The organism is Bradyrhizobium sp. 147, assembly GCF_023073935.1.
Classification (GTDB): Bacteria; Pseudomonadota; Alphaproteobacteria; order Rhizobiales; family Xanthobacteraceae; genus Bradyrhizobium.
In genome coordinates, this window is record NZ_JADPKL010000005.1 from 1 (window position 1) to 55,696 (window position 55,696).

The 55,696-nt window shown below is 65.3% G+C and carries 55 protein-coding genes, 1 tRNA gene and 1 riboswitch; of the genes, 22 read left to right on the top strand and 34 right to left on the bottom strand.

Features of this window, described 5'->3' with window-relative positions; genetic code table 11:
• The first annotated feature begins 300 nt into the window (after positions 1-300).
• Both IVA87_RS00685 and IVA87_RS00690 read left to right on the top strand, forming a co-directional pair.
• Positions 301-1,218 (top strand): sulfite exporter TauE/SafE family protein, encoded by a 918-nt coding sequence (locus IVA87_RS00685; RefSeq protein ID WP_247307851.1) that lies wholly within the window; start codon positions 301-303, stop codon positions 1,216-1,218.
• Positions 1,215-1,985 carry a TIGR02186 family protein gene (locus IVA87_RS00690; RefSeq protein ID WP_247332347.1) on the top strand — a complete coding sequence of 257 codons (771 nt, stop codon included), beginning with the start codon at positions 1,215-1,217 and terminating at the stop codon, positions 1,983-1,985. Before IVA87_RS00685 ends, IVA87_RS00690 begins: the two co-directional genes overlap by 4 nt.
• A 188-nt stretch (positions 1,986-2,173) precedes the next feature.
• Here the strand turns inward: IVA87_RS00690 and IVA87_RS00695 are convergent, their stop codons facing one another.
• Both IVA87_RS00695 and IVA87_RS00700 read right to left on the bottom strand, forming a co-directional pair.
• On the bottom strand, positions 2,174-2,947 hold the full coding sequence (locus IVA87_RS00695; RefSeq protein ID WP_247307845.1) for an MBL fold metallo-hydrolase: 774 nt from the start codon (positions 2,945-2,947) through the stop codon (positions 2,174-2,176).
• Between the two features lie 13 nt (positions 2,948-2,960).
• Entirely contained in the window at positions 2,961-3,872 is a 912-nt protein-coding gene (locus IVA87_RS00700) for a DMT family transporter (RefSeq protein ID WP_247307842.1), read from the bottom strand.
• Between the two features lie 95 nt (positions 3,873-3,967).
• Between IVA87_RS00700 and IVA87_RS00705 the strand changes: the two genes are divergently transcribed.
• Positions 3,968-4,831, top strand: coding sequence for a LysR substrate-binding domain-containing protein (locus tag IVA87_RS00705; protein ID WP_247307839.1), 864 nt, complete (start codon positions 3,968-3,970; stop codon positions 4,829-4,831).
• On the opposite strand, the gene pdeM is transcribed toward IVA87_RS00705, so the two are convergent.
• The 4 genes from pdeM to IVA87_RS00725 form a co-directional block, all read right to left on the bottom strand.
• Positions 4,828-5,499: a ligase-associated DNA damage response endonuclease PdeM gene (gene pdeM / locus IVA87_RS00710; RefSeq protein ID WP_247307838.1), complete on the bottom strand. Its 672-nt coding sequence runs from the start codon at positions 5,497-5,499 to the stop codon at positions 4,828-4,830. The two genes, IVA87_RS00705 and pdeM, sit on opposite strands and share 4 nt — an antisense overlap.
• 53 nt (positions 5,500-5,552) lie before the next feature.
• Positions 5,553-8,138, bottom strand: coding sequence for a ligase-associated DNA damage response DEXH box helicase (locus IVA87_RS00715; RefSeq protein WP_247332413.1), 2,586 nt, complete (start codon positions 8,136-8,138; stop codon positions 5,553-5,555).
• 406 nt (positions 8,139-8,544) lie between these two features.
• The gene (locus IVA87_RS00720) at positions 8,545-9,774 is read right to left on the bottom strand and encodes an ABC transporter substrate-binding protein (protein WP_247307835.1); all 1,230 of its coding nucleotides are present in this window, start codon (positions 9,772-9,774) and stop codon (positions 8,545-8,547) included.
• Positions 9,775-9,888: 114 nt separating this feature from the next.
• Positions 9,889-10,815: a methyltransferase domain-containing protein gene (locus IVA87_RS00725; protein WP_247332349.1), complete on the bottom strand. Its 927-nt coding sequence runs from the start codon at positions 10,813-10,815 to the stop codon at positions 9,889-9,891.
• A gap of 198 nt (positions 10,816-11,013) precedes the next feature.
• Between IVA87_RS00725 and IVA87_RS00730 the strand changes: the two genes are divergently transcribed.
• From IVA87_RS00730 to IVA87_RS00750, 5 genes are all read left to right on the top strand, one after another.
• Positions 11,014-12,051: a ligase-associated DNA damage response exonuclease gene (locus IVA87_RS00730; protein ID WP_247308157.1), complete on the top strand. Its 1,038-nt coding sequence runs from the start codon at positions 11,014-11,016 to the stop codon at positions 12,049-12,051.
• Positions 12,048-13,709 carry a cisplatin damage response ATP-dependent DNA ligase gene (locus IVA87_RS00735; RefSeq protein ID WP_247332352.1) on the top strand — a complete coding sequence of 554 codons (1,662 nt, stop codon included), beginning with the start codon at positions 12,048-12,050 and terminating at the stop codon, positions 13,707-13,709. The genes IVA87_RS00730 and IVA87_RS00735 overlap by 4 nt, the downstream gene beginning before the upstream one ends.
• A 330-nt stretch (positions 13,710-14,039) precedes the next feature.
• Positions 14,040-14,345, top strand: a complete 306-nt coding sequence (locus tag IVA87_RS00740) for a DUF6460 domain-containing protein (protein WP_247307829.1) — start codon at positions 14,040-14,042, stop codon at positions 14,343-14,345.
• A gap of 21 nt (positions 14,346-14,366) precedes the next feature.
• The gene (locus tag IVA87_RS00745; RefSeq protein ID WP_247307827.1) at positions 14,367-15,101 is read left to right on the top strand and encodes an MBL fold metallo-hydrolase; all 735 of its coding nucleotides are present in this window, start codon (positions 14,367-14,369) and stop codon (positions 15,099-15,101) included.
• 1 nt (position 15,102) lies between these two features.
• A complete protein-coding gene (locus IVA87_RS00750; protein ID WP_247332355.1) occupies positions 15,103-16,428 on the top strand; it encodes an MATE family efflux transporter in 1,326 nt (441 codons plus the stop codon).
• Between the two features lie 129 nt (positions 16,429-16,557).
• Here the strand turns inward: IVA87_RS00750 and IVA87_RS00755 are convergent, their stop codons facing one another.
• Together IVA87_RS00755 and IVA87_RS00760 are read right to left on the bottom strand one after the other, a co-directional pair.
• Entirely contained in the window at positions 16,558-17,655 is a 1,098-nt protein-coding gene (locus IVA87_RS00755; RefSeq protein ID WP_247332357.1) for a quinone-dependent dihydroorotate dehydrogenase, read from the bottom strand.
• Complete coding sequence (locus tag IVA87_RS00760) at positions 17,652-17,996, bottom strand: DUF952 domain-containing protein (RefSeq protein WP_247307823.1); 345 nt, start codon at positions 17,994-17,996, stop codon at positions 17,652-17,654. The genes IVA87_RS00755 and IVA87_RS00760 overlap by 4 nt, the downstream gene beginning before the upstream one ends.
• 281 nt (positions 17,997-18,277) lie before the next feature.
• Here IVA87_RS00760 and IVA87_RS00765 point away from each other — a divergent pair, with 281 nt between their 5' ends.
• Positions 18,278-18,931: a helix-turn-helix transcriptional regulator gene (locus IVA87_RS00765; RefSeq protein ID WP_247307821.1), complete on the top strand. Its 654-nt coding sequence runs from the start codon at positions 18,278-18,280 to the stop codon at positions 18,929-18,931.
• Between the two features lie 220 nt (positions 18,932-19,151).
• Here IVA87_RS00765 and IVA87_RS00770 read toward each other — a convergent pair whose 3' ends face one another.
• The 5 genes from IVA87_RS00770 to IVA87_RS00790 all read right to left on the bottom strand — a co-directional run bounded on the left by IVA87_RS00770 (position 19,152) and on the right by IVA87_RS00790 (position 23,575).
• A complete protein-coding gene (locus IVA87_RS00770; protein WP_247307819.1) occupies positions 19,152-20,795 on the bottom strand; it encodes a lysine--tRNA ligase in 1,644 nt (547 codons plus the stop codon).
• A 191-nt stretch (positions 20,796-20,986) separates the two neighbouring features.
• Positions 20,987-21,922, bottom strand: a complete 936-nt coding sequence (locus IVA87_RS00775) for a transporter substrate-binding domain-containing protein (RefSeq protein ID WP_247307817.1) — start codon at positions 21,920-21,922, stop codon at positions 20,987-20,989.
• Positions 21,923-22,101: 179 nt separating this feature from the next.
• A complete protein-coding gene (locus tag IVA87_RS00780; protein ID WP_247307814.1) occupies positions 22,102-22,692 on the bottom strand; it encodes an SCO family protein in 591 nt (196 codons plus the stop codon).
• 23 nt (positions 22,693-22,715) lie between these two features.
• On the bottom strand, positions 22,716-22,910 hold the full coding sequence (locus tag IVA87_RS00785; RefSeq protein ID WP_247332360.1) for a hypothetical protein: 195 nt from the start codon (positions 22,908-22,910) through the stop codon (positions 22,716-22,718).
• 194 nt (positions 22,911-23,104) lie between these two features.
• A complete protein-coding gene (locus IVA87_RS00790) occupies positions 23,105-23,575 on the bottom strand; it encodes a hypothetical protein (RefSeq protein WP_247307809.1) in 471 nt (156 codons plus the stop codon).
• A gap of 265 nt (positions 23,576-23,840) precedes the next feature.
• On the opposite strand from IVA87_RS00790, the gene IVA87_RS00795 reads away from it, so the two are divergent.
• From IVA87_RS00795 to IVA87_RS00810, 4 genes are all read left to right on the top strand, one after another.
• Positions 23,841-25,499, top strand: a complete 1,659-nt coding sequence (locus tag IVA87_RS00795) for an FAD-binding dehydrogenase (RefSeq protein ID WP_247307807.1) — start codon at positions 23,841-23,843, stop codon at positions 25,497-25,499.
• 3 nt (positions 25,500-25,502) lie between these two features.
• Positions 25,503-26,420, top strand: a complete 918-nt coding sequence (locus tag IVA87_RS00800; protein ID WP_247307805.1) for a PHB depolymerase family esterase — start codon at positions 25,503-25,505, stop codon at positions 26,418-26,420.
• Positions 26,421-26,552: 132 nt separating this feature from the next.
• A complete protein-coding gene (locus IVA87_RS00805) occupies positions 26,553-26,903 on the top strand; it encodes a RidA family protein (RefSeq protein WP_027575148.1) in 351 nt (116 codons plus the stop codon).
• A 110-nt stretch (positions 26,904-27,013) separates the two neighbouring features.
• Positions 27,014-27,379: a nuclear transport factor 2 family protein gene (locus IVA87_RS00810; RefSeq protein WP_247307803.1), complete on the top strand. Its 366-nt coding sequence runs from the start codon at positions 27,014-27,016 to the stop codon at positions 27,377-27,379.
• Positions 27,380-27,589: 210 nt separating this feature from the next.
• On the opposite strand, the gene IVA87_RS00815 is transcribed toward IVA87_RS00810, so the two are convergent.
• The 8 genes from IVA87_RS00815 to IVA87_RS00850 all read right to left on the bottom strand — a co-directional run bounded on the left by IVA87_RS00815 (position 27,590) and on the right by IVA87_RS00850 (position 36,305).
• On the bottom strand, positions 27,590-28,432 hold the full coding sequence (locus IVA87_RS00815; protein WP_247307801.1) for an amidohydrolase family protein: 843 nt from the start codon (positions 28,430-28,432) through the stop codon (positions 27,590-27,592).
• A 3-nt stretch (positions 28,433-28,435) separates the two neighbouring features.
• Positions 28,436-29,413, bottom strand: a complete 978-nt coding sequence (locus IVA87_RS00820) for an aldo/keto reductase (RefSeq protein ID WP_247307800.1) — start codon at positions 29,411-29,413, stop codon at positions 28,436-28,438.
• 108 nt (positions 29,414-29,521) lie between these two features.
• Positions 29,522-30,454, bottom strand: a complete 933-nt coding sequence (locus IVA87_RS00825; RefSeq protein WP_247307798.1) for a sugar-binding protein — start codon at positions 30,452-30,454, stop codon at positions 29,522-29,524.
• Between the two features lie 95 nt (positions 30,455-30,549).
• Positions 30,550-31,632 carry an ABC transporter permease gene (locus tag IVA87_RS00830; protein WP_247307797.1) on the bottom strand — a complete coding sequence of 361 codons (1,083 nt, stop codon included), beginning with the start codon at positions 31,630-31,632 and terminating at the stop codon, positions 30,550-30,552.
• Entirely contained in the window at positions 31,632-32,390 is a 759-nt protein-coding gene (locus tag IVA87_RS00835) for an ATP-binding cassette domain-containing protein (RefSeq protein WP_247307794.1), read from the bottom strand. Before IVA87_RS00835 ends, IVA87_RS00830 begins: the two co-directional genes overlap by 1 nt.
• A 12-nt stretch (positions 32,391-32,402) precedes the next feature.
• Positions 32,403-33,725 (bottom strand): xylose isomerase, encoded by a 1,323-nt coding sequence (gene xylA / locus IVA87_RS00840; RefSeq protein WP_247307792.1) that lies wholly within the window; start codon positions 33,723-33,725, stop codon positions 32,403-32,405.
• A complete protein-coding gene (gene xylB, locus IVA87_RS00845) occupies positions 33,726-35,180 on the bottom strand; it encodes a xylulokinase (RefSeq protein WP_247332365.1) in 1,455 nt (484 codons plus the stop codon).
• 81 nt (positions 35,181-35,261) lie between these two features.
• Positions 35,262-36,305: a LacI family DNA-binding transcriptional regulator gene (locus IVA87_RS00850; protein WP_247307790.1), complete on the bottom strand. Its 1,044-nt coding sequence runs from the start codon at positions 36,303-36,305 to the stop codon at positions 35,262-35,264.
• 110 nt (positions 36,306-36,415) lie between these two features.
• Here IVA87_RS00850 and IVA87_RS00855 point away from each other — a divergent pair, with 110 nt between their 5' ends.
• Positions 36,416-36,946 carry a DUF1003 domain-containing protein gene (locus IVA87_RS00855; protein ID WP_247307789.1) on the top strand — a complete coding sequence of 177 codons (531 nt, stop codon included), beginning with the start codon at positions 36,416-36,418 and terminating at the stop codon, positions 36,944-36,946.
• A gap of 31 nt (positions 36,947-36,977) precedes the next feature.
• Here the strand turns inward: IVA87_RS00855 and IVA87_RS00860 are convergent, their stop codons facing one another.
• Together IVA87_RS00860 and IVA87_RS00865 are read right to left on the bottom strand one after the other, a co-directional pair.
• Complete coding sequence (locus IVA87_RS00860; protein ID WP_247332368.1) at positions 36,978-37,442, bottom strand: GNAT family N-acetyltransferase; 465 nt, start codon at positions 37,440-37,442, stop codon at positions 36,978-36,980.
• Positions 37,443-37,479: 37 nt separating this feature from the next.
• A complete protein-coding gene (locus IVA87_RS00865; protein WP_247332371.1) occupies positions 37,480-38,061 on the bottom strand; it encodes an XRE family transcriptional regulator in 582 nt (193 codons plus the stop codon).
• A 177-nt stretch (positions 38,062-38,238) separates the two neighbouring features.
• Here IVA87_RS00865 and IVA87_RS00870 point away from each other — a divergent pair, with 177 nt between their 5' ends.
• A complete protein-coding gene (locus tag IVA87_RS00870; RefSeq protein WP_247307785.1) occupies positions 38,239-39,231 on the top strand; it encodes an alpha/beta hydrolase in 993 nt (330 codons plus the stop codon).
• 4 nt (positions 39,232-39,235) lie between these two features.
• Here IVA87_RS00870 and IVA87_RS00875 read toward each other — a convergent pair.
• A tRNA-Gly gene (locus IVA87_RS00875) sits at positions 39,236-39,309 on the bottom strand.
• Between the two features lie 171 nt (positions 39,310-39,480).
• Here IVA87_RS00875 and IVA87_RS00880 point away from each other — a divergent pair.
• The 5 genes from IVA87_RS00880 to IVA87_RS00900 all read left to right on the top strand — a co-directional run bounded on the left by IVA87_RS00880 (position 39,481) and on the right by IVA87_RS00900 (position 42,526).
• Positions 39,481-40,059 carry a methylated-DNA--[protein]-cysteine S-methyltransferase gene (locus tag IVA87_RS00880; RefSeq protein ID WP_247332376.1) on the top strand — a complete coding sequence of 193 codons (579 nt, stop codon included), beginning with the start codon at positions 39,481-39,483 and terminating at the stop codon, positions 40,057-40,059.
• A gap of 9 nt (positions 40,060-40,068) precedes the next feature.
• The gene (locus tag IVA87_RS00885; protein WP_247307783.1) at positions 40,069-40,908 is read left to right on the top strand and encodes an AraC family transcriptional regulator; all 840 of its coding nucleotides are present in this window, start codon (positions 40,069-40,071) and stop codon (positions 40,906-40,908) included.
• A gap of 57 nt (positions 40,909-40,965) precedes the next feature.
• Positions 40,966-41,325 (top strand): VOC family protein, encoded by a 360-nt coding sequence (locus IVA87_RS00890; protein ID WP_247307781.1) that lies wholly within the window; start codon positions 40,966-40,968, stop codon positions 41,323-41,325.
• Between the two features lie 234 nt (positions 41,326-41,559).
• Positions 41,560-41,961, top strand: a complete 402-nt coding sequence (locus IVA87_RS00895; RefSeq protein ID WP_247307779.1) for an SRPBCC family protein — start codon at positions 41,560-41,562, stop codon at positions 41,959-41,961.
• Between the two features lie 100 nt (positions 41,962-42,061).
• Positions 42,062-42,526 carry a hypothetical protein gene (locus IVA87_RS00900; protein ID WP_247307777.1) on the top strand — a complete coding sequence of 155 codons (465 nt, stop codon included), beginning with the start codon at positions 42,062-42,064 and terminating at the stop codon, positions 42,524-42,526.
• Here the strand turns inward: IVA87_RS00900 and IVA87_RS00905 are convergent.
• The 4 genes from IVA87_RS00905 to IVA87_RS00920 all read right to left on the bottom strand — a co-directional run bounded on the left by IVA87_RS00905 (position 42,523) and on the right by IVA87_RS00920 (position 46,992).
• Entirely contained in the window at positions 42,523-43,968 is a 1,446-nt protein-coding gene (locus IVA87_RS00905) for an MATE family efflux transporter (protein WP_247307775.1), read from the bottom strand. The genes IVA87_RS00900 and IVA87_RS00905 overlap by 4 nt on opposite strands.
• A 163-nt stretch (positions 43,969-44,131) precedes the next feature.
• Positions 44,132-45,190: a hypothetical protein gene (locus IVA87_RS00910; RefSeq protein WP_247332379.1), complete on the bottom strand. Its 1,059-nt coding sequence runs from the start codon at positions 45,188-45,190 to the stop codon at positions 44,132-44,134.
• Positions 45,191-45,294: 104 nt separating this feature from the next.
• Positions 45,295-45,708, bottom strand: coding sequence for a PAS domain S-box protein (locus IVA87_RS00915; RefSeq protein WP_247307771.1), 414 nt, complete (start codon positions 45,706-45,708; stop codon positions 45,295-45,297).
• 180 nt (positions 45,709-45,888) lie between these two features.
• Complete coding sequence (locus tag IVA87_RS00920; protein WP_247332382.1) at positions 45,889-46,992, bottom strand: 2'-deoxycytidine 5'-triphosphate deaminase; 1,104 nt, start codon at positions 46,990-46,992, stop codon at positions 45,889-45,891.
• Between the two features lie 110 nt (positions 46,993-47,102).
• Positions 47,103-47,182, top strand: a riboswitch (SAM riboswitch).
• Between the two features lie 73 nt (positions 47,183-47,255).
• Between IVA87_RS00920 and IVA87_RS00925 the strand changes: the two genes are divergently transcribed.
• A complete protein-coding gene (locus IVA87_RS00925; RefSeq protein WP_247332385.1) occupies positions 47,256-48,443 on the top strand; it encodes an O-succinylhomoserine sulfhydrylase in 1,188 nt (395 codons plus the stop codon).
• 66 nt (positions 48,444-48,509) lie between these two features.
• Here IVA87_RS00925 and IVA87_RS00930 read toward each other — a convergent pair whose 3' ends face one another.
• The 3 genes from IVA87_RS00930 to IVA87_RS00940 are packed head-to-tail and all read right to left on the bottom strand — an operon-like array spanning position 48,510 to position 51,544.
• Entirely contained in the window at positions 48,510-49,496 is a 987-nt protein-coding gene (locus IVA87_RS00930; RefSeq protein WP_247307763.1) for an SGNH/GDSL hydrolase family protein, read from the bottom strand.
• Between the two features lie 12 nt (positions 49,497-49,508).
• A complete protein-coding gene (locus IVA87_RS00935; protein WP_247307760.1) occupies positions 49,509-50,288 on the bottom strand; it encodes an SGNH/GDSL hydrolase family protein in 780 nt (259 codons plus the stop codon).
• A complete protein-coding gene (locus IVA87_RS00940) occupies positions 50,288-51,544 on the bottom strand; it encodes an OpgC domain-containing protein (RefSeq protein WP_247307757.1) in 1,257 nt (418 codons plus the stop codon). Before IVA87_RS00940 ends, IVA87_RS00935 begins: the two co-directional genes overlap by 1 nt.
• A 195-nt stretch (positions 51,545-51,739) precedes the next feature.
• Here IVA87_RS00940 and apaG point away from each other — a divergent pair, with 195 nt between their 5' ends.
• The gene (gene apaG, locus IVA87_RS00945) at positions 51,740-52,132 is read left to right on the top strand and encodes a Co2+/Mg2+ efflux protein ApaG (RefSeq protein WP_247307753.1); all 393 of its coding nucleotides are present in this window, start codon (positions 51,740-51,742) and stop codon (positions 52,130-52,132) included.
• 187 nt (positions 52,133-52,319) lie between these two features.
• Here apaG and IVA87_RS00950 read toward each other — a convergent pair whose 3' ends face one another.
• The 3 genes from IVA87_RS00950 to IVA87_RS00960 form a co-directional block, all read right to left on the bottom strand.
• Complete coding sequence (locus IVA87_RS00950; RefSeq protein WP_247307750.1) at positions 52,320-53,327, bottom strand: Hsp33 family molecular chaperone; 1,008 nt, start codon at positions 53,325-53,327, stop codon at positions 52,320-52,322.
• Between the two features lie 154 nt (positions 53,328-53,481).
• On the bottom strand, positions 53,482-54,405 hold the full coding sequence (argF, locus tag IVA87_RS00955) for an ornithine carbamoyltransferase (RefSeq protein ID WP_247307747.1): 924 nt from the start codon (positions 54,403-54,405) through the stop codon (positions 53,482-53,484).
• Positions 54,405-55,613 (bottom strand): aspartate aminotransferase family protein, encoded by a 1,209-nt coding sequence (locus IVA87_RS00960; protein WP_247307744.1) that lies wholly within the window; start codon positions 55,611-55,613, stop codon positions 54,405-54,407. The genes argF and IVA87_RS00960 overlap by 1 nt, the downstream gene beginning before the upstream one ends.
• Positions 55,614-55,696 lie beyond the last annotated feature (83 nt).

Consider the following 55,696-nt stretch of genomic DNA (forward strand, 5'->3'; position numbering starts at 1 on the left):
CTCCGCATCCGACCCCCTCCATGCTCTGGGAGTCGTCTTCAGAATCTCTCTTGCTCTCCAATGCAATAGGCCAGAGAAATCCATATGCGATTCCCCTGCCCGCAGGCGGGGGAGGGAGCGCATCTCCATTATGGCGACGATCGCGGATATCACCACGCTCTCGTCATGCCCATTCACCACGCGCGAAATTCCCGGTCCCGCACGCCGGCGAATTCCGCTATGGAGGGGCGCGGCAATCGTTTCCGACCTTCCCTCGAGCATTCCGCGGCAATCGATCCGTCCCGCCCGGCGCGTGGTTCAATGCAGCTCTACCTTCCGATCGCCGATCTTCCGGTCAACGTCTTCCTGGTGCTCGCGATGGGCGCCGCGGTCGGCTTCGTGTCCGGCATGTTCGGGATCGGCGGCGGCTTCCTGATGACGCCGCTGCTGATCTTCATCGGCATCACGCCGGCGGTCGCGGTCGCCTCCGTCGCGAGCCACATCGCGGCCTCCTCCTTTTCCGGCGCACTGTCCTATTGGCGGCGGCGCGCGATTGATCCGGCACTTGCGAGCGTCCTGCTCTGCGGCGGCGTGACCGGCACGGCGCTCGGCGTGTGGACCTTCACCCAGCTCCGTGCGCTCGGCCAGCTCGACTTGATGATCGCGCTCTCTTACGTCGTGCTGCTCAGCACCGTCGGCAGCCTGATGTTCTCCGAGGGCCTGCGCGCCCTGATGCGGACCCGACGCGGCGCGGTGCCGCCACGCCGGACGCACAACTGGATCCACGGCCTGCCGCTGAAGATGCGGTTCAAGCGCTCGAAGATCTACCTCTCGGTGATTCCCGTCGTGGTCGTCGGCATCATGATCGGCTTCATCGGCGCCATCATGGGCATCGGCGGCGGCTTCATCCTGGTGCCGATCATGATCTATCTGTTGCGGGTGCCGACCTCGACCGTGATCGGCACCTCGATGGTCCTCACGCTGGTCACGATGCTGTTCGCGACCATGCTGCACGCGGTGACCAATCACCTCGTCGACGCCGTGCTGGCGCTGATCCTGATGGTCGGCGGCGTCACCGGCGCGCAGTTCGGCGCCCGCGCCGGCCAGAAGATCCGCGGCGAGCAGCTGCGGCTGCTGCTCGGCCTTTTGATCCTCTCGGTCGGCATCCGCTTCGCGATCGAGCTGGTGATCCAACCTGCGGACCTCTTCACCATCCGTGAGCTGGGAGTGAGCGGATGACGCGCGCGATTGTCGCACTGCTTCTCGTCCTGCTGCTCGTCGGCGGCGCGCGCGCCGAGCGGCTGATCGTGTCGGTCTCCAACCACCGCGTCACCGTGACGCCGAATTATTCAGGCGAGGAGCTGGTGCTGTTCGGCTCGGTCGAAAAGGATGCGACGACCGCGGCCGATCGCACGAGTTACGATCTCGTCGTCACCGTGCTGGGCCCGCGCGCCGACATGGTGACGCGGCGCAAGGAGCGCACCTTCGGCATCTGGATCAACACCGACTACCGGCAATTCCTGGAGGTGCCGAGCTATCTGGCGCTGTTCGCCAACCGCCCCTTCGATGTGATCACCTCGCCCGAAATCGCGCGGCGGCAGCAGATCGGGCTCAACAACGTGCTGCTGACCCAGCGGGTCAGCGGCGACTATGCCGACGTGGTGCCGAACGATGCGTTCCGCTCCGCCTTCATCCGCCTGCGCACCCAGGACGGGCTCTATCGCGAGGATGCGAGCGCGGTGACATTCCTGACGCCGACGCTGTTCCGCACCGGCATTCCGCTGCCGGCGGAGGTACCGATCGGCACCTATGAGGTGGAGATCAAGCTGTTTGCGAACGGTGCGTTCATTGGCAAAACCGAGACCGCGTTCGAGATCGTCAAGGTCGGCTTCGAGCAGTTCGTCGCCACCAGCGCGCGACAACATGGGCTTCTCTATGGCCTCGCCACCGCAGCGATGGCGCTGATGACGGGCTGGATGGCGTCGATCGTGTTTCGGAAGGATTGAGGGGCAGTTGGGCGCGCCGCTCTCGCCGCTCGTCATCGCCCGGCTTGACCGGCGATCCAGTATTCCAGAGACCGGCGTTAGGTGTCTCGCTCTCACGACAACTGCTGCGGCGTACTGGATGCCCCGCCGGAGCCTGTCATCGGGCTCGCCGGAGGCGAGACCCGGTGGCGGGGCATGACAGTTTGAGACTACGGCGCCTCGATCACCGTCGGCACGCCTGGCTCCAGCAGGCGCAAGCGCGTCCCGAAGCCGAGCACGTCGAAGGTCTTGCGCAGATCCTCGCTGCCCTGGCGGAAATGCGCCCAGCCTTCGGTGTGCAGCGGCACGATCGTTGCCTCGGGAAAGGCACGCGCGGTCTCGATGGTGTCGTTGGTGTCCATGGTGAGATGGAACGGTCCGCGCGTTTGCGCCGCGCCTGCGAAGGGCAGCACCACACCGCATTTGAAGCGGCGCGCGACTTCGGCGACGCCGTCGAACCAGGTGGTGTCGCCGCTGATATAGACCGGACGTGTGTCCTTCCGGCTCGACGACACCACGAATCCGATGACGTCGCCGGACAGGGGCTCGATGCCGGCCGGGCCATGGCGCGCGGGCGTTGCGGTGATGGTCAGCGCATTGCCGTCGCCGTCCCTGAGATGCGCGGCGCTCCAGGGCGCAAGGCCCTCGACATGGCCGCCGAGGCGCTTTGCGCCGGCTTCGGTCGTCAGCACGCGCTTGACCTTGAAGAGATATTCACGGCCGGAATTGTCGAGATTGTCGGAGTGTTGGTCGTGGCTGAGCAACACGGCGTCGATCGGACCGATTGCGTCAGGCCTGACGGCAGGTCCGATCGTCTTCTCCAGCTTCACATGCGGCAGTTGATAGGCACCGGGCGCATCGAAGGTGGGATCGGTGAGCAGGCGAAAGCCGTCGATCTCGATCAGCGCTGTGGGGCCGCCGATCAGGGTGATGGAAACGGGCATGATGAACTCCTGTTTACGAGACGGGCTTTGCAGGACGCGTCACCAGATAGATGCCGAGCGCGACTGGAATGATCCCGAGCAAATCGCGGGCCTCGACATGCTCGCCGAGCACGAGGAACGCGAACAGCATGCCCAGTGGCGGCATCAGGAAATGATAGGCGCTGGCGGCGGTGGCGCCACACACTTTCAGGAGATGAAACCAGAGCAGGTAGGCGAGGATCGAGCCGCCGAGCACGAGGAAGGCAAAGGCCCCGATCAGGCTCGGGGTGACCACGATCGCGTGAACGTCGGCGAAGGTGAGCGCGACCGGCGCCAGCACGATGCCGGCGGCGAGATTCTGGATGCCGTTGCCGATCCACAACGAGCCCTTCGGCGCCAGCAGCTTGAACAGAATGGTGCCGGCGACGATCGAGGCCAGTGAGGCCAGCGTGAACAGGATGCCGTGCAGGCTGTCGGTGCCGACCGACAAACGATGCCAGACGATGAAGGTGACGCCGATGATGCCGAGCAGCAGGCCCGCCGCCTTGCGCCAGGTCATGCCTTCGTCGAGCAGCAGCGCGGCGAGCGCAGCCGTGAACACCGGATTGGCCGAGACGATCAGCCCGCCGAGGCCGGCGGAGACCGATTGCAGGCCGGTATAGCCGAGGCCGAGATAGAGCGCGTTGTTGGCGATGCCGAGCACGGCGAAGATCGCGGCGTCGCGCCAGGACAGCGACCAGCCGTCGCCGCGGATCCAGGTCGCGCCCAGGATCAGAACGCCGGCGAGCGAGAAGCGCGCGGCGAGCAGGATCAGCGGCGGGCAATAGGTGACGCCGATCTTGCCGGCGACGAAGGCGTAGCTCCAGAGCAGGCAGAACAGGCCGATATAGAGCGGCAGCGGATTGAAACGGCTGCGGGGGACGGCGATCGATGGGGCGAGCGACATGACATTCTCCTGAGCCCTCGATCTAAGAACGCAGCTTGCCATTTGGAAATTAAATGATTAACTTCAATTCAGTGGATTTTCGAATGGAGGCCGGCATGCTCGATCTCGAGCTGCTGCGCAGCTTCGTCTCGGTGGTCGAGGCCGGCGGCTTCACCCGCGCCGGCGAGCGCGTTCACCGCACGCAGTCGACCGTGAGCCAGCAGATCAAGCGGCTGGAGGAGGACGTCGGCCAGGTGCTGCTGCACCGCGACGGCAAAGATGTCCGCCCCACGGAGGCCGGCGAGCGGCTGCTGTCCTACGCGCGGCGGCTGCTCTCGCTGGCCGAGGAGGCGCGCGACGTGCTGCGCCAGCCCGAGGGCGAAGGCGCGATCCGGCTCGGCATTCCCGAGGATTTCGCGGCGTACCGACTGGCGAAACTGCTGGGTGCGTTCTCACGCTCGCATCCGCGCCTGCGGCTCGACGTGCGCGCCGACCAGAGCAAGCATCTGGCCCGCGATCTCGAACGCGGCGAACTCGATCTTGCGCTGTACAAGCGCGAGGCCGGCGCCAAGGACGCCATCGCGGTGTGGCCCGAGCGGGTGCACTGGGTCACCAGCAAGAGCCATCCGGTCGACGTCAACGTGCCCTCGGTGCCGCTGATCGGGTTTCCGCTCGGCTGCATCTATCGCGCCGGCGCCATCCACGCGCTGGAAAGCGCGGGCCGCGCCTGGCACACCGCCTACACGTCATCCAGTCTCGCCGGCATCCAGGCCGCGGTCGCCGCCGGCATGGGGCTGAGCATCCTGTCGGAGATGGCCATCCAGTCCGACCACCGCGTGCTGACCGCCAAGGACGGCTTTGCGCCGATCAACCGCACGGAGGTGGCATTGATGGCCGCGCCCGGCGCCAGCCCCGCGACGCTGCGGCTGGCCGATCGGCTCGCCGAGTTCTGCGATGATGTGCAGGCGAAGGCGGCCTAATAACACCGCGACGCGGCGATCGCGTGGACGCGGCGGTCGCCGAGCAGATGGGCGACAAAGCCGTTGGTCGGAAAGACCTTTGCGAAGGCGGCATCGCGAATGCTGAGGCCGCCGGTATAGGCGCCGAAGGCCGGCATCACGGCGCGCATCCCGTCGCTGGCAAAGCAGCGGCGCTCCATCGAGCGGCCGCGGGTGGAGACGCGGGCCTTCGGATGCAGATGGCCGGCAATCTCGCCGCTTGCGCCGGTCGGCTCGTGGCGGAAGGCGATCGGGCCAATCGCGACTTCGTCGGCGACGGTGCCGCCGAGATCACGCGGCAGCATGGGATCGTGATTGCCCGAGATCCAGATCCAGTCGCGGCCGGTCTGGAGTGCGGCGACAGCTTCGCGATCTTCCGGCGACAAACGCTCATGCGCGGTGCGGTCGTGAAAACTGTCGCCGAGCGCGATGACAATGCGTGGATCATGGCGGGACATGACAGCAGCAAGGCGGCTGAGCGTCGCCAGCGTGTCGTAGGGCGGCAGCAGCACGCCGCGGGTGGCGAAGCTGGAGCCTTTTTCCAGATGCAGGTCGGAGACGACGAGCAGGCGCTGCTCCTCCCAGAACAATGCACCGGCGAGGTCGGCCGCGAACGTCACACCGCTGATGGTAACCTTCGAAACGCGCATGTCCTCGACATCTCCTGAAACCTGCGCGCCTGCCGTCACGTCCGAACCTGCTCTTATCCCATCGCCTCTTTGACCAGCTCGTCGGCGGCTTCGGCCAACAGCTCGTCGCCAGCTTCGCCATAAACTGACTCGCGGCCGATTTCCAGCATCACGGGGACGGCGAGCGGAGAAACGCGGTCGAGTTCCCGAAGCGTGATCCGGCCCTGAATACGCATCAGCATGTCGCTGAGACGGCGCAGGTCGAGCAGGCCGGTGGCGGCATCGGCGCGGGCGGCGCGCAAGAGCACGTGATCGGCCTGGTGCTTGCGCAGCACGTCGTAGACCAGATCGGTGGAGAACAGCACCTGGCGGCGGCTTTTCTCTTCGCCGGTATGGCGTCGCGCGATCAGGCCGGAGATGATCGCGCAATTGCGGAAGGTGCGCTTCATGAGCGCCGATTCGGCCAGCCAGGCTTCGAGATCGTCGCCGAGCATGTCGGGGTCGAACAGGGCATCGAGATCGATCCGGCCGTCCCGGATCATGAACGACATGTCGCCAAGCGCCCAGACCGCGATCGCATATTCGTTGGCAACGAAGCCGAGCGGCCGGGCGCGGGCGCGTTCGAGACGACGCGTCAGCAGCATGCCGAGGGTCTGGTGCGCGAGACGGCCCTCGAACGGATAACAGACGAGATAATGCTTGTTGGCGCGTGGAAAGCTCTCGACCAGGAGCTCGCGCACCGCGGGCACGCGGGAGACATCCTTTTGCAGCGACAGCCAATCGCGCACCTGCTCGGGCAAGCCAGCCCATGCGCGCCCGTCATCGAGCAGCCGGCGCACGCGCTCGGCGAGATAGGTCGAGAGCGGGAATTTGCCGCCCATATAGGACGGCACCTTCGGATCCTTGTCATGCGCGCGCGAGACATAAACCTGGTCCTCGACCAGGGTCTCGTAGCGCACCACCTCGCCGCTGAACACGAAGGTGTCGCCGGGGCTCAAGCCCTCGATGAAGGCTTCCTCAATCTCGCCAAGCAGCCTGCCGCCGCGCGCGATCACCCCTGTCGAGCCGCCTGCTGTTCCTTGACCGCCGCGCGAGCGCACCAGCCGCACCTTCAGCATGTCGTCCTCGACGATAGTGCCGACATTCATGCGGTAGCTCTGCCGCACTTTTGGGTTGGCGACGCGCCAGCGCCCTTCCTTGTCCTGCTTGATACGGGCGAAGCGCTCATAGGTCTTCAGCGCATAGCCGCCGGAAGCGACGAAATCGACCACGTCGTCGAAATCCTGCCGCGACAGGTTTGCGTAGGGCGCGGCGGTGCGAACCTCGCCGTAGAGCTCGTCGCTGAAGAACGGTTCGGCGCAGGCGCAGCCGAGCACGTGCTGGGCGAGCACATCGAGCGCGCCAGTGCGCAGCGGCGGCGTGTCCTGCGCATTCTCCGCAATGGCATCGATCGCGACGCGGCACTCCAGCACCTCGAAGCGGTTGGCGGGCACCAGCACCGCGCGCGAGGCTTCGTCGAGGCGGTGGTTGGCGCGGCCGATGCGCTGCATCAGGCGCGAGGATCCCTTGGGAGCGCCGATATTAACGACGAGATCGACGTCGCCCCAGTCGACGCCGAGGTCGAGCGAGGAGGTGCAGACCACGCCACGCAGCCTGCCCGTCGACATCGCGTCCTCGACCTTGCGGCGCTGGGCGACGTCCAGCGAGCCGTGATGCAGGGCGATGGCGAGGCCGTCATCGTTCATGCTCCAGAGATTCTGGAACAGCATCTCGGCCTGGCTGCGGGTGTTGACGAAAACCAGCGTGGTCTTGTTCGCCTTGATCAGCTCGTAGATCTCAGGGAGCGCGTGCCGCGCGCTGTGACCGGCCCAGGGCAATCGCTCGCGCGTATCCAGCATCTCGACCAAAGGCGGCGCGGCGCCACCGGCGACGACGATGTCGGCGGCAGCTTCCCTGCCTTCGGGCTGCGGCACCAGGAAGCGCGCGAGCTGCTCCGGTTCGGCGACAGTCGCCGACAGGCCGATCGCACGCAGCTGCGGCGCCAGCCGCCATAGCCGCGCCAGCCCGAGTGAGAGCAAATCGCCACGCTTCGACGTCACCAGCGCATGCAGCTCGTCGAGCACGATGCGCTTCAAGGAGGAGAACAGGAATGGCGCGTCGTCGGAGGACAGCAACAGCGCAAGCTGCTCGGGCGTGGTCAGCAGAACGTCAGGCGGGTAGCGCCGCTGCCGCTGCCGGCGCGACACCGGCGTGTCGCCGGTGCGGGTCTCGACTTTGATCGGCAGCGCCATCTCGGCGATCGGCCGCTCCAGATTGCGCGCGATGTCGACGGCGAGCGCTTTCAGCGGCGAGATGTAGAGCGTGTGGAGACCGCCGCTGCGCTGCAGGCTGCGTCCGGTGGAGACGAGGCTCTTCTTCGCGCTAGCCTCCCGCCGAGCTGCATCAGAAGACAACTCCACCAGCGTCGGCAGAAATCCCGCCAGCGTCTTGCCGGCACCGGTCGGCGCGATCAGCAGCGCCGAGCGGTCCTCGCGTGCCTTCTCCAAGAGCGCCAATTGATGGGCGCGCGGCGACCAGCCGCGGGCTGCGAACCACGCGTTGAAGCGGTCCGGCAGCAGCGCAGGCGGCTCGGCCGGGGATTTGAGGATGCGGGGCGGCACGGCATAAGAGGTAAGCCGTGCGCGCGGGTTCGTCGAGGGGTGCAGTGCTGCCAATGGCGGGACACCGCTGTCCCCTCTCCCCTTGTGGGCTACCAGATTCACACATCTCGAAAATGGAATCATCTTCAATGAGTTAGCAAAAGCCAGGTTTTGGACGCTCACGCGCTGCAGAATCGAGACAAGTGACTCGGATGACTCACTTTTTGGGCTTAATCGGCGAATGGCTCCGACAGAGATGTGTGAATACGGTAGCCCCTTGTGGGAGAGGGTGGATCGCCGCGCTAGCGGCGAGACGGGTGAGGGGTTTCTCTCAGCACGTCATTCTCTCTCGAGAACGCGGAGAGGACCCCTCATCCGGCGCTTCGCGCCACCTTCTCCCACAAGGGGAGAAGGGAAGAAAACAGACCTACTCCGACATCGGCTTGTCGGAGATGTCCCAGTCCTTGCCGGTGAACGTCGAGATGAACAGCGTCTTCATTGGCGTGTAATTCTCGGGCGTGTAACTGTAGGTGACGCCGTCGAGGAAATAGGGCGAGTGGAAACCGTTGAGGTTTGATGCCTGCTTCAGCACGTTGGCGCGTGTGAGCTCGTCGCCGCAGCGGCGCAGGATCTCGCCCATGGTCACCGCCTGGCCGTAGCCGGCGAAGGCAATGGTGTTGTCGGGATCGATCGCCGGCGTGTATTTCTTGCGCAGCTCCTCGAACGCCATCACGTCGGGGTCCTTCTCCCATTTCGGCAGACCGACCTCCTTGTTGTAGCGGATGGCGACGATGCCGGCGGCGTTCTCGAGGCCCGCGGCGCTGAGGATGGAGCGGCCGGTCGAGCCGGCCGACAGCAGTTGCAGCGGCTTCCAGCCGAGCTCGGCTACTTTCCGAATCGACTGCGACGACGCCTTGCCAGTGGAGATGTTGTAGAAGACATCGGCGCCCGACTTCGACAGGTTGATGAGCTGGGAATCGACAGTCGGCTCGGTGAGATCGTAGGTCTGCTCCATGATCACCTGCGCGGTGCCGCCGGCGTCAGTCAGCACCTTCTTGAAGGGACCCAGGAAGTCGCGGCCGAAATCGTCGTTCTGGTAGAGGATGCCGATCTTGGCGTTCGGCTTCACGCTGACGACGTGCCGGGCCAGGATGCGCGCCTCGGTCGGATAGAGCGGCAGGCCCGCCATGGTCCATTTGAACTCTTTCGGGTTATTCCATTTCGACGCGCCGGTGTTGAGCAGGAGCTGCGGCACGCCCTTGGAGTTCAGGTATTTGTGCACGGCGGTCTGCGGCGCGGTGCCGAGCGAGCCGTAGAGCGCCAGCACCTCCTCCTGCTCGACCAGGCGCCGCGTCGCCTCGACGCATTTCGGCGCGCTGTAGGCATCGTCCATGGTGAGGAACTTGATCTTGCGCCCGTTGATGCCGCCTTTCTCGTTCAGCATCTGGAAATAAGCCTCGCCAATACGGCCGAGCACGCCGTAGAGCGAGCCGGGGCCGGAATGCGGCACGGTCTGCCCGATCTTGATCTCGGTATCGCTGGCGCCCGCATCGTATTTCTTCTCCGCGGCCCAGACATAGGGCGCAGGCAAAGTGGATGCGGCGATTGTGGCGAGCGCGGCGGCGCTGAAGTCGCGCCGCGATGGATTCTTGGTCATGTTTGTTTCTCCCTGTGCGCGCATTGTGCTGGCACCGCCGCGCGGCTCGCAAGTGGGAAGTCGCAGCTTTGCGACGCAATGACGCTCAAATCGCCCGGCGATTAGCGCCTAGACTCAAGTTTTCTCGGCAACGACAACGAGGCCGCGCACCGGCTCGTTGTTCTCGTTGCGCGGCGAGGCCGGCTCCAGTGTCAGCAGCTTGAGCCCGGCTTTCGCGATGGCGCCGCGCACATATTCCGCGGAATGGGCATAGCGCAGGCCTTCGCCGAGCACGATACCGCTGCCGTCATGCGTCTCCAGCGTGAAGGCCAACACGCCGCCGGCTGCGAGCACGCGTTTTGCCTCGGTGAGCACCGGCGCAAGATCAGAGAGATAGACGAAGGCATCGGCGGCGACGACGAGGTTCGCGCTCGCATCACTCTTGCCGCGCAGGCCTTCGATCATGTCGGCGACTTCGAGCTCGGCATAGAGATTGGTGGCGCGCGCCTGCTTGATCATGCCGGCCGACAGATCGATGCCGACGAAATGATCGACCTGCTTGGCGAAGGCGGCGGCCGCGAGCCCGGTGCCGCAGCCGAGATCGATGGTGCGCTTGAAGAAAGCGGGCTTCTTGGCGGCCGCGCGTGAGGCCAGCACCGCCTTGAAGATCAGGCTCGGGGCGCGATAGCCGAGATCGTTGATCAGCGTGTGCTCGAAGCGCGGCGCATATTGACCGAACAGGGCCTGCACATAGGCCTTCGGCATCTCCGCCATCTCGGCGTCACCGAGCCGCATCAGATGCAGGCCGGCGCCGTGCTGATCCGCGGGATCGGACCTGAGCGCTTCACGAAACGCCGCGATGGCCTTGTCGCGCTCGCCGAGCTGCTGACGGATTTCACCGAGGGTGAACCAGGCCGAGGTGAAGTTCGGCGCGAGCTCGATCGCCTGCTCCAGCAGGTCCGCGGCCGCGGCCAGATCGCCCTTGAGTTGGAGGTCGCGCGCGAACTCGAAGCGGCGGTCGGCCATGAGATCGCCGGAGGTCAGGAACAAGCGCAGGGGCATAGGAACTCGGCTCGTCATTGCCGGCGGACCCGGCAATCCATCAAAAAAAAGACTGTTTAAGTGGATGGATGCGCGGGTCAAGCCTCCGCTCATTGGCTTCGGCGGGCTTTTACGCCGCCGGGCCGGCGAAGCCTTGCGGAGACGGCAAGCCCGCGCATGACAGATGAATTCGGGGCGCCTGCCTCCTATATCGTCTCCATGCGCCCGCAAGACATCCTGCTGCCAGTTGCTGCCGGCCTGTGCTGCAAGCCCGGCGGCTTCCATATCGACCCCGTGCGCCCGGTTGAGCGGGCGGTGATCACCCACGGCCATTCCGATCATGCCCGCGCCGGCCATGGCGCGGTGCTGGCGACGCAGGAAACGCTCGACATGATGCGGCTGCGCTATGGCGATCAATTTGCAGGCTCGACGCAAGCGATCCGCTATGGCGAGGAGATCCGGCTCGGCGACGTCACCGTCAAATTTCACCCGGCCGGACACGTCTTGGGCTCGGCGCAGATCGCGGTGACCTGCAAAGACACCTGCATCGTCGCCTCCGGCGATTACAAGGACGCACCCGATCCGACCTGCCCGCCGTTCGAGCTCGTGCCCTGCGACGTTTTCATTACTGAGGCGACCTTCGGGCTGCCGGTATTCCGTCATGGCGACGCCGCCGACGAGGTGAAGAAGCTGCTCGCCTCCGTCGCACTGTTTCCGGAGCGCGCGCATCTCGTCGGCGCCTATTCGCTCGGCAAGGCCCAGCGCGTGATCGCGCTCTTGCGCCAAGCCGGCTACGACGCGCCGATCTACCTACATGGCGCGATGGAGACGATCACGCATTACTATCAGAGCCGCGGCATCGAACTCGGCGAGCTCAGGCCCGCGAAAGGCGTGAAGAAAGCGGCGCTCGCCGGCACCATCACGCTGGCACCGCCGTCGGCAACGTCCGATCTCTGGACACGGCGCTTCCCCGATCCCCTCACCGCCTTCGCCTCCGGGTGGATGCGCGTGCGCGCCCGAGCGCGGCAGCGCGGCGTCGAGCTGCCGCTGGTGATCTCCGACCATGCCGACTGGGATGGCCTCACCTCCACGATCGGTGCGACAGGTGCCGGCGAGATCTGGGTCACCCACGGCCAGGAAGACGCGCTGGTGCATTGGTGCCAAAGCAAGGGCCTGAAGGCGCGGCCGCTTGATCTCGTCGGCTATGGCGACGAGGAGGAGAGCGAGACGCCAATTGAAGGCGAGGCGGAGGCATGAACCGCTTCGCCGAGCTTCTGGACCGTCTCGCCTACGAGCCCGGCCGCAACAACAAGCTGCGGCTGATCACCGGCTATTTTCGCGAGGTCGGCGATCCCGACCGCGGCTACGCGCTGGCCGCGCTGACCGGCGCGCTGAGCTTCAAGCACGCCAAGCCGGCCCTGATCCGCGATTTGATTGCCTCGCGCACGGATGAGGTGCTGTTCGGGTTGAGCTACGATTACGTCGGCGATCTCTCCGAGACGGTGGCGCTGATGTGGCCGAAGGCCGCGCTCGCCGCCCACAACAACCCACCCCCGCCGAGCCTCACCGAAGTCGTCACCACACTGCGCACGCTCGGCAAGACCGAGCTGCCAAGGCAACTCGAACGCTGGCTTGACGAGCTCGATGAGACCGGCCGCTGGGCACTGCTGAAGCTCGTCACCGGTGGGCTTCGCATCGGCATCTCCGCGCGTCTTGCCAAGACCGCGGTAGCGGCGCTCGGTGACAAGGATCCGCACGAGATCGAGCTGATCTGGCCGGGGCTCGCCCCGCCGTATCTCGACCTCTTCGCGTGGCTCGAGGGGCGCGCCGAAAAGCCGGTCAATCGCGATCCGGCGCCGTTTCGGCCCGTGATGTTGGCGCATGCGATCGAGGACACGGATTTCGCCGCACTCGATCCCGCCGATTACATCGCCGAATGGAAATGGGACGGCATCCGCGTGCAGGCGGTGGCAGGGCGCGATGATCGCGGCGACATCACGGCGCGCCTCTACTCGCGCACCGGCGAGGACATTACGGGAAGTTTTCCCGACCTCGTGCCGGCGCTGCGCTTGCCCGGCGCCATCGACGGCGAGCTGCTGATCCTGCGTGAGGGCCGCGTGCAGAGTTTCAACGTCCTGCAACAGCGGCTGAACCGCAAGGTGGTCTCGCCGAAGTTGATCAAAGAATTTCCGATCCACTTGCGTGCCTACGATTTGTTGGGCGACGACGAGAACGATCTGCGCGAGCTGCCGTTCGCGGAACGGCGTGAGCGGCTGGAGAGCTTCATCGCAAAGCTTGACGATCCCCGCATCGACCTGTCGCCCACCATTCCGTTCGCAAGCTGGGAGGCGCTGACCGCTGCGCGCGCCGATCCTGCCAGCGCCGGCGCGGGCGAAGATGCGGACGCGGTCGAAGGCGTGATGCTGAAGCGGCGCGATGCGCCCTATATGCCGGGGCGGCCGAAGGGACAATGGTGGAAGTGGAAGCGCGACCCGCACATCATCGACGCCGTGCTGATGTATGCGCAGCGCGGTCATGGCAAGCGCTCGTCCTATTATTCCGACTACACGTTTGGCGTCTGGACCGCAGGCGATGGCGGCGACGAGCTGGTGCCGGTCGGGAAAGCCTATTTCGGCTTCACCGACGAGGAGCTGTTGCAGATCGACCGCTTCGTCCGCCGCAACACCACCGAAAAATTCGGCCCCGTTCGCCATGTCGTGCACGAGCCGGACAAGGGGCTGGTGCTGGAGGTCGCTTTCGAAGGGCTCCAGCGCTCGCCGCGGCACAAATCCGGCGTCGCCATGCGCTTTCCCCGCATCAGCCGCTTGCGCTGGGACAAGCCGCCGCGCGAGGCCGACCGGCTGGAAACGTTGGAAAGGATGCTGAAGGTGGAGGCGGCGGAGATCGAGGCGTGAAAGCGCGCTGAATCGAGGCTCGTTTCTCGCCGAGGCAGAGGTGCGCTCCCTCTCCCGCTTGCGGGCGCTTGCGGGAGAGGGTTGGGGAGAGGGTGTCTCCGCATTGGGATTGCCTGGGAGGATAGAGCCATCTCCCGGTGCTACGCGCCGACCTCTCCCGCAAGCGGAAGAGGTTTGCACCGCGCCCGCGGCGGGCGGCGCGCCCAAATCGTGGCCCTGGCGCTGCCCGAATTAAAATGCGGTAAGCTGATTGACGCACCGTTGCGGGTTCCCCATGTGCCCCGCGGTGACCTATAATCGGGGCGAATCCCCGTTGAGGAGTTTCTTGCGATGGCCCACGACGTCAGAGATTTGCCGGCTGGCCGCAGCGATGGCCTGAACCGCTTTCTCGGCGGCACGCCGCTGGCGGTCGCGTTTCGGCTGGTCCTGCTCTCGATCCTGGTCGGCGTCGTGCTGGCCGCGATCGGCTTCGACCCCTGGAATATCATCACCAGCATCCGCCTGTTATTCCAGCGGCTGTGGGATCTCGGCTTCGATGCCGTGAACTGGCTGTGGCGCTACTTCCTGCTGGGCGCGGTCATCGTTATTCCGATCTGGCTGCTGTCGCGCGTGTTCGGCGCGCCGCGCGGCAGGTAAGGATTTAGGGGCCCGCAGCCGATGCAACTACGCTTTGTCGGCTGCGGTGACGCCTTCGGCTCCGGTGGCAGGCTCAACACCTGCTTCCACATCTCGGGGCGCGAGACCAATTTCCTGATCGATTGCGGCGCGTCGGCTCTGCCGGCCCTGAAACGGCTGGAGATCGAGCGCAATGACATCGATCTCATTCTCATCACGCATTTCCACGGCGATCATTTCGCCGGGCTGCCATTCTTCCTGCTCGACGCCCAATTCTCGCGGCGGACGCGGCCGCTGACGATTGCGGGCCCGCAAGGCATCGAGATGCGACTGACGCAGGTGATGGAAGCGCTGTTCGAGCACTCCTCGAAGACAGAACAACGTTTCGAGCTCTCCGTCGTCGAACTCGCGCCTCGGCAAAGCCAAAGCTTCGGCGAAGTGACAGTGACGCCCTACCCGGTCGTGCACGGCCAATCCGGCGGGCCATTCCTGGCCTATCGCGTCGAGGCTGAGGGCCGCACGCTCGCCTACAGCGCCGATACCGAATGGACGGAGACGCTCATTCCGCTGGCGCATGACGCGGATCTTTTCATTGCCGAAGCCTATATGTACGAGAAGGCGGTCAAGAACCATCTCAGCCTGAAGACCTTGGAACAGCATCTGCCCGCGATCGGCGCAAAGCGCCTCGTCCTCACCCATATGAGCGACGACATGCTGTCGCGCCTGGACGACATCGAGCATCTCGCCGCCGAAGACGGCATGGTGCTCGTGTTCTGACATGCACGCGCCCGTTCACCCCAGGATCGGTTCCCGCCAGGTGTTCGCCATCGCCGGCCCTGCGATGGTCGCGAACCTCACCACGCCGCTGATCGGCGTGGTCTCGACCACGGCGATCGGACGGCTCGACGATGCGGCGCTGCTCGGCGGCGTCGCGATCGCGTCAGTGATTTTCGACTGCCTGTTCTGGCTGTTCGGCTTCCTGCGCATGAGCACGCTCGCCTTCACCGCGCAATCGCTGGGCGCGGGTGATGCGCGCGAGCCGACCGCGATCCTGGCGCGCGGTTTCATCGTTGCTGGCCTGATCGGCGCCGCGCTGATCGCACTGCAACTGCCGCTGGCCGCGGTGCTGTTCGACCTCATGGGCGGCAGCGAGGGCGTGACGCAGGCCGCGAAGACGTACTTCGAGATCCGGATCTGGTCGTCGCCGTTCGCGCTCGCCAATTACGTCATCCTCGGCTGGCTGATCGGCCAGGCCCGCGCCAATTCGGCTCTGTTGCTTCAGGTCGTCATCAATCTCGTCAACATGGCGGCGACGATCCTGCTGGTGCTGGTCTATGACACCGGCATCGCCGGCGCCGCGAGCGCCGCGCTGTTGTCGGAAGCCGTCGGGTTCGCCCTTGGCGTGATCGTCTGCCGCTATTTTGCCGACGGCGGCTTTGCCGTCCCGTACGCTACGCTGCTCGACCGCGAGAAGCTCCTGCGCATGCTGGCGGTGAATTCAGACATCCTGATCCGCACCGCAGCGCTGATCGCCGTGTTCCTGTTCTTCACCGCCAAGGGCGCACAGGCCGGCGACGTCATGCTGGCCGCCAACTCCGTGCTCAACAACTTCCTGCTGGTCAGCGCCTTCTTCCTCGACGGTCTCGCCAACGCGGCCCAGCAGCTCTGCGGCCGTACCCTTGGCGCACGCGATGCCAAGGGATTTGCCGATTCGACCCGGCTGGTGCTGCTGTGGGGGCTCGGCTTTGCAATCGTCGTCGCGGTGCTGTTCGCGCTGTTCGGGCCGGCCCTGATCGATTTCATGACGGCGAGCGAAGACGTCCGCCGTACCGCGCGGGACTTCCTGCCGTTCGTCGTACTCGCGCCCCTACCCGGCGTCTTCGCCTTCGGGTTCGACGGCATCTATATCGGCGCGACTTGGGCGCGCGAGATGCGCAATTTGATGCTGGCCTCGCTCGCGATCTTCCTCGGCACCTGGTGGGCGCTGCAATCGTTCGGCAATGCCGGACTGTGGAGCGCCCTGATGGCCTCCTACGTCTCGCGCGGCGGCTTGCAGGCCGTGCGCTATCCGGCGCAGTTCAGGGCGACGTTTTCGAAGCCGTAGAAAGATCGTAGCCGAGATGTTCGTGTCCCGGACGCGCTGCAGCGTGATACGCTGCTGCGCAGAGCCGGGACCCTGTGGGCCCCGATCAGCAGCGCACCGCACAAGGCGGCGCGCTGCGCGGAATCCACCTTACATCCCCGGCCAATCTTCCGCCGTGAGCGTCGCCGCATCCGCGCCGACGATCTCGGAGAGCGAATCCTGCCCGGTGCGGAGCAGCGTCGAAGTCAGGTCGCGCTTGATCTCGTCGACCAGGCCGAGCCCCTTGTAGACCAGCGACGAATAGAGCTGGATCAAGCTGGCACCGGCGCGGATCTTGGTCAGCGCGGCCCCGCCCGAATCGACGCCACCAACGCCGATCAGGGGAAATGCGCCCTCGACCCGCACATAGGTCTCCGCGACCATACGGGTCGACAGGCGAAATAGCGGTCGTCCGGACAGACCGCCCTGCTCCCTGGCCCGCATCTCCTCACGCAGCGTGCTCGGTCGCGCGATGGTCGTGTTCGACACGATCATGCCGTCGACCCGGCGCGAGCGCGCCACCTGCACGACATCGTCGAGCTGAGCAAGGCTGAGATCAGGCGCGATCTTGAGCAGCACCGGCGTGTCGCCGGCCTTCTGGCGCACCCGTTCGCGCGCGTCGATCACGCGTGCGAGAAGATCGTCTAGCAGTGCGCCTTCCTGCAAATTGCGCAGACCCGGTGTGTTCGGGGAGGAGACGTTGACGGTGAAATAGCTCGCGACCGGCGCAAAGGTCTCGATCAGCTTGACGTAGTCGCCGACGCGATCGGGTGAATCCTTGTTGGCGCCGACATTGACGCCGACGATGCCGCCGTGCGCTGCGCGCGCCGCGAGCCGGCGCAAGGCGATGTCCGCGCCGTCATTGTTGAAGCCCATGCGGTTGATGACGGCCTCGTCGCGCTCCAGCCGGAACAGCCGCGGCCGCGGGTTGCCGCTTTGCGGCTTCGGCGTCACCGAGCCGATCTCGACGAAGCCGAAGCCGAGCCGCAGCAGCGCATCCGGCACCTCGGCGCTTTTGTCGAAGCCCGCGGCCATGCCGATCGGATTGGGGAAGTTGAGCCCGAAGGCGCGCACCGCGAGCTTGGGATCATCAAGGCGCGGCTTCACCGGTGGCAAGAAGCGCAGGCCCTGGATCGCGAGGCGATGCGCATCCTCCGGGTCGAGCCAGCGCAGCACCGGCAGCGAAAACGCGTCGAAAGCGCGGATCACGGGGCAAGCTCCGGAACATCGTGACCCCCGTCGGAACGGATGTTGAGGTTCATCACCGCGATCACCGCACCGAGATCGAGCTCGCCATAGAGGTGCGGAAACAGCTCGTCATTGCGCGATCGCTCCCAGCGCAATTCGCTGCCGAGCGCATCGCCGTCGACCTCGACCAGGAACAGCGCGCGCTGCCCGACATAATGCTTGCGCAGGGTCTCGGGAACCTGGGCGGCGGTCGAGAAATGGATGAAACCGTCGCGCGCATCATCGGCGCTGCCACGGTAGACACCCTGCCGTTCCGCCTCGCGCCAGGCCGAGGCCGGACAGATTTTGTAGATCTTGACCACCGCTACCGCAGTCCTGTTTGCTCTTTGAGTCTTTTGGGATTTTTCGTCTGTCGCGGGTCCTCAAAACCCGGCCGCGACCGTAAAGGCGCCCCCTTCCGAACTCAAGACCTAGAGCCTTTCCGTTCCGATGAAATCGGAACGGGGCTCTAGATTCTTGTTTTGACGCGTCTTCTTGACGCGAACCGGTACCCACTTCGCTTGAAAACGCTTCTGCCCACCACCCCTTGCGCGAAAAACGGAAAACCGGTTTGATTTGAGGACAGTTTTCCTGAGTTGCTTCGATGGTCAAACAGGCCAAAGCGCAGAGGATGCTGACTCACGACCAGATCTGGGTCGCGCTGGATCGGCTGGCGGCGCGCGCCGGGCTTTCGCCATCCGGCCTTGCCAAGCGCGCGGGGCTCGATCCCACCACCTTCAACAGGTCCAAACGCGTCACCTCCGACGGCCGCGAGCGTTGGCCCTCGACGGAATCGATCGCGAAGGCGTTGGCGGCGGCCGGCGCCTCGATCGACAGCTTTGCGAGGCTGATCGACGGGGACGCCGGCGAGCCTCACTCGGTGCCGCTGCTCAGCTTCGCACTCGCCGGTGCGAGCGGCGCATTCGACGAGTCCGGCCTTCCATCCGGCAAGGGCTGGACCGAAATCGCGCTTCCCACCCCCGAGAACGGCCACGCCTTCGCGCTGGAGATTTCCGGCGATGCGCTCCAGCCTGCCTATCGCGATGGCGACGTCATCCTGGTCTCGCCCGTCACGCCGATCCGCAAAGGCGATCGCGTGGTGGTGAAGACCAAAGCGGGCGAGGTGACGGTGGCGACGCTGAAGCGCCGCACGGCAAAGGTGCTGGACTTGCAGCCGTTCGATGCGTCACAGGCGGAGCGGACGATCGCGGTGAGCGATGTCGCCTGGATGGCGCGGATCGTCTGGGCCAGCCAGTGATTGCGCCCCGCCTGGCGTGGTGACCAGGCGATGACATCACCCACGCCGCGTTTCGCCGCGACCTTGCGACTCACCGTCCCTCTCGCAATTGCCCGTCTGCTGAACTGGGGCAAGCGCGCCGACACCATCGTCAACCACGGGCATACGATCCAGCTCAACTTCGCCAAAAGCAGCCCCTTGATGCTCGGCAACATCAAGTACAAGCAATCGGGACTACGACTTACGCACTCCGCGCCAGCGCGCCGTCGATCATGTTGACCGCGTTCTGGATGCCGTAGACCGCGACGAAGGAGCCGAAGCGCGGGCCCTTCTCCTGACCGAGCAGCACCTGGTAGAGCATGTTGAACCAATCGAGCGTGACGCCGGGACGGCCATCTTTGCCCTTCTTGACCTGATCGAGGAACGGCTCGCGGCGGCCGACCTCGTAGACGACGTTCTGGATGTCCTCGGCCGAGGCGTCCTGCGGCAGTTGCGACAGCGCATCGCGCAGGTCCTGTAGCGCGGCGCGCTCGCTATCAGTCGGCACCCGAAATTGCTTCGTGGGCGCGACGAAGTCGCGGTAGTAGTTGATGGCATAGCCGACCATGGCATCGAGCTTCGGATGCGTCTGCGGGCTCACGCCGGGACGGTAGCGGCCAATAAAACCCCACAGCGTCTCGGCATTCTCCGCGTTCGACGACGACACCAACGTCAACAGGAGCTGGAAGGTGACGGGCATGTCGCCCTTCGGCGGATGGCCATTATGAATGTGCCAGACCGGATTGCCGAGCTGCTGCTTGGCGTCCTGTTTGGCAAAACCGTCGATGAATTGCTGGTAATCGTCGACATTGCGCGGGATGACGTCGAAATAGAGCCGCTTGGCCGCCTTCGGCTCACGGTACATGAACAGCGACAGCGATTCCGGCGAGGCGTAGCGCAGCCATTCGTCGATGGTGAGGCCGTTGCCCTTCGACTTCGAGATCTTCTGGCCCTTCTCGTCGAGGAACAGCTCGTAGTTGAAGCCTTCCGGCGGCGTGGCGCCAAGCGCCCTGGCGATCGCGCCGGACAGCTTCACGGAATCGATGAGGTCCTTGCCGGCCATCTCGTAGTCGACGCCGAGCGCGACCCAGCGCATCGCCCAATCGGCCTTCCACTGACACTTGACGTTGCCGCCGGTGACCGGCGTTTCGATTTCCTGGTTGGTGTCAGGATCGACATAGGTCACCGTGCCGGCCGCGACATCGCGCCGGATCATCGGCACCTGCAGCACCACGCCTGTCGTCTTGCTGATCGGCAGGAATGGCGAATAGGTGGCGCGGCGGTCGGGCCCGAGCGTCGGCAGGATGATCGCCATGATCTTGTCGTAGGCGGCCAGCATCTTAAGCAGCGTCGCATCGAAGCGGCCCGATGTGTAGTAATCGGTCGAGCTCGCGAACTCGTAGTCGAAACCGAAATGGTCGAGGAAGGCGCGCAGGCGCGCATTGTTGTGGTGTCCGAACGAGGGGTGCTCGTTGGAGAACGGATCCGGCACCCGCGTCAGCGGCTTGCCGAGATGCGCGGTGAGCATCTCCTTGTTGGGAACGTTGTCGGGCACCTTCCGAAACCCATCCATGTCGTCGGAGAAGGCGAGCAGGCGCGTCTTGATCTTGTCCTCGGTCAGCACGCGGAAAGCATGGCGCACCATCGAGGTGCGCGCGACCTCGCCGAACGTGCCGATATGCGGCAAGCCGGAGGGACCGTAGCCGGTCTCGAACAGCACCTCGTCCTTCGGGCTTTTCTTCAGCCGCGCGACGATCGCCTTCGCCTGCTCGAACGGCCAGGCGTTGGATTGTTCGGCGAGCGCACGCAGGTCGCTCGGGTTCGCGGCAAGATCGATAACGGACATCAGGGCCTCCGGGCCGCGGAAAATAGCGATTTCCGGGCAGAATGCAATTTTGTGAGCGAGTATCAGACCTCACCCTGAGGAGCGCGCTGTTCGCGCGCGTCTTGAGGGGCGAGGCCATCAGTGGGGCCTTCATCCGTCGAGAGGCTTGCTACGCAAGCGCTCAGGATGAGGATCTGAGCGCAGCGAAGAACCTAAAACGGGCTCACCGAAAAATACCGCAGCCACAGATCGGTGTAGCGGCCTTTTTCCCAGACGCGGAACAAGGCCCAGTTCAGGGCCTGGCGCAGCACGTCGTTGCCCTTGCGCACGGCGATGCCGATGCCCTCGCCGAAGAAGCGGCTCTCGACGAAGGGGCCACCGGAGAAAGCGCAGCAATCGCCGGAATCGGTGCCGTTGATCCAGAACGCGAGCGAGATGGCATCGCCGAAGATGAAATCGACCTCGCCCTTGCGTAAGGCGCTGCGGAGCGCATCGTCATTGGGATAGGCGTGCAGTTCGGCGTCGGTGAACATCGCCTTGAGATAAGCTTCGTGCGCGGAGCCGGCGATGACGCCGACCTTCTTGCCTTCGAGATATTCGGGCCGGATCTCCGGCATCACCGCGTCCTTGCGCGAGACGAAACGCGCCGGCACCCGGTAATAGGGATCGGTGAAATCGACGCGGGCGCGGAGCTGCGGGCTCACCGCCATCGAGGCGATGATGGCATCGCCTCGGTTAGAGGTGAGCGCGTCGACCAGCGTCTCGAAGCGGCGCATCTGCACCGTGCAGGTCACCTTGATCTCGTCGCACAATGCGCGGGCGAGGTCGACGTTGAAGCCGGCCGGATTGCCGTCGGCGCCGGTGAAGTTGAATGGCGGATAGTCGGTCTCGGTCAGGAAACGGATCACGGTCAGGCGTGAGAGGTCCGGCCGCTCCGGACGGCGGCGCGGGTCCCAAAAGCCGGGCACGGCCTGGGGGGCGGCCTGGGGCGCGGTTTGCGCCGTGGCCTGGGGCGCGGTGGGCGGCCGCTTGGCTGGTGTCTGGGCATTCGCGCCGGATAGGCCCGCGAGCAGGCACCCGCCGATAGCCAGCCGGCGCAGCAAGCCACGGGCAGATTTCGACGATTTCGCCTGTTGCGATGATGTCATCGGCCGGAAATGAACTGATATCGTTGAGATCGGAGGGCCTTATAGACCATTCGGCCCGGAACGCGAGCGCGGAATGCGGACAAGGTGACGGTGCGCTCCTACCCCCAGTGCGGGGAAGGCGGAGGAGAGAGTGTTTCATCGCAGGCGGGAGGTGAGGTCGCGGTGCGATCGCGCTCTTCTCAGAGATACCGCTTCAGCTCTGCCGCCGCCTCGTCCGGCGTCCGCTTCAAATTGAACGGCGAGACGAAGCGGCCGTCGCGGTCCATCAGATAGATCAGCGCGGTGTGGTCCATGGTGTAGTCGCCGTCCTTGGTCGGGACCTTCTTGGCGTAGACACGGTAGGACGTGATCACCTTGGCGATCTCGGCGGGATCGCCGGAGAGGCCCTCGAGATGCGGATCGAAGCTCGACAGATAGTCCTTCATCGCTTCCGGCGTGTCGCGCTCGGGGTCGACCGAGATGAAGATGGCATTGACCTTGTCGGCATCCTTGCCCATCGCGCGCAGCACTTCCGAGATCTCGAACAGCGAGGTCGGGCAGACGTCGGGGCAATGGGTGTAGCCGAAGAAGATCAGGGTCGGCTTGCCCTTCATGTTCTTGTCGGTGACGGTCTTGCCGTTCTGATCGGTGAGCTGGAACGGGCCGCCGATCGCGGCCGGCTGCGCCACCTTGCTCATCCCGCCCATGGCCCAGAACATGATCAGGAGCCCGACGATGAGGCTTGCGGCGAAGGCAGTTGCGATCACCAGCGGACGGGCGATGGAGCTCATTGGCGGAACACTTCCTGTCGAGATCAGAAGCAGGCGGCGAAACCGGTCCTGATCATTTCGAAGAACACCTGGGTGCCGTAGTGAAACCAGAGCGTGAGGGCGGCGACCACGACGAGCGCGCCGAGACCCGCGCCCACCCACAGCAGCACGGACGGCATCCGGCCGGCATTGGGCGAATTGTCCGATACTGGATGGGCCGGGTGCAGTGGTTGAACCATGGTCATGATCGGGGCGAAGGGTTCCCTGCCTTTCAAATAGGCGCTGACGCGCGACCCGGCAAGCGCAGGGGTGGGGCAGAGATCACGATAAGCGTGTAGCAGCGCGAGCTTGCCGCAGGGTCGCCACTCCCGCAAGCCAAGCGGGAGAGCCCCTCAATCGTGGTGCAAGTTTGCCAAAACCGGAGAGGTTGGGCCTACCTTGACGACGGCTTATTGGTCGAGGCCTGCGCGTCCAGGTAGCAGGGCTTGTACATGGCCTGGAGCTGTTTGCCCCTCAGGAAGAGCATGTGCGGGGTGAGGCCGCCGCGCTGGGCGATCCAGCGCTTCACCTGCGAGGGATACATCGCATAGAGCATCTGGGTAGCTTCTGGATTGGTGATGGCGCGGCCGTTCCTGCCGAAATCCCACGCCGCATGGAAGCCGAGCGTTGCGTGCGAGGTCACGCAGATCCGGTCGCGTGGGATGGCGCCGAGCACGATGGTGCAGGCGGACGCGCAGAGGCCGTCGATAATGACGGTTTCGCCTGATTGCCGCAGGCCCTGGTATTTGTCGACGTAGGTTCCGATCCTGCCGCCGCGGTCATCCGCAATTCGAACCACCGCGTGAGAAGCCCCCATGCCGGCGATCAGCAGAATCGCCGCAAGCAACCCCGTCAGAACCTTCATTGTCCCCCGCCCCAGTCGTATTCGAATCTGCGTGTCAGGTGGTGATGCGCGGCTAGCGTCGGTCGAGTCTGCGGTTTTGTCTAGGCACGCCGGCTTGCTCAAAACAAATTCAAATCCAGTGTTGCGTCCGCGCTGCACTCGGCTGGTCTCTATCCCAAAGTGGAACAAGTTAATGATGTCTTACCGGCCACACCCTTGATCTCAGTTGCAACCGCTGGCTTCAATCCGGACAACTACAGGGGGGAACCCGAGGAGGGGGAGACACATGACTGAAGAGACGGACGTCATCGTCGTCGGAGCCGGACTATCCGGACTGGTGGCCGCAACGGAGATTGCGGACGCGGGCAAGCGCGTCATCGTGGTCGACCAGGAGGGCGAGCAGTCGCTCGGCGGCCAGGCGTTCTGGTCGTTCGGCGGGTTGTTCCTGGTCGATTCGCCGGAGCAGCGCCGACTTGGCATCAAGGATTCCTACGAGCTCGCGCTCCAGGACTGGATCGGCGCCGCCGGCTTCGACCGCGACGAGGACTTCTGGCCACGGCAATGGGCCGAGGCTTACGTGGGGTTCGCGGCCGGCGAGAAGCGCGGCTGGCTGCGGGCGATGGGCCATCGCATCTTCCCCGTGGTGGGCTGGGCCGAGCGCGGCGGCTACGATGCAATGGGCCATGGCAATTCGGTGCCGCGCTTCCACGTTACCTGGGGCACCGGCCCCGGCATCGTCGAACCATTCGAGCGCCGCGCGCGCGAAGCCGCCCAAAGCGCCCGGCTGAGCTTCCGATTCCGCCATCGCGTCGATGCGCTCTCCATCACCAACGGCACGGTGGATGGCGTCAGCGGCGCCGTTCTCGCCCCCGATACGATCGAGCGGGGCAAGAGCTCGTCACGCAACGCCGTCGGCGAGTTCTCGCTGAAGGCGCAAGCGGTGATCGTCGCCTCCGGCGGCATCGGCGGCAATCATGAGCTGGTGCGGCAGAACTGGCCGAAGCGGCTCGGCGAGCCGCCGAAATTCATGATCTCGGGCGTGCCCGAGCATGTCGACGGCCGCATGATCGGCATCACGGAGAAGGCTGGCGCGCGGCTGATCAATCGCGACCGCATGTGGCATTACGTCGAGGGCATCCAGAACTGGTCACCCATCTGGCCGCGCCACGGCATCCGCATCCTGCCCGGCCCGTCCTCGATGTGGTTCGACGCCACGGGCACGCGGCTGCCGGCGCCACTATTCCCGGGCTCCGACACGCTCGGCCAGCTCAAATACATCATGTCGACGGGCTACGATTATTCCTGGTTCATCCTGACGCAGAGCATCATCAAGAAGGAATTTGCGCTGTCGGGCTCGGAGCAGAACCCCGACCTCACCGGCAAGAGCTGGCGCATGACCTTGCGCCGCGCCACCAACAAAGGCGCGCCGGGGCCGGTGGAGGCGTTCAAAAGCCACGGTGTCGACTTCATCGTGCGCGACAAGCTCGATGAGCTCGTTGCGGCCATGAACAAGCTTGCCGGTAGCGATCTCGTCAGGCTCGAGCACATCAGGATGCAAATCGAAGCGCGCGACCGAGAGATCGCCAACCCTTACGTCAAGGACGCGCAGGTGATGAACATCCACAATGCGCGCCGCTATATCGGCGACAAGCTGATCCGCACCGCCTCCCCGCACAGAATCCTGGATCCCGCGCATGGACCGCTGATCGCGGTGAAGCTCAACATCCTCACCCGCAAGACGCTGGGCGGCTTCGAGACCGATCTCGAGTCGCGCGTGTTCGGTGAGGACGGCAGCGTCATTCCCGGCCTTTATGCGGTCGGCGAAGCCGCCGGCTTCGGCGGCGGCGGCGTGCACGGCTACCGCTCGCTGGAAGGCACCTTCCTCGGCGGCTGCCTGTTCTCCGGGCGCAATGCCGGCCGCTCCGCGGCGAAGGCGGTGGGCTAGATCATGCGGCGGTGGATGCATATCGGGGCGTTCCTGGTGGCACTCACCGCCGTCACGGCGGCGTCTGCCGATACGGTCGACGTCAACGGCGTGAAGCGCTCCTACACCGCGCTGCTGCCGGCGAAAAAGCCTGCCCCGCTAGTTGTCGTGTTGCATGGCAAGACCCAGCGCGGTGCCGACATGGTCGCGCGGACGGCGTGGCCGCAGCTTGCCAGGCGCGAGGGCCTCGCCGTTGTCTTTCCGGACGGACTCAACCACGCCTGGGCCGATGCGAGGACCAAGGCGGGACCCGCGCTCCGCGGCCCGCCCGAGGGCACCGATGACGTCGCGTTTATCGCAAAGCTCGTCGAGAAGCTGGTGGCCGACGGCACCGCCGATGCAAAGCGTGTCTACGTGACGGGCATCTCCAACGGCGGCGCCATGGCGATGACGCTGGCTTGCGCCCGCGCCGATCTGTTCGCGGCAGCTGCGAGCGTGATCATGAATCTCACCGATGAGGCTGCTATCACGTGCCATCCGTCACGGCCGCTGCCGATCCTGATCATGAACGGCACGGCCGACCCGCTGGTGCCCTATGAAGGTGGACGCGGATCGGGCTATTATGCCGCAGACGGGTTCTGGTCGACCGACGAGACGCTGGCGTTCTGGCGCAAGCTCAATGGCTGCGACGCGGATGAGTTGACCGAAGCCGACCTGCCCGACAGAAGTCCCACCGACCAATCCACCGTGACGCAGATTTCCTCACGTTGTCCGGCCGGACACGACGTCGTGCTCTATCGCGTCAATCGAGGCGGCCATCGCATGCCCGGATTTGCCCCTGACGCGCGTTTCCCGAAAGTCGCGACCGGCCTGCTCGGGCCACAGAACAGTGACATCGACGGCGCCGAGACGATCTGGGCTTTCTTCAGCCAGTTTCGCTGAGCGGCGCATCGCCGCAGGCAACGCATGCGTGCCTGGGCAACGCATGCGGGTCTGGCAACGCATGCGTGCCCGGGCTGGCACAGCGCGAATCGCTGGGCTAGACAGGGCCGCCCTTCCACCAGGAGATCCCAGATGAGCATTCAGCGTTTTGAAACCGGCCCGCGCATGAGCCAGGTTGTCGTGCACGGCAACACCGTCTATCTCGCCGGCGTCGTCGCCAACAAGGCTGCCGGCGAAAGCGTGACGAAGCAGACCCAGGACATCCTGGCGACCATCGACGGCCACCTCGCCAAGGCCGGCACCGACAAATCGAAGCTGCTCTCGGCCACGATCTACATCACCGACATGAAAACGTTCGGCGAGATGAACGCGGTGTGGGACGCCTGGGTCTCGCCTGGCAACACGCCGGCCCGCGCCACCGTCGAAGCCAAGCTGGCGGCGCCGCAATACACCGTAGAGATCATGGTGACCGCGGCGAAGTGACGGCTGCATGAGATTATGCGTGCGCCGATGACCTCCGAGGTAATCGATCGGCGCGCGCATTCCTTCGATAGTTACGGTCAGCCAACACGGCATTGTCGAAGGAGAACATCATGACCGATCCCAACACCATCGCCCGCCGCTACATCGAACTCTGGAACGAACGCGCCGCCGGCCGCCGGCGCGAACTGCTCAGCCAAGACTGGACAGCGGATGCGAGCTATGTCGATCCCCTGATGAAGGGCGACGGCCAGGACGGGATCGACGCGCTGATCGCAGGCGTGCAGCAGCGCTTTCCCGATTTCACCTTCAAGCTGATCGGCGAGCCCAACGGCTACGGCGACCATGTGCGCTTCGCGTGGGGACTTGGTCCTGACGGCGTCGACAGCCCGATCAAGGGAACGGATTTTGCCGTCCTAAAGGACGGCCGGATTAGGAGCGTGACGGGATTTCTGGATCAGGTGCCAGCCGGCGCGTGAAGGGCGGGCACGCTGCCTTCTTCCTTCTCCCCTTGTGGGAGAAGGTGGCGCGAAGCGCCGGATGAGGGGTTCCTTCCGCGATCCTTGCTGCTTGAGGGTCGTGCGCGGAGAGATACCCCTCGCCCGTCTCGCCGCTACGCGGCGAGCCACCCTCTCCCACAAGGGGGCCCACAAGGGGAGAGGGAAAGAGCGCAACCCTCGACTGAACAGTCAAGCCAACCGATACGCAGCCTTCGCATTCACACCGAGCGCCTTCTCGCGCACGTGTGCGCCCAACCTCATCAGGCACGCCTCCAGCGCACCCTTGATCTCGCCGTAGCTCCCCGCAAGCAGACACACCGGCCAGTCCGAGCCGAAGATCACCCGATCCTCGCCAAAGCATGTCGCGGCATGCTGAACGAACGGAAACAGACGCTCCGCATTCCAATCGCTCCAGACTGCTTCCGTCGCCAAGCCCGAAATCTTGCACCAGACATTGCCGCAAGCGGCCAGCGCCGCGATGCCATCGGCCCATTCGTCGCTTGCGCCATCAGCGATCGGCGGCTTGGCGGCGTGGTCGAGCACGAAGCGTGCTTGTGGGAAGGCCTGCGCAGTCGCGATAGCAGCCGGCAACTCGCGGGTGCGGACGAGGAAGTCGTAGGTGAGATCGCGGGCGAACACCGCGGTAAGGCCGCGCTGGACGTCTTCGCGGAGTAACCAATCCGGATCGGCTTCATCGTGGACCTGGTGACGAATGCCCACCAGCTTGTCGCCACCCGGCGCAGCGCGCAGTCGATCGAGCGTTTCGTCAAGCGCGCCGTCGGTCAGATCAGCCCAGCCAACGACACCTATGACAAAGGGCGTCGCATGCGCGATGCGCAGGAACTCCTCGGTCTCCTCGAGCGCGGAGCGGCACTGCACCAGGATGCTCGCATCGATGCCGTTTGCCTTCAGCAGCGGCGCAAGATCGCCAGGGCCGAAGGCGCGGCGGATCGGTGTGAGCTCGTCCGCGTCCATCCAGGGATAGTCGGCACGCGCCGGATCCCAGAAATGCTGGTGACCGTCGATGATCATGGCTCACGCTCCGCCCGGCAGCGGCGCCCGCGCATCGACGAGGTTTCGCGCGCGCAGCTCCTGCCAGAAGGCCTGCGGCACCGCAGCCTCCGACATCGCGATGTTCTCGGCCGCCTCCGCGGCATTGCGCGCGCCCATCACCGTGACGGTCACGGCCGGGTGGGCCATGCAGAACTGCAGCGCCGCGGCCTTTAGCTCGGTGCCGTGCTTGCGACAGAGCGCGTCGAGCTCCAGCGCACGCGCGACAAGCGCCGCGTCAGCATCCTGATAATTGAACTTCGCGCTCGTGTGCGGATTGGCCAAGATGCCGCTGTTGTAGACGCCGCCGAGCAGGATGCCGATGTTCCTGGCCTGGCAGGCCGGAAACAGCGCATCCAGCGCGCCCTGGTCGAGCAGCGTGTAGCGGCCGGCGAGCAGGAAGCAGTCGACCGGCACGGCGTCGGCGAAGCGGACCAGCATTTCCGACTGGTTCATGCCTGCGCCGATCGCCTTGACCGTGCCGTCCTCGCGCAGACGCTGCAGCGCGCGGAAGGCACCGCTGACGGCATCGTCATAGTGGTCGTCGGGATCATGCACGAGCAGGACGTCGATGCGATCGAGCCAGAGCCTGGCGAGGCTTTCCTCCAGCGAACGCATCACGCCGTCATAGCTGAAATCGAACACCGGCCGCTCACGCGGCGTGCCCTTGTAGTGCTCGTCCTCGGCGGCGGCGCCCTCGGGCGCGCGCAAAAGACGCCCGACCTTGGTCGAGATCGCATAGGACTCACGCGGCTGCTGCCGCAGGAACGCGCCGAGCCGCCGCTCGGCCAGGCCAAAGCCGTAAAGCGGCGCGGTATCGAAGAAGCGGATCCCGAGCGACCAGGCACGCGCGACCGTCGCTTGCGCATCGGCATCGCTGACGGGTGCGAACAATCCGCCGAGCGGGGCGGAGCCGAGGCCGATCGAGGTGACGTCGAGAGAGCCGAGGCGCGACCGTTTCATTCCATTGCCTTCCAAGAGTCGTCTTTCCAGCGGCCCAAATCATCTCCCCCGCTCGCGGAAACCGCAAGCGGGGGAGGCGCGCAGGAGCGCGGGGCTGGCGGCGCGCTCCTACTTCAACATCTGTGCCACGTTGTCCTTGGTCACGAGATCGAGACCGGTGTAGACGATCTCCGGCACCTTCTCGCCCTTCTTGATGGCGAGCAGCGTGTCCATCGCCTTCTCGCCCATCTCGAACGGGCGCTGGCCGACCAGCGCATTGGCATAGCCGTCGCGCAGGAGCTCAAGCTGCATCTTGAGCGTATCGGCGACCACCAGCGTGAACTTGCCGGAGTCGATGTCCTTCTTGTTCCTGGAGGCGAACGCCTTGAAGCCTTCAGGCGCGAACATCGGCCAGCCGCCGATGGGAACGATGGCGGCGAGATCGGGCGTTGCGGTGCGCATGTCCGTCATCTGCTGGACCGCGAGCGCGGGATCGTCGTTGCAGAAGGTCGGCGAGCCCGCAACTTCGGTCCATTTCGAGCCCTTCAGAGCCTCGCGCACGCCGTCGACGCGCTCGGCGAGGTTCTTGGCGCCGGGACCACCCGAAACCATCGCATATTTGCCGCCCTCGGGCCGCATTTTCAGCAACTGCTTGCCGAGCGCGACACCGAACTCCTTGTTGTTGGTGCCGATATAGGCAATGCGCTTGGAGCCCGGTGCATCGGCATCGAAGGTGATGACGGGGATGCCGGCCGCGGTCGCCGCCTCGATCGACTTGGTCATTGCCGCGACGTCGGCGACCGAGATGGCGAGACCGTCGACCTTCTGCGTGATGAAGTCCTGGATGATCTGGGCCTGCGTCGCTGGCTCATGCTCGACCGGACCCTTGTAGATGCACTCGATGTTGCCGAGCTCCTTGGCGCGCTTCAGGCAACCGTCGCGCGCGAAGTCGAAGAACGGATTGTTCATCGCTTTGGGCACGATGACGAAGCGGTAATTCGCAGCGAACGCCGGCGTCGCCATCATGGCAACGGTGATGCCGGCAAGAAGAAGTTTCCTCATTGTCTCCTCCACCCTTCTCTTGCGCCCATCCTTTCGAGATTCGTCCGGGAAGCGGACAGGCGGCATTTTCGTTGCCTCCCCGGAACGACGTCACGTCAGATCATCCGCGAGCGGATGCGATCGACCAGCACGGCCAGGATGATGATCACGCCCACCAGCGTCTGCTGCCAGTAGGAGCTGACTTGCGCCAGCACGAGGCCGTTGCGGATCACCTCCAGCAGCACGCAGCCGACGATGGCCCCCAACGGACCGCCGATGCCGCCGGCGAGATTGGCGCCACCGATCACGGCCGCCGCAATCACGTTGAGCTCGTAGGACGTCGCCATGTTGGCCGGCGCCGATCCAAGCCAGCCGGAGATGATGATGCCCTGGAGCCCCGCGGCGAGCGCGCAGATCACGTAGACCTCGATCTTCACCCGCACCACCGGAATGCCGGTGAGCTCGGCCGCCTTCTCGTTGCCACCGAGCGCGAAGACGTGGCGGCCGAACGAGGTATGGTGCAGCACCACGGCCATCGCCAGCGCGAGGATCACCAGATAGATGAAAGGCACGGGCACGCCAAGCACGTCGCCGGAGGTGAGCGCATAGAAATAATCTGCATCCGGTCCGCCCGGAAAACTGCCACGGCCGTTGGAGACGACGTAGCCGAGCCCGCGTACGATCGAGAGCATGCCGAGCGTGGTCACGAACGGCGACAGGCCGAGCACGGCGATGCAGAAGCCGTTGACGAGCCCGGCGACCAGCGCGACGCCGAGGCCGGCGAGGATCGAGACCAGCAGGATCAGCCCCGGCACGTTGGCGAGCACGGTCTTGCCGTCGGCCGCCATGTGCACGAACAGCGCGCCTGCCGGCGAGCCGGGCGCCGACAATTCGGTCATCACCATCGAGGTGATCATGGCGGAGAAGCACATCATCGAGCCGACCGAGAGGTCGATGCCGCCGGTGATGATCACGAAGGTCACGCCCAGCGTGGCAATGGCGATGAAGGAGAAGTTCTTCGCCACGTTCTGCATGTTGCCCTCGGTGAAGAAGTACGGGCTGGCGAAATGCATGATCACCAGCAACACCGCCAGAGCGAGCAGCACATAGCCGGTCTGTGACGCGAAGATGCCGCGCTGCCACCATCTGATCCGGCCGACATTGGTGAAGCTGATCGGAGATTCCATAGGCATGGCCATCACGCCGCCTCCTTCGCGCCGGTGATCAGGGCGGTGACCTCCTCGGGTGAGGTCTGGTGGATCGGCTTGTCGGCGCGCTTTTCGCCGCGGCGCATGACGACCACGCGGTCGCACACCGCGAACACGTCGGGCATGCGGTGCGAAATCAGCATCACGGCGACACCCTGCTCCTTCAGCCGGTGGATCAGGCCGAGCACCTGCTCGACCTGGCGGACCGAAATCGCGGCCGTCGGCTCATCCATCATCACCAGCCGCGCATTGGAGAGCCGCGTCCGCGCGATCGCGACCGCCTGGCGCTGGCCGCCCGACATCTGCTTGACGAGATCATCGGGGCGGGTCTCCGAACGCAATTCACCGAACAGCTCCAGCGCACGCGCCGCCATCGCCTTGTGGTCGAGCAATGCAATGGGTCCGAATTTGCGCTTCAGCTCGCGGCCGAGGAAGACGTTGGCGGCGGCGGTCAGATTGTCTGATAGCGCGAGGTCCTGGTAGACGACCTCAATGCCGACGGCGCGGGCATCGACCGGCCGGTTGAAATGGACCGCACTGCCGGCAAAGCGGATCTCGCCATGGCTGGGGCGGAAATTGCCGGCGATGATCTTGACCAGCGTCGACTTACCGGCGCCGTTGTCGCCCATCAGGCCGACGACCTCGCCCGGGAACACCTGCATGTCGACGTCATGCAGTGCCCGGATCGCGCCGAACTCCTTGCCGATGCCAGTCAGCTCGAGCACCGGCGTTGCTTCAGCGCTTGTCATCAGCGGCCTTCCTCAGACATGACGGTTGACCAGGGATTCCAGATATTCCTGCCGGCCCGAGCGCGGCTGCGGGTCGAAGCCGGGGCCGAGCGCACGGTCGGCGAGATCGGCGAGTGAACGCTGGCCACCGAGAATGGCCCGGCCCTCGGGCCTGGCCCATCCTTCGTAGCGCTTGGCAAGCGGTGTGGTGAGCACGCCGGCGTCGAGCATGTCGGCGGCGGCAAGGAAGGCGCGCGCGCAGGCATCCATCGAGCCGACATGGGCGTGGATCAGATCGTCGGGATCGATCGACTGACGCCTGATCTTGGCATCGAAATTGAGCCCGCCCGCGGTGAAGCCGCCGTGGTTCAGGATCTCGTGGAACACCAAGGCGAGCTCCGGCACGTTCATCGCGAACTGGTCGGTGTCCCAGCCGAGCAGATCGTCGCCGCGGTTGACGTCGAGCGAGCCGAATACGCCGAGCGCCTCGGCGAGCGCAACCTCGTGATGGAAGGAGTGACCGGCGAGGATGGCGTGGTTCTGCTCGATGTTGAGCTTGACGTCGTTCAGGAGATCGTAGCGCTCGAGGAAGCCGTAACAGGTGGCGACGTCGAAATCGTATTGATGCTTGGTCGGCTCCTTCGGCTTGGGCTCGATCAGGATCGGCCCCTTGAAGCCTATTCTGTGCTTGTGCTCGACCACCAGCGAGACGAAGCGGCCGAGCTGGTCGAGCTCGCGCTTGAGATCGGTGTTGAGCAGCGTCTCGTAGCCCTCGCGCCCGCCCCATAGCACGTAATTCTGGCCGCCGAGCCGGTGCGTCACCTCCAGCGCAGCGCGGACCTGGCCGGCGGCATAGGTGAAGATATCGGGGTCCGGATTGGTCGCGGCGCCCGCCATGTAGCGACGATGCGTGAACAGATTGGCCGTGCCCCAGAGCAGACGGACCTTCGCGGAAGCCATCTTCGCCTCGAACAGATCGGCAATCGCGTTGAGATTGGCGACGGACTCGCTGAGCGAGGCGCCTTCCGGCGCCGCATCGACGTCGTGGAAGGTGAAGAACGGCACGTCCAGCAGGCGGAACAGCTCGAAGGCAACATCGGCCTTCGCCCGCGCCAGCGCCATCGCATCGGTGCCGTGGTGCCAGGGCCGCAGGAAGGTCTCGCCGCCGAAGGGATCCGCGCCCGGCCAGCAGAACGAATGCCAATAGCAGACGGCAAATCGTAAGTGGTCCTCCAGCCGGCGGCCATGCACGAGGCGGTCCTTGTCGTACCAGCGGAAGGCGGGCGTGTTGTCCGCATCTTTGCCGGCAAAGGCGACAGGCCTGCTGGCCTCGAAGAATTTGGCTGACGCGTTCACTCAGGCAGTCTCCTTCAATGCAGGATAAAGCGCCCGCCAGCGCAGATAGGCCTCGTCATAGGCCGCAGTGACGGACGGGCGGGGTGTGAAGCTCGCGAGCCGCCGCGGGGGTTTGCAGACCGCTGCGGGGTCCTCGCCGGTCGCGGCGATACGGCCGAGCCGCGCAGCGCCGAGCGCGGCGCCCACTTCGCCTTCCTCAACGCGATGAACGGGAATGCCGAGCACGTCGGCGCAGATCTGCGCCCACAGCGGCGAGCGCGAGCCACCGCCGACCAGATCGAGCTCAGCAAGCGGCCCACTCGCCGCGCTCAGCGCGGCCAGATTGTCGCGCGCGGCAAAGGCGACGCCTTCGAGCACGGCCTGGACGATCTGCGATCGCCCGGTCGCACCGCGCAAGCCCACAAAGGCGCCGCTGGCGGCGGCATCGTTGTGCGGCGTACGCTCGCCATCGAGATACGGCAGGAAAGAGACGGGGCTGGGCCCGTCGACACGCTCGCCGAGCGGCGCCAAGAGCGCTGCGGCGGGAGTCTCCATCACGCCAGACAGCCAGGCGAGCGAGGCCGCGGCCGACAGCATCACCCCCATCTGATGCCAGAGGCCGGGCAGCGCATGGCAGAAGGCATGCACGGCCGAAGCCGGCGCCGGCGCGAAGCGGTCGGTAACGCGGAAGACCACGCCCGACGTGCCCAGCGACAGCAAGGCATTGCCCGGCGCGATCGCGCCAAGCCCGATCGCGCTCGCCGCATTGTCGCCGGCGCCGCCGGCGACCACGACATCCGCAGTCATGCCCCAGCGCTGCGCGTATTCCGACGCAAGCACCGCGCTCACCTCGCTGCCCTCGACCAGGCGCGGCATGTGATGCAGATCGAGCCCGGTGGCATGCAGCAACAGTGCCGACCAGCGGCGCAGACCAACATCCAGCCACAGCGTGCCGGCGGCGTCCGACATATCCTCGACCATTTCGCCGGTGAGGCGATAGCGGACATAGGCCTTGGGCAGCAGCACCTTTGCGACGCGATCGAAGATCTTTGGCTCATGCCGCGCCACCCAGAGCAGCTTCGGCGCGGTGAAGCCAGGCATGGCGAGATTGCCGCCGATCGCGTGCAACGACGGACAGCGCCGCTCCAGCATGGCGCATTCGGCGTGCGAGCGGCCGTCGTTCCAGAGAATCGCGGAACGCAGCGGCCGCCGATCCTCGCCAAGCAGCGTCGCGCCGTGCATTTGGCCCGACAGCCCGATGCCGGCGACCCGCGCGACCTCGCGCGGATGGCGGGCGGCGAGATCGTCCACCGCGCCGATCGCCGCATCGACCCAGGCGTCCGGATCCTGCTCGGACCACAGCGGCGCCGGGTGCGACAGCGCAAGCTCGCGCGCGGCCGTCGCGACAATCGCGCCGGCTTCGCTCACGAGCACCGCTTTCACACCGGACGTGCCGATGTCTAGTCCGAGATACACGCCATCCTCCCTTTACCTGTCGCGGTGCGCGAGCTTGACGTCGCATTCACCGCTGCCGACCATTTTGAAATCCAGCTGCCACTAGGGCAGATTGTCCCGCATCACGATGTCGATCCTGATCTTCTCCTGTTCGCGCAAGATCGGCTCGCCGCGGGCGAGCGCGAGCAGAACGCGCACGGCAGCACGCGCCTCATGGCCCGGGTTCTGCGAGATCGCCGCATCCATCACGCCCTGCAACAGCAGCCGCCGTGTCAACGCGGTGACGTCATGCCCGACGAACACCACTTGCTTATCGCGGCCGGCATCGGTCAAAGCCTTGGCGACGCCTTGCGTGCCGGCGCCGACGTTATAAAGGCCGACAATGTCAGCATGCCTGCCGAACAGCCGCGCCAATACTTGCTCCGAACGCTCGTCCTCGTCGCGCCCTTCCAGCACCGGCAGCACGCTGAGATCCGGGAATTCCGTCGCCATCACCTGGTTGAAGCCGAAGATGCGCTCGGCGTGGTCGCGCAGGCCCTGCGAGCCCGCGACGATCGCGACCTTGCCGAACCTCTGGCCGACCAGCCGCCCGACCAGCGCGCCGGCGGTGCGACCCGCAGCGATGTTGTCGATGCCGACATAATGATGGCGGCGCGAGGACGGCACGTCCGAGACCAGCGTCACCACCTTGGCGCCGGCATCGACGAGATCGTTGATGGCGGCGCGGACACCCGGATGGTCCAGCGCCACCACGGCGATGCCATCGTAATCGCCCGATAGCGCCTCCAGCGTGCCTGCGAGCGCGGAGGGGTCGAAGACGTCGGTCGCCACCATCTCGACGCTGAGGCGGCGGGCCGACAGCCAGGCCGACATTTCGCCGAGATAGGCTTCGATCTGCTGCATGAACGGGTTCGAGCCGGACGGCATCACGAAAGCGAAGCGCCGGGCGCGGCTGCGGGCGAGCTCGGCGGCGGCAACGTGCGGCTGGAACGAATTGCGCTCGATCGCCGCCTTGACGCGCCGCACCGTGTCCGGGCGCACGCCCGGGCGGTTGTGGAGGACGCGGTCGACCGTGGCGAGGCTGACGCCGGCCTCGCGGGCGATATCCTTCAGCGTCAGCGCAGTCGGGGTGAGCGTCTCGGCCATGGCTGAAGGCTAGCAGAGGTGTTTTGAGGTACGCAACTCATTTTGATGGACGATAATCATTTGGCTCCCTCCTCCCAGGAACAGGACCTTCAATTGGCCGTTGCCGCCGCGTGCGTAACGACATCACCCATGATCCCGGCGAGGGCCTGAGCCCGACGCTCGAGCGCAACATCAAGGCGCTGGTCGCGCGGCGGCGTGGGGAGCAGCGGGCTGCGACGGGCCAGGAAAAACTCGCCGACGCGATCACGGCCTTCACCGGCAGCATGCCGTTTGTTTATCTCCACCTGGCCATATTTGGTTTCTGGATCATCGCCAACCTGAATTGGCTGCCAGGGATCCGGGCCTGGGACGAGAGTTTTGTGGTGCTGGCGATGATCGCCTCGGTGGAAGCGATTTTCCTCTCCACCTTCGTGCTGATCTCGCAGAACCGCATGACCGCCGCCGCGGACAAGCGCGCCGATCTCGACCTCCAGATCAGCCTGCTCGCCGAGCATGAACTGACCAAGGTTGCCCGCCTGCTCACGCAGATCGCCGAGCGGCTCGACGTCAAACCTGACTCGAAGCGCGATCTGGAGGAAGCGGCCCGGGACATCGCCCCCGAACGCGTGCTCGACAAGATCGAGGAGACGCGAAGAAGTTGAGGCTGCATGCACCTTGCGCCAGTCGGCAGGCTCAGCTGGTGGTTAGATCCAGCGTCAGGAACAGGCTGTTGGGATCCTCGACATAGCCTTCGAATGGACCGCAGGCGACGAAGCCGTGGGCCTGGTAGAGGGCGTGCGCGGGTTTGAAATAATCCCAGGAGCCGGTCTCCAGGCTGAGCCGCGTCATGCCGCGCATGCGGGCTTCACTGATGATGTGGCGGAGCATCTGGCCGCCGAAGCCGCGCCGGCGCGTGGTCTGCAGCGTGTGCATCGACTTCACCTCGCCGTGGTCGGCCGAAAGCGTCTTCAGCGCGCCGGTGGCGACCAGTGTCTCGCCGTCCCAGCCGGTCCAGAATGCGATGTCGGGTCCACGAAGACCGGAGAGATCAAGTGCATGGGCGCTACCGGGCGCGGTCTGCGCCCGCGCCGCCGTGACGTGGTGATCGAGCAGCGCGATGACGCGGGCATCAAAGGTGTCGCCGGGGCGGATGTGCATCGTCAGGGCCTCACTCCAGGGTCTCGCATCGGTGCCCTCACATCTTGCCGTAGGAAGCGCCGCGCCGCGTGATGACAACGTAGCGCGCATCCTGCCAGGTCTCGTTCTCGAAAATCACCGCGCGCATCACGTCGAAATCCAGACAATCGCCCTCGCGCAACCGCACCGCCTTGGCGTCGATATGCACGGCGATGGCGCCCTCCAGCATCAACAGCTGTTGGGTGAACGCGTTGCGGCCCCAGGGACTGTATGGCACCCGCGCGCCGGCCGGCAGGTCGACGACGATGATCTCGATCCCGCTCGCCGCATCGGTCGGCGAGGCGTGGCGCCTTCGATAGCCGCTGTCGGGATCGCGCCAATGCGGCTGATCGGCAAGTCGCACCAAGCGCTCGGGCGGCTTCTCGGCCAGCGCAACGACATCGCTGAGCGACACGTCGAGCGCTGCGCAGAGTTTTCCGAGCAGCGCAGCCGTCGCACTGCTCTGCGCCCGCTCCACCCGCCCGATCATGGCCCGGCTGACGCCGGACCGAGCCGCCAGTTCGTTCAACGTCATGCCGGCCTGGGTCCGCAGCGTCTTCAGGCGGCGGCCGATCGCGCGATCGAGTTTCTGCTGGTCCATTTTTTTCAGCCCCGGCCTTCATCCAAACATTGCCCAGTGCAAGGACCGCATGCCGCCTCGACCAACCTAAGCCGGGCGAGAGGCGAATGCGGGGAGCGCCAGTCCAATATATTAGAATCTTTGCGCAGCCAGGACACCCGATTAGGATGCTTCCCATAATCACGACCGGGAGGCGACGTGGGCGAGCCGACGCAGCGGACGATCAAGGCCAACGGTATCAGCCTCAACGTCGCCGAGCAGGGCGATGGGCCAATGGTGCTGCTCTGCCACGGCTTTCCGGAAGGCTGGTACTCCTGGCGCCACCAGCTCGACGCGCTGGCAGCGGCCGGCTACCGCGCTGTTGCGCCCGACATGCGCGGCTATGGCAAGAGCGACCGGCCCGAAGCGATCGACCAGTATACGATCTTGCACATGGTCGGCGATCTCGTCGGCGTGCTCGACGCGTTCGAGGCGAAGGACGCCGTGATCGTCGGGCATGATTGGGGCGCGACAATCGCCTGGCACACGGCGCGCCTGCGTCCCGATCGCTTCCGTGCCGCTGCCATTCTCAGCGTACCCTATCGCCCGCGCAGTCCCGTGCGGCCGACCAGCGTCATGCCGCGGACAGCGGATGCGCAGTTCTATCAGCTGTACTTTCAGGAGCCCGGTGTCGCCGAAGCGGAGTTCGAACGGGATCCGCGCGCAACGCTCGGCGCCATGCTCTTCGGCGGTTCCGGCGAAGGGGCGGCGGCGATCCGCGCCAATGCCGAGCGTGCCGGCAGGACCGTCGGCGTCGGGATGGTCTCGCGCAAGGATGGCATGTTGCCGAAGGTGCAGGTGCCGCTCCCCTCATGGCTGAGCGTCGCCGACCTCGACCATTACGGCGTCGAATTTGCCCGCAGTGGGTTTCGCGGGCCGCTCAACTATTACCGTAACATCGATCGCAACTGGGAGCTGATGGCGGCCTTCGAGGGGGTGAAGGTGACCGTGCCCTCACTCTTCATCGCCGGCGATCGTGACATGGTCATTGCCTTTCCCGGTGCCGCCGAGCATCTCGCCAACATGAGACAATGGGTGCCGCAGCTGCGCGAGATCAAGATGCTGCCGGGCTGCGGACATTGGACGCAGCAGGAGCGGCCGGCGGAGGTGAACGCGGCGATCGTGGAATTCCTGCGAAGCCTGCCGAACTGAAGCCTGGAGCGGGCGAAGGGAATCGAACCCTCGTATGCAGCTTGGGAAGCTGCCGTTCTACCATTGAACTACGCCCGCGCGCGGGTGCTTCGCGCACCTCCTGATTAGCCGAGACAGCGCCGCGCGCCAAGCGCTTTGGCGCAGGCAACCTGACGCTTCTTAACGGTTTGGCAAGATTCCAGGTGCGCCGGATTGTGGCGGTGTTATGATTTCGTGTCTGGGGAGACGTGCACTGAGTGGGGCGTGTGCATGGTGGGGCGTGGTTACGCGATCTTCGACACGGCCATAGGGCGCTGCGGCATCGTCTGGAGCAGCACCGGCGTGGTCGCCGTGCAATTGCCGGAGGCGCGGGAGATCGACACCCGACGCCGGATTTTTGCGCTCCATCCCGAGGCGCGTGAGCAACGGCCGTCCAAAAACGCCGAGCTTGCAATCGAGGGCATCGTGGGTCTGCTGCAGGGCAGCGACCCCGATTTTTCCAACGTCAGCCTGGACGCCGGCGGCGTGCCCGGTTTCAACCGGCGCGTCTACGAATACGCCTGCACCATTCCGCGCGGGGACACGCGCACTTATCACGAGATTGCCAAGGCGCTGGGCGCCTCCGGTGCCGCGCATTCGGTGGCGCAGGCGATCGCGAAAAATCCGTTCATGCTGATCGTCCCCTGCTACCGGGTGCTGGAGGCCAGCAATTACACCGACCGGCGCTCGCCCTACGCCGGCGTGATCTCCAAGCGACGGCTGCTGGCGCTCGAGGGCGCCCATCCCATCGCCAGCAAGACGCTGTTCGAGGTGCTGCTGCCGGTTGCCCCGCCACGCGTTCCCACCTAGATAGGCGGCATGGACGCGACCACGCTGCTGACGACGCCATCGATGACGGTCTCCGAATTTCGCTGCGATGCGGGACCGGAGGACACACCCTTTGCAGAATGCCGCACCGGGCATTCCATCGCCTATGTCCGCTCCGGCAGCTTCGGCTGCCATTGCCGCGCCGGCTTCTTCGAACTGGTGGCGGGATCAATGCTGGTCGGCACGCCCGGCGAGGAATACACCTGCACGCATGAGCACGTGTGCGGCGATATCTGCCTTTCGTTCTTCCTGAGCGAGGACCTGGTCGAGACTCTCGGCGGGCGGCGTGAGGTCTGGCACGTCGGCGCGACGCCGCCGCTGCCCGAGCTGATGGTGCTGGGCGAGCTGGCCCAGACGGCGGCAGATGGCAACAGCGATCTCGGCCTCGACGAAGTCGGCCAAATCCTGGCGGGCCGCTTCATTGAGGTCGTCTCAGGCAAGACGCGCAAGCCGGCGCCGCCCACCGCGCGCGACCGCCGGCGCGCGGTGGAAGCCGCGCTGTGGATCGACGAGAACTCGCAATCCGAGCTCGACCTCGAGCAGGCAGCAAAGCAGACCGGCCTCAGCCCGTTTCATTTTCTCCGGCTGTTCTCGGCGGTGCTCGGCGTCACCCCGCATCAATATCTGGTGCGCTCGCGCTTGCGACATGCCGCGCGGCTGCTCACCGAGGACGATACCGCGGTCACCGACATCGCCTATGACGTCGGCTTTGGCGATCTCTCCAACTTCGTCCGCACCTTCCATCGCGCCGCCGGCGTATCCCCGACCAAGTTCCGGCAGGCCTCGAAGGGGGAGCGCAAGATTCTCCAAGAGCAGCTTGCCCTCAACTGACTAGGTTCGTCTCCGGCGCGCGCCATCAAGCGGCGCGCAGTGCAAATGGAGACGATCATGTACGACCACATCGGATTGCGCGTTGCCGACCTCGATGCCGCCACGCGCTTCTACAGCGCAGTGCTGGCGCCGCTCGGCTATATCCTGTGCTCAAGCGGCGACGGCTATGCCGGCTTCGGGCCGAAGGGCGAGCCGGCGCTGTGGCTGCACCTGAACAAGGGACGCAAGGCCGATGGCGCGCATATCGCCTTCCGCGCCAAGGATCACGACGCGGTCAAGGCGTTCCACAGCGAAGGGCTGAAGAGCGGCGGTCGCGACAATGGCGGCGCCGGCCCACGCAAGGATTACAGCCCGACCTATTATGCGGCGTTTTTGATCGACCCTGATGGCAACAATGTCGAGGCGGTTTGTGCGTGAGCGTGCTCGCGCCTCGCTACAAGCCGTCATGCCCCGGCTTGCCGCCTTCGCTAAAGCTTCGGCGGCCGAGCGCCCTTGAGGCCCCGGCGTAGCGTTGGCGGAGCCGGGACCGGGTCATCCAGTACGCTTCGCGATCCTATCACGTCGGTCTCTGGAATACTGGATTGCCCGATCAAGTCGGGCGATGACGGCCCTATCGCCCGCCTCTCCACATTATAGGAAATAGGAATCCCCATGGCCTCCATCCACAATGACATTCCCCTTCCCGCCTCCGCGCGCGACGTCTGGGACGCCGTGCGCGACTTCGGCGCGCTGCATCAGCGGCTGGTGCCGGGCTTCGTCACCGCCTGCAACCTCGACGGCGATGCGCGCATCGTCACCTTTGCCAACGGTTCGGTGGCACGCGAGGTGCTGGTCGATTGCGACGACGCGCGGCGACGGCTGGTCTATGCGATCAACAACGAGCGGCTGAAGCACTACAGCGCCTGCGTGCAGGTGATCGCCGAGGGCGAGACGAGGTGCCGTCTGGTCTGGACCATCGACATGTTGCCGAACGAGCTTGCGTCCTATGTTCAGGGGCAGACCAGCGAAGCCGTGATCGCGTTGCACAAGGCCTTTCCGCCCGCCGCGGCGTGACCTTTCTCACAGCGATCCGCCCTCGCCAGCCGTAACCATGGCGACGTGCGTCCGGTTGGCTCCGCTCTCCCGGCGGAGCCGCGCACGCGAGGAGCATGCCATGAGAGGTGCGGACAAGGTGATCTGCCAGGCGGCCGCCGTGCTGCTGTTGTTTTCCGTCGCGAGCACGCCGGCGAAGGCGCAGCTTGCGGGTTTTGGTGGCGGTGCCGGCGGCGAGGACATGATGACCCAGATGGCGCCAATGCTGGAGATGATGAAGGCGAAGATGGGCAAGCGCCGCTTCGCCATGCTGATGCAGACCATGGGCCCGATGATGAGTCGCATGATGGAGAACGGCGGCGGGCTTGGTGGCATGATGGGTGGCGGAGGCTTCGGTGCGCCGAACTACGGCGGCTACACGCCGATGAGCGGCGGCTATATGCCAGTCGGGATCGGCAGTATGGGCAGCGGCGACATTATGGGCATGCTCGGTGGCGCCGGAGGCGGAGACATGATGGCGATGATCCCGCAATTGATGCGGCTCGCCAATGCCGGCGGCGGCCATCGCCGCCACAGGCATCGCTAGTCGGCAACAGCTGACAGAGCTGGCCTGATCGCAGGTTTCGTCTTGCGCGGTCCCCAGCGGGTCAGCACCACGCTGGAGCACGACAGCAGGCCGAGCACGACCATCGAGCTTGCGGCGAGCCAGAAGAAGCTCTGCGCGCTGGCGTCGTGGGCCGACAGCCACCAGCCACAAGCGGCGATGTAGATCAATCGCGCGGTCTGCGCCAGCACCGGCCCGATCACCTTGGCGGCGCCCTGCGAGGAGAAATACATCGTCGTTGCGAGGCCGAAGAAGGCGTAGAACGGTCCGACCGTCGAGAGATATTGATGGCTCGCCGCACGCACGGCCACGCTGTCGGTGAAGATGTTGACCCAGAGATCGGGGAAGATCGCAACGAGGCATGCCGGCGCGCCGACTGCCACGAAAGCCGCAGCACTGGCGATCCAGGCGATGCGCCGGGCGCGCGCGATGCGGCCCGCGCCGATCGCCATCCCGACCATCGGCACACAGGCGATGCCGAACGAGAATGCGATCGAGGTCAGCAGGAATTCCAGCCGCGCGCCGATACCGTAGCCGGCGAGGATCGCGGTGCCGAACTGCGCCAGCATGTGAGTGAAGATCGAGATCGTCAGCACCGATTGCAACGGCGAGAAGCAGGCGATGGCGCCGACCTTCAGGATGTCGAAAAACATCGCCCATTGGATGCGCAGGCCGCGCAGCTTCAGGACGATTCGGGCGCGGCCGGAGAACAGGTACCAGCCCATCACGCCGATGTTCATGCAATAGGCGATCAGCGCGCCGGCCGCGACGCCGCGCATGCCGAGCTGCGGCACCGGCCCGAGCCCAAGGCCCAGCGTGCCCCCCAGCACGATCTGCCAGACCGCCGAGTTGAGGATCAACAGCGACGGCAGCTTCATGTTGCCGGTGCCGCGCAGGACGCCCGCCAGGGTGTTGAGCAGCCAGGGCAGCACCGCGCCGCCGAAAAACACCTGCGTGTAGGCGATGGCGTGGGTCAGCACATTGCCACGGCCGCCGAGCAATTCCAGCAGGCGCGGCCCGAAGATCAGCATGCCCAGCATGAAGACGAGACCGAAACTGATGCCGATCAGAATCGCGTGCACGGCGAGGTTTCCGGCGCGCTCGCGATCCCCGGCGCCCAGCGCACGCGCGATGGCGGAGGCCACCGCGCCGCCCATGGCGCCGCCCGACATCGTCATGGTCAGGATCACGGTCGGAAACACCAGCGCCATCGCGGCCAGCGCCTCGACGCCGAGCCGGCCGACATAGGAGGTCTCGGCGATCACCACGCACATGCCGGCCGACAACCCGATCACGTTCGGCCAAGCGAGCCCAAGCAGGGTGCGCAGAATCGGACCGTCGGTCAGCGCGCTCCTGACGGGACGCGGAGGCGGCGGCAGCGGGCGCTCCTGTTCATCGACCGGGATTTCGGCGATGTCGGACATGTCTTCTCCCGGACACGAGCGCCATTTGCGGCGCGGCAATAAACAGGTGTGCCAATAAATCTATTCGCGCGCAGGGCGCGGCAGGGCTTGTTAGCATGGCGGGCGCCGATTCCTCCTGCGTCAGGTGCAGGCGTGCCCTGCGGCAGCGGCTTGTCACCCTCGCCTATTCAATCGTCCAGACCAGCGGCGGGCGGCCGCCCTTCGCGGTCCGCATGCGCACGCCTATGTTTCTTCCGCATCCTGCAGCGAGGCCCTCGAACAATCCTTCCAGCACCTTGGCGCAGGTGGGGTGATAGTCGGCGACATCGTCCATCAGCTTCCAGCTCCGCTGATGGATTGCAAAGGCGCCTTCGGATTGCGAGGTCTCGGCGGCATCGTCCTGCGCGGCAAACAGCGCGCTCAGGAACGATGCGAATTCGCCCGCACCACCGCGGCCGCGGCCCATCGCCAGCGCCGCCGCGACCTCGTCGAAATATTGCATGCCGATCAGCTTGCCGGTGAGATGCAGGAGATAGCCGGCGTCCTCGGGGCCGAACAGCTGCACCATCACGGGCGCGGCGGTGCGGACATATTCCATGGCGTAGTTGCGATAGGCTTTCTCGAGCCGCGGTTTCGGCCAGCTCGTCACCGGCAAAGCCGGCGCGGTCTTCGCATCGAACGTAGGGGCCTCCAGATGCCGCGCGAACACCAGGCGCTGGTCGAGCTCGAGCGGATGGTCGTATTGATGATAATAGCCTTCGAGCCCATCCTGGCCGTCGACGCTCTGCTTGGTGCAGACGAAGCCGAGGCGGAGATCGCCGAGCGCTACGCCGTTGTTGGCGTGCCAGCCACGCAGCATCGCGCGAGAGACTTCGCCGGGCACGCCGCAGATTGCGGTGCCCCTCCAGATCCAGCGCGGCGGCGGGTAGCGGATCCAGGCCTTGGTGTCGCTCTCATACATGTATTCGACATGCACGCCGCCGATCCAGTTGGAGAGATAGTGATATTGCGCGGCAGCCACCGCCGGCGGCAGATGACGGAGGCCGAGCTTTTGCAAGCCAGGCAGGAAGCGCTCCTGCTGCTGGCGGCGGAACACGCGGAAGACGAATTCAGCGGCATCCGCCGTGCCGCGCCGCGTGACCACGGTGAGGATCAGGCCGGTGAAGTAGGCGTGATAGAGATCGGCGACCGCGCGCCAGCGTTTCCATTGGGCTTCCTGCGCTGTGTCTGATATGGCGGTCATGTTCGCTCCCGATCATTGTTTTGATCGAATGTGTCACTGCACCGGGTGACAGGCAACATGCCACGCATGCAGGCCGCCCTGCACGACGGCCCGTCAATTCCGCATCACGAATTTTGCGCAGCCTTGGCCGCGCGCTCGCGCTCAATGCGCTCCGTCACGTCGCGCGCCATCGCGACCGATCCGAGCACGGCTGCGCCAGCATTCCGTACTAGCGCAAAGGTCATCTCAATGTAGAGCTTGCGCCCGCTCTTGTGCAGCGCGCGGGTCAATGTCGGCTTGCCTGCAAGCTTCATCGTGCCGCTGGCCAGCGCAGCCTCGAAGCCTTTCCAGTGCGCGGCGCGCAGATGCTCGGGAATGATCAGATCGAGGTTCTGGCCGAGCGCCTCCGCGGCGGAGAAACCGAACAAGGCGGCCGATGCCCGATTCCAGCGCGTGATCGTGCCGGAGCGATCCGAATAGATCAGCGCGTCCGCGACGTCGTCGATGATTCTCGCGTCAAGTTGGGATGGATTGCTCATGACACCACCTCGCATGTAGCCCGGATCTCGGCCCGCATCCTGACACATACTCGGTGTCATCGCCCGACTTGATCGGGCGATCCAGTACTCCGCGGCGGACATTTTTGAAACGAACTACCGCCGCAGAGTACTGGATGCCCCCGACAAGCCGGGGCATGACAGCGGAGCGTGGGACTAGCGCTACCGGAAATGCTTGCTCAGCTTCAGCCCCTGCGCCTGGTAGTTCGAGCCGATGCGCTGGCCGTACATCGCATCGGGACGCGCCAGCATCTTCTCGTAGACGAGGCGGCCGACGATCTGGCCATGCTCGAGGATGAAGGGCACCTCGCGCGAGCGCACCTCCAGCACGGCGCGCGCGCCTTGCCCGCCGGCACCGGCATAGCCGAAGCCGGGATCGAAGAACCCGGCATAATGCACGCGGAATTCGCCGACCAAGGGATCGAACGGCACCATCTCCGCGGCGTAATCGGGCGGAACCTGCACGGCCTCTTTCGAGGCCAGGATGTAGAACTCGCCGGGATCGAGGATCAGGCTGCCATCGGGACGGGCCGACATCGGCTCCCAAAAATCTTCCACCGCATAGCCGGAGCGACGGTCGACGTCGACGACGCCGGTGTGGCGCTTGGCGCGGTAACCGACGAAGCCGTTGGCCTTCTCGCCGGAGAGGTCGACCGAGACGGCGACGCCGCCGGCCAGGTCGGCATCGTCGATGTCGACGAGGCGCTCGGTCGCATGCAAGCCATCGAGTTCGTCGGCATTGAGGATGGCGTCACCGGTGCGGAAGCGCACCTGCGACAGACGCGAGCCCTCGCGCACCAGCACCGGAAACGTCTTCGGGCTGATCTCGGCATAGAGCGGGCCGTGATAACCGGCGCCGATCATGTCGAAGCGGCGGGTCCCGTCGGCGATCACGCGGGTGAAGACGTCGAGCCGGCCGGTCGAGCTCTTGGGATTCGCGGCCGCGACGATTTCCGGCGGGAGCGCGAGGCTCTCCAGCAGCGGCACGATGTAGACGCAGTTGGTCTCGAGCACCGCGCCGTCGGCAAGACTGAACTCGTGCAGCTTCAATTCGTCAATGCGCTCGGCGACGGTGGCGCCGGGACCGGGCAGGAAGCTGGCGCGGACGCGATAGGCGATGTCGCCGAGGCGCAGATCGAGGCTCGCCGGCTGGATCTGGCTTTCGACGAAGTCGTAGGCGGGCAGGATCAGCCCCGCCTCTGCCATCGCCGCAATCATGCGGTCAGGCAGGATACCATTGGCATCGGCAGCGACCGTGAACGTCAACCGGGGGTCCTCATCAAGGGGCAAACGCATCCCGAGATACGGGAAATACTAGCCTTTTACGGCTATCCGATGGACGCCTTGACGGAAAGGGCATTGCGGAATATGAGCATCACTTATCCCGTGGTGATTTGAGCCGGCCGGCTTGCAGCCACGTTAAATAAGTCGCTAAACAGGCCGGGGACCTCTGTGATCCCGGCCCGTGGAGATATCCAGGCCGGTTTTTTTGTGACCATTTTTGCTCGAATGGTCATGTCGGAGGTCCTATGTCGAAGTCGCCTGCCACTTACCGTCCCGAAACCCGCCTGGTCCATTCCGGCACCCTGCGCTCGCAATATGGCGAGACGTCGGAGGCGCTGTTCCTGACGCAAGGGTACGTCTACAACAGCGCCGAGGAGTGCGAGGCGCGGTTCAAGGGCGAGGACCCCGGCTTCATCTATTCGCGCTATTCCAATCCGACCGTCGCGATGTTCGAGCGCCGCATGATCGAACTCGAAGGCGCCGAAGCCGCTCGCTCGGCGGCAACCGGCATGGCCGCGGTGACGACGGCGATCCTGGCGCCCCTGAAGGCGGGCGATCATGTGGTGGCGTCGCGCGCGCTGTTCGGCTCGTGCCTCTATGTGGTGCAGGATCTGCTGCCGCGCTACGGCATCGAGACCACGCTGGTCGACGGCCTCGACCTCGACCAATGGCAGCGCGCCCTCAAGCCGAACACCAAGACGTTCTTCCTGGAGAGCCCGACCAATCCGACGTTAGATGTGCTGGACATTCCCTCGATCGCCGAGATCGCGCACAAGGGCGGTGCGCGACTCGTCGTCGACAACGTATTCGCAACCCCGATCTGGCAGAGCCCGCTCGCGCTCGGGGCCGACGTCGTGGTCTATTCCGCGACCAAGCACATCGACGGCCAGGGCCGCTGTCTTGGCGGCATCATCCTGTCCTCGGAAGCCTTCATCGCGGAGCACATCCACAATTTCATGCGCCAGACCGGCCCGTCGATCTCGCCGTTCAACGCCTGGGTCCTGCTCAAGGGCCTGGAAACGCTGGGCGTGCGCGTGCGCGCGCAGACCGACACCGCAGCGCGCATTGCCGAGGTGCTGGCGAGCCATCCCAAGATCTCGCGGCTGGTCTATCCCGGCCGCGCCGATCATCCGCAGGCCGCGCTGGTGAAGAAGCAGATGCGTGGCGGCTCGACGCTGGTCGGTTTCGAGGTGAAGGGCGGCAAGCAGGCGGCGTTTCGCGTGCTCAATGAGTTGAAGCTGGCGAAGATCTCGAACAATCTCGGCGACGCCAAGAGCCTCGTCACGCATCCGGCCACTACGACGCATCAGCGTCTGAAGCCGGACGACCGCGCCGCGCTCGGCATCAGCGAGGGCTTCATCCGCTTCTCCGCGGGCCTCGAGCATGCGGAAGATCTGATCGAGGATCTGACCGCGGCGCTGGAGAAGGCGTGACGGGCGAATGGCGAATAGTGAGTGGCGAATAGACCCCATTCGCTATTCGCCATTCCCTATTCGCCCCTACATCGGCCGATACGTGCGCACATCAGCGGGCACGTTCACACCGAGCTTGATCTGGCCGACGGAGCGGATGATGTCGTCGGCGAGGAGCTGGGCGAAGCAGGCGTAGCCCCAATCGTTCATGTGCAGGCCGTCGGCGATGACGAAGCTCTCGACCGGGATTGCCTGTTTCTCGTGCCAGTCGCGCATCACCTCGAAGCGCGGGAAGATGCCAACGTGACGGAGCTCGGCGACCTTGCCGAGCAGCTTCACCATCTTGCCGGCGCTCTCGGCGCGCTGGTTGACCGCCGGCGAATATTGCGGATCGACCAGCACGATGTCGGCGCCGCCGGCGGCCTGGATGCGGCTGATGCCGTCCTCGACCAGCTTTGCGGTATCGGCGGGATCGAGGTTGCGCAGCACGGCGTTGGTGCCGACCTGCCAGATCACGAGATCCGGATGCACGTCGATCACCTGCGTCTGGAGGCGCTTCATCATCTCGGGCGCATCCTCGCCACCGACGCCGGCATTGATGACGGTGATGTCGGCGGTCGGATAGTGCCGGCGCAGCTGTGCGGCGAGACGGTTCGGATAATTGAACTCCGGCGAGCTCGCACCGAATCCTGCGGTGGACGACGAGCCGAACGCGACGATGACGACGGGCTGGCCGGCGACGAGCTTGCTTGCGACACGCGGCAGCGAGCCCATCGCCTTCGGGCCGCCCTTCGGCGGCAGGCAGGGCACGCGGCTGAAGATGTCGCCGGCCGACTTTGCGACTTCCTTCACCTTGTCGAGGGCGCGCGCCGTGACGCCGCGCTGCTCGGGGGACGTCGCGGCGACGGTGGTCTGGGAGGGCGGTGCGGCAGCGGGATCAGCCGGCTGCGCGGCCGTCGCCTGAGCGGCTTGCGTCTGCGCGCGCGGCTGCGAAGCGGGCATCAGCAGCAGCAGCGCCGCCGCCGCGGGCACCGCCAGCCATGACGTCAGGCAAAAAGGGCGGGGAGAACTCATTAACGCTAGACCTCAATTTTGCTGCTGGGCCGGCTCCAGATGGGCAGCATCAATCACGAACTGTGCCAACGCCCGGCCAAGGCAATCATGGACCTGTTTCGCCAGTTCAGGCCCGCGGGACGGGTTGAACAAGTCGAACTGGCCCTGATCATTCCACTGTCGCATGATCGCGAAACGGTCGAACAGCGGGACGTCGTGCTCCTGCGCCACCACACGCATATTATCGAGAAAAGGCTGCGCCGCGATCATGGTTTCAGTGCGCGGACTGTACTGCAAATTCATCAAGACGACGTCAGCCCCTGCCTTTTGCAATGCAGTAACCCCTTCTGTTACCGCGCCGCGAAAATCGTCGGGATCGATGGATCGGATAGCATCCACGGTCCCGGTCTGCCAGATGACCAAAGTAGGCGTTTTTGCTTCCATCAGCTTAACGAAAGTGGACGCGGTCTCCCCTGCCGTTTTCTTGCTCTGTATTTCTACGGAGACGTGCACCACTTCGGACGCGGGCAGCTTCTCCTTGAGGATCGTCTCCATGCGTGCCGGATATGAGCTGCTCTCCGAGGATGGAATCGTGGTTGAGCGGCTTCCGATGACCAGAATCTCGAGCGGCTTGCCGGCCTTGATGGCATCGGCGACCTTGGGCAGCTGGCTTTCGCTGGTAAGCAGATAGGACGGCAATTCGCAGGCCGCGGGCGCGGCCGAGGCAGCAGGCGCAGCATCGCCCGCGCGCGCCGTGGCCGCGGCGAGGCCACCGCATAGCAGGATCAGGCTCAGGAGAACCTTCGCCTTCATCAGCCCCCTCCCGCCAGATCGGCGTTGCCGACGGCGTTTTTGGTTTTCGCACCGCTCTTGTCAGCCACGCGCTTGTACCACGAAATCACCCACGCCACCCCCCACATGATCAGGATTCCGGAGAGACTAATCAACGCATGCATGGCTGCCCCGCCGGAAACTTCGGCCAGGATGAAATGGCCGGCGAAAGCCAGGAAGACGCCGAGACAGAAGATCTCGAGCGAATGCTGCCCGCACAGGATCAGCGGCCGCAGCCAGGGCGATTTCAGGCCCGGCCAGGTCCGCGGCAGGAAGCGCACGGTGAGCGCGGCCAGCGCCAGGAAATGGGTGAAGCGCAGCACGTCGAGATCGGTCTTGTCGATCGGATACATCCACTGCTCGAGCCGCTTCGGCATGAGGTGGCCGAGCTGCGGCACGTACCAGGTCAGCGTCACGTAGAACGCCGCGGCGAGATAGGCGATCGAGATCCACATCGTCACGGGTGATGCCAGAATGCGCGACATGCGCCGCGCGCCTCCGAGCGCACACCATGCACCGAAGACGAAAAGCAATTGCCAGGCCAGCGGATTGAACGCCCAGAAGCCGTTCGGATAGGCCGAGAAGTAGAGGTCGTATTCCCAGGTCACGGCGTAGAGCACGACCGAGAGGCCGAGCGTGACGTCGGGCTTCCACTTCATCGACCACAGGATCAACGGCAGCGCCAGCATCAGCACGATGTAGAGCGGCAGCACGTCCATGTTGACGGGCCGGAAGCGTAGCAGCAGCGCCTGGACGATGGTGACGTCGGGCTGCTTGAGGAAATCCATGATGCCCATCTCTTCGGTGTAGAGCGGGTTCTCGAAGCTGGTCGCCACATAGGAGATTTCGGCGAGGAAGATCGTGAACAGGAAGACGTGGGCGACGTAGATCTGCCAGACGCGGCGCAGGATGCGCGCCGTGGCGATGACGGCGCCGCTCTCCAGCATTGCCCGGCCGTAGACGAAGGCGGCGGTATAGCCGGAGATGAAGATGAAGATCTCGGTGGCGTCGCTGAAGCCGTAATTGCGAATGGTGAACCACGTCAGCAGGCTGGTTGGCAGATGGTCGATGAAGATCAGCCACAGCGCCAGCCCGCGGAACAGATCGAGCCGGAGCTCGCGCTCGCCGATCGCCGGCAGCGTAATGGCTGGCGCGGCGGCGCGCGGCTTGGTTCCTGCGGGTTTGGCACCGGCGGTTCCCGCGATCGTCGATCCCGTCACTTGGTCGGCAATGGTCATCGGGGCCAAAAACCCTTCCGCAAATCGCGACGTTCAATGGAGTTTACCGGTCCGGCCGTCGTCTCGCAAAGCGGCCGGATCACATAAGGTTGTCTCCCCTTGGAGTCCCTTCCCCGCGAATTCTGGCGGGACGATGTCGCCAAAGCCGTCTCCGGCGTTTGGTTCCCCAGGAGGATTTCGCTATGATGGGCCATCATGTACCGCGCCGTGACCCGCCAGATCGAAGTGACCGTCGAGCCGAGCTTTGTTCCGGAGCAGTCGTCGGCCGACCGCTCCCGCTATTTCTGGTCCTACACCATCGTCATCACCAATTCCGGCGACGAGACCGTGCAGCTGAAGACGCGGCACTGGATCATCACCGACGCCTCCGGCCGCCAGCAGGAGGTGAAGGGCGAGGGCGTCGTGGGTGAGCAGCCGATCCTGGCCCCCGGCGAGCGCTTCGAATACACCTCCGGCGTGCCGCTCACGACCGCCTCCGGCTTCATGACCGGCCGCTACCAGATGGTCAGCGAAAGCGGCGAGCGCTTCGAGATCGACGTGCCGACGTTCTCGCTGGACAGTCCGGACAACAAGCGGGTGTTGAACTAGCCTCCGATGTCATTGCTCGCGAAGGCGGAGAATCCAGCAAGCCGCGGCCTATCGGTTCAATCACTGTTCGGCTCAATCACTGTCGTCTCGGACTAATGGATCGCCCGATCACGGCCGGGCGATGACAGCGAGTACGTGCGAGCAGCCTCCCCAGCCTCGTCATTCCTAGCCTAGCTATGCGCGATGCCTAGGCGTCCTCCACGCCCGCCTCGTGCGGCGTGAACTGGTAGACCGACGAGCAGAACTCGCAGGTGACGACGACCTTGTCGTCCTTGACCATCGCGGCGCGATCGTCGGGCGAGAAGCTCTTGAGCATGGAGGCAACCGCATCGCGCGAGCAGGAGCACCGCGCTTCGAGAACCTGCGAATTGAATACGCGCACACCGCGCTCGTGGAAGAGGCGGAATAGCAGCCGCTCGCCGGAGAGCTCGGGATCGATCAGCTCGACGTCCTCGACGGTCTCGATCAGCGAGCGCGCCTCGACCCAGGCGTCGTCTTCGGCGACGCTGTGCACCTCGCTGCCCTCGGGCGCATCCCCGGGATGCAGGTCCGCCTGCCGCGCGCGCTCCGGCGCCTTGGGCAGAAACTGCATCAACATGCCACCGGCGCGCCAGCGATGCTTGCCGCCGTCGCTACTGCGCCATTCCTCGCCGACCGCAAGACGCACGCGCGTCGGGATCTGCTCGGAGCGGAGGAAATATTCGTGAGCGGCCTCTTCCAGGCTGCCGCCGTCGAGCGCGACCAGACCCTGGTAGCGGCTCATGTCGGGGCCCTGGTCGATGGTCATGGCGAGATGACCGCGGCCGAGCAGCGTGCCGGAATCTTTGGCGTCACCCAGACGCGCGGCATCGAAGCGCGCATAGGCGCGCAGGCGATCCGGCGCCATGTAGTCGACGACCAGGAACGACACCGGACCGTCGGTCTGGGCCTGAAGGATGAAGCGGCCCTCGAATTTCAGCGCCGAGCCGAGCAACGTCGTCAGCACGATGGCCTCGCCGAGCAGCTTGCCGACGGGAGCGGGATAATCGTGCTTGGTGAGAATGTCGTCGAGCGCCGGACCGAGCCGCACCAGGCGGCCGCGCACGTCGAGTGCGTCGACCTCGTAGGGCAGCACGGCGTCATCGATCGGAACCGGTGATGGCGCGCGAACCGGGCCTTCTGGCCCGGTTTTCATGTCAGGGGATTGGGAAACCATGGCCGTGTATCTGGGGTCGGAGGTGGGAAATGGAAGGGGGCGCGAGGGAGTGTTCCCGAGGCAGTTATGATCACACACGATACTGCTAATTCGGGGTCGTCCCGGCTTTCGCCAGGACGACGAACCAAACCCACTTCGCCTTCACCAGGCTGCGCTACTTCACCGCGTCAAAGCACCAGGCCAATATGCCCTTCTGCGCATGCAGGCGGTTTTCGGCCTCGTCGAACACGACCGATTGCGGGCCGTCGATCACTTCATCCGTGACCTCCTCGCCGCGATGGGCAGGCAGGCAGTGCATGAACAGCGCGTCGGGCTTGGCCAGCGACATCAGCTTGGCATTGACTTGGTAGGGCTTGAGCACGTTGTGGCGGTGCTCGCCTTCCTTGTCGCCCATCGACACCCAGGTGTCGGTGACGATGCAGTCGGCGCCCTTTACGGCGGCTTCCGGATCGGTGCCGAGCACGATCGGCGCATTGGTCATCTTGATCCAGTCGCGCATCGCCTTTTTCGGCGCGAGCTCCGGCGGCGTTGCGACGTTGAGCTGGAACTTGAAGCGCTCGGCGGCGTGGGCCCAGGACGCCAGCACGTTGTTGTCGTCGCCTGTCCAGGCCACCGTCTTGCCCTCGATCGGGCCGCGATGCTCCTCATAGGTCATGAGGTCGGCCATCACCTGGCAAGGGTGCGAACGGCGCGTCAGGCCGTTGATGACGGGCACGGTCGCATAGGCCGCAAGCTCCAGCAGCGCCTCGTGATTGAGGATGCGGATCATGATGGCGTCGACATAGCGCGACAGCACGCGCGCGGTGTCGGCGATGGTCTCGCCCCGGCCGAGCTGCATTTCGGCGCCGGTGAGCATGATGGGCTCGCCGCCGAGCTGGCGCATGGCGACGTCGAACGACACCCGCGTCCGCGTCGAGGGGCGCTCGAAGATCATCGCCAGCGTCTTGCCTTCGAGCGGCCTGACCGGCTGATGCGCCTTCTGCTTCGCCTTCATGGCGGAGGATGCGGCGAGCATGCGCTTGAGCTCCGACAGCGGGAGCTCATTGATGTCGAGGAAGTGCTTTGGCGACTTGCTCATCAGCTTGCCGCCCGCTTGGTCTGACTGCACGAGATCGCCGCGCAGGCGCGCTCGAGCCGCCCGACGCTGTCCTCGATCTCGGCTTCGGTGACGATCAGCGGCGGCAGGAAGCGCACGACATTGTCGCCGGCGCCGACGGTGAGCAGCTTTTCGTTGCGCAGGGCGGCAACGAGATCACCCGAAGGCACGACCGCCTTGATGCCGATCAGGAGCCCCTCACCGCGGACTTCGCTGACGATATCAGGATAGCGATCGATCACCGAGGCGAGCTTCTGCTTGAGCAGCAGCGACATCCTCTGCACGTGATCGAAAAAGCCGGGCTCGAGCATGACGTCGAGCACGGCGTTCGCAGCGGAGATCGCGAGCGGATTGCCGCCGAAGGTCGAGCCGTGCGAGCCGGGCGTCATGCCGGAAGCCGCTTCCGCGGTGGCAAGACAAGCGCCGATCGGGAAGCCGCCACCGAGCGCTTTCGCCAGCGACATCACGTCGGGGGTAACGCCGAGACGGCGATGCGCGAACAGATCGCCGGTGCGGCCCATGCCGGTCTGCACCTCGTCGAACGCGAGCAACAGCCCCTTCTCGTCGCAGAGCTGACGCAGCGCCTTGAGGAAGGCGGGTGTTGACGAACGCACGCCGCCCTCGCCCTGGATCGGCTCGATCAGGATGCCGGCGGTCTGCGGACCGATCGCCTTCTTCACGGCCTCGATGTCGCCATGCGGGACTTGGTCGAAGCCATCCATGGGCGGGCCGAAACCTTCAAGATATTTTGCCGAGCCCGTCGCCGCCAGCGTCGCCAGCGTGCGGCCGTGGAAGGCGCCTTCGAAGGTGATCATGCGATAGCGATCGGGATGGCCCTTGGCGGCGTGATAGCGCCGCACGACCTTGATCACGCATTCCAACGCTTCGGCGCCGGAATTGCAGAAGAACACGAAGTCCGCGAAACTTTCGTTGCACAGACGCGTTGCAAGCCGTTCGCCATCGGGACTCTGGAACAGGTTCGACATGTGCCAGAGCCTGGTCGCCTGCTCCTGCAACGCCTTGACCAATGCGGGATGGGCGTGGCCGAGCGCGTTCACCGCGACGCCCGAGGTGAAATCGAGATAGCGATCGCCATTGGTCGCGATCAGCCAGCAGCCTTCGCCGCGCTCGAAGCCAAGGTCCGCCCTGGCGAAAACGGGAAGCAGATGCGGCGCGGCGCTGTTGGTCATGACCATCACTTGGATGTTGCATTTGGACGTTGAGACCTGCCTGGCATGCCTTGCGCAGCGCACCATTGACCGGTCCGGAAAAC

Coding starts and splice junctions, on each gene's coding strand:
- IVA87_RS00685 (WP_247307851.1), top strand. CDS start 301: ATGCAGCTCTACCTTCCGATCGCCGATCTTCCGGTCAACGTCTTCCTG.
- IVA87_RS00690 (WP_247332347.1), top strand. CDS start 1,215: ATGACGCGCGCGATTGTCGCACTGCTTCTCGTCCTGCTGCTCGTCGGC.
- IVA87_RS00695 (WP_247307845.1), bottom strand. CDS start 2,947: ATGCCCGTTTCCATCACCCTGATCGGCGGCCCCACAGCGCTGATCGAG.
- IVA87_RS00700 (WP_247307842.1), bottom strand. CDS start 3,872: ATGTCGCTCGCCCCATCGATCGCCGTCCCCCGCAGCCGTTTCAATCCG.
- IVA87_RS00705 (WP_247307839.1), top strand. CDS start 3,968: ATGCTCGATCTCGAGCTGCTGCGCAGCTTCGTCTCGGTGGTCGAGGCC.
- pdeM (WP_247307838.1), bottom strand. CDS start 5,499: ATGCGCGTTTCGAAGGTTACCATCAGCGGTGTGACGTTCGCGGCCGAC.
- IVA87_RS00720 (WP_247307835.1), bottom strand. CDS start 9,774: ATGACCAAGAATCCATCGCGGCGCGACTTCAGCGCCGCCGCGCTCGCC.
- IVA87_RS00725 (WP_247332349.1), bottom strand. CDS start 10,815: ATGCCCCTGCGCTTGTTCCTGACCTCCGGCGATCTCATGGCCGACCGC.
- IVA87_RS00730 (WP_247308157.1), top strand. CDS start 11,014: ATGCGCCCGCAAGACATCCTGCTGCCAGTTGCTGCCGGCCTGTGCTGC.
- IVA87_RS00735 (WP_247332352.1), top strand. CDS start 12,048: ATGAACCGCTTCGCCGAGCTTCTGGACCGTCTCGCCTACGAGCCCGGC.
- IVA87_RS00740 (WP_247307829.1), top strand. CDS start 14,040: ATGGCCCACGACGTCAGAGATTTGCCGGCTGGCCGCAGCGATGGCCTG.
- IVA87_RS00745 (WP_247307827.1), top strand. CDS start 14,367: ATGCAACTACGCTTTGTCGGCTGCGGTGACGCCTTCGGCTCCGGTGGC.
- IVA87_RS00750 (WP_247332355.1), top strand. CDS start 15,103: ATGCACGCGCCCGTTCACCCCAGGATCGGTTCCCGCCAGGTGTTCGCC.
- IVA87_RS00765 (WP_247307821.1), top strand. CDS start 18,278: ATGGTCAAACAGGCCAAAGCGCAGAGGATGCTGACTCACGACCAGATC.
- IVA87_RS00770 (WP_247307819.1), bottom strand. CDS start 20,795: ATGTCCGTTATCGATCTTGCCGCGAACCCGAGCGACCTGCGTGCGCTC.
- IVA87_RS00775 (WP_247307817.1), bottom strand. CDS start 21,922: ATGACATCATCGCAACAGGCGAAATCGTCGAAATCTGCCCGTGGCTTG.
- IVA87_RS00780 (WP_247307814.1), bottom strand. CDS start 22,692: ATGAGCTCCATCGCCCGTCCGCTGGTGATCGCAACTGCCTTCGCCGCA.
- IVA87_RS00785 (WP_247332360.1), bottom strand. CDS start 22,910: ATGGTTCAACCACTGCACCCGGCCCATCCAGTATCGGACAATTCGCCC.
- IVA87_RS00790 (WP_247307809.1), bottom strand. CDS start 23,575: ATGAAGGTTCTGACGGGGTTGCTTGCGGCGATTCTGCTGATCGCCGGC.
- IVA87_RS00795 (WP_247307807.1), top strand. CDS start 23,841: ATGACTGAAGAGACGGACGTCATCGTCGTCGGAGCCGGACTATCCGGA.
- IVA87_RS00800 (WP_247307805.1), top strand. CDS start 25,503: ATGCGGCGGTGGATGCATATCGGGGCGTTCCTGGTGGCACTCACCGCC.
- IVA87_RS00805 (WP_027575148.1), top strand. CDS start 26,553: ATGAGCATTCAGCGTTTTGAAACCGGCCCGCGCATGAGCCAGGTTGTC.
- IVA87_RS00810 (WP_247307803.1), top strand. CDS start 27,014: ATGACCGATCCCAACACCATCGCCCGCCGCTACATCGAACTCTGGAAC.
- IVA87_RS00815 (WP_247307801.1), bottom strand. CDS start 28,432: ATGATCATCGACGGTCACCAGCATTTCTGGGATCCGGCGCGTGCCGAC.
- IVA87_RS00820 (WP_247307800.1), bottom strand. CDS start 29,413: ATGAAACGGTCGCGCCTCGGCTCTCTCGACGTCACCTCGATCGGCCTC.
- IVA87_RS00825 (WP_247307798.1), bottom strand. CDS start 30,454: ATGAGGAAACTTCTTCTTGCCGGCATCACCGTTGCCATGATGGCGACG.
- IVA87_RS00830 (WP_247307797.1), bottom strand. CDS start 31,632: ATGGCCATGCCTATGGAATCTCCGATCAGCTTCACCAATGTCGGCCGG.
- IVA87_RS00835 (WP_247307794.1), bottom strand. CDS start 32,390: ATGACAAGCGCTGAAGCAACGCCGGTGCTCGAGCTGACTGGCATCGGC.
- IVA87_RS00850 (WP_247307790.1), bottom strand. CDS start 36,305: ATGGCCGAGACGCTCACCCCGACTGCGCTGACGCTGAAGGATATCGCC.
- IVA87_RS00860 (WP_247332368.1), bottom strand. CDS start 37,442: ATGCACATCCGCCCCGGCGACACCTTTGATGCCCGCGTCATCGCGCTG.
- IVA87_RS00865 (WP_247332371.1), bottom strand. CDS start 38,061: ATGGACCAGCAGAAACTCGATCGCGCGATCGGCCGCCGCCTGAAGACG.
- IVA87_RS00880 (WP_247332376.1), top strand. CDS start 39,481: ATGGTGGGGCGTGGTTACGCGATCTTCGACACGGCCATAGGGCGCTGC.
- IVA87_RS00885 (WP_247307783.1), top strand. CDS start 40,069: ATGGACGCGACCACGCTGCTGACGACGCCATCGATGACGGTCTCCGAA.
- IVA87_RS00890 (WP_247307781.1), top strand. CDS start 40,966: ATGTACGACCACATCGGATTGCGCGTTGCCGACCTCGATGCCGCCACG.
- IVA87_RS00895 (WP_247307779.1), top strand. CDS start 41,560: ATGGCCTCCATCCACAATGACATTCCCCTTCCCGCCTCCGCGCGCGAC.
- IVA87_RS00900 (WP_247307777.1), top strand. CDS start 42,062: ATGAGAGGTGCGGACAAGGTGATCTGCCAGGCGGCCGCCGTGCTGCTG.
- IVA87_RS00905 (WP_247307775.1), bottom strand. CDS start 43,968: ATGTCCGACATCGCCGAAATCCCGGTCGATGAACAGGAGCGCCCGCTG.
- IVA87_RS00910 (WP_247332379.1), bottom strand. CDS start 45,190: ATGACCGCCATATCAGACACAGCGCAGGAAGCCCAATGGAAACGCTGG.
- IVA87_RS00915 (WP_247307771.1), bottom strand. CDS start 45,708: ATGAGCAATCCATCCCAACTTGACGCGAGAATCATCGACGACGTCGCG.
- IVA87_RS00925 (WP_247332385.1), top strand. CDS start 47,256: ATGTCGAAGTCGCCTGCCACTTACCGTCCCGAAACCCGCCTGGTCCAT.
- IVA87_RS00930 (WP_247307763.1), bottom strand. CDS start 49,496: ATGAGTTCTCCCCGCCCTTTTTGCCTGACGTCATGGCTGGCGGTGCCC.
- IVA87_RS00935 (WP_247307760.1), bottom strand. CDS start 50,288: ATGAAGGCGAAGGTTCTCCTGAGCCTGATCCTGCTATGCGGTGGCCTC.
- IVA87_RS00940 (WP_247307757.1), bottom strand. CDS start 51,544: ATGACCATTGCCGACCAAGTGACGGGATCGACGATCGCGGGAACCGCC.
- apaG (WP_247307753.1), top strand. CDS start 51,740: ATGTACCGCGCCGTGACCCGCCAGATCGAAGTGACCGTCGAGCCGAGC.
- IVA87_RS00950 (WP_247307750.1), bottom strand. CDS start 53,327: ATGGTTTCCCAATCCCCTGACATGAAAACCGGGCCAGAAGGCCCGGTT.
- argF (WP_247307747.1), bottom strand. CDS start 54,405: ATGAGCAAGTCGCCAAAGCACTTCCTCGACATCAATGAGCTCCCGCTG.
- IVA87_RS00960 (WP_247307744.1), bottom strand. CDS start 55,613: ATGACCAACAGCGCCGCGCCGCATCTGCTTCCCGTTTTCGCCAGGGCG.